Raw genomic sequence first — 57,671 nt, 5'->3', positions numbered from 1 at the left:
CTCGACGTCGATCACGTGAAGGCCGAGCTCACGCCCGAGGAGCGCGGTGCCGAGGTGCGCCGGCTGCGCGAGGCGGGCGGCGGGACGGTCGCGGTGATCGGTCGCGCCGGGCCCGACGACGTGGTGCTCGCCGCGGCCGACGTGCCGGTCGTGCTCGCGGCCGCGGGGTCGCCCGAGGGCGAGCGCGCGATCGCGCTGACCGGCGACGACGTGCGCGACGCGGCGGCCGCGCTGTGGCTGGCGAACGCCGCGCGTCGCGAGGCGAACCGCGCGGTGGCGGTGGCGGCGACGGCGGGCCTGGCGCTCGCGGTGCTCGCGGCGAACGGGCTCGCGGCGCCGGGCGTCGTCGCGCTCGGCGCGATCGCGGTGGACGTGCTCGCGCTGCCCGCCGCCGCGCGTCTGCTGCGCCGCATCGAGCTGCGCCTGCCCGCGCGCGGGTGAGCGTCAGGCCATCTCGCGCAGCTCGCGCTTGAGCACCTTGCCGGTGGGGTTCTTCGGCAGCTCCTGCATCACGCGCACGTCGCGCGGCACCTTCGGCCCGGAGAGCCGATCGCGGCACCACGCGATCAGCGAGGGCACGTCGGCGTAGGCACCTTCGCGCAGCGCGACGAAGGCGCGCACGCGCTCGCCCCACTCGCGATCGGGCACGCCCACGACCGCCGCCTCGCGCACCGCGGGATGACGCGCGAGCACCTCCTCCACCTCGGCGGGATACACGTTCACGCCCCCCGAGATGATCATGTCGCGCTTGCGTCCGTCGAGGTGCACGAGGCCGTGCTCGTCGACGTGCGCGAGGTCGCCGACGCTGAAGAACCCGTCGCGCATCGACGCGCGCGTGGCCGCGTCGTCGCGGTGGTAGTCGACGAGCATCGTGTTGCGCACGAAGAGCTCGCCGGTCGCGCCGCGCGGCACGTCGCGCCCGCGCTCGTCGAGGATCCGGATCTCGTTGCCGGGCACGACGTGACCGATCGTCCCCGGCGCGCGCAGCAGCTCGTCGGGCGTCGCGATCGTGTTCAGCCCGGTCTCGGTCGCGCCGTAGATGTTGTAGAGGACGTGCCCGAACTCCTGCATGAAGTCGCGCGCGACCGCGCCCGAGAGCGGCGCGCCGGCCGAGAACACCGCGCGCAGGCTGCGTGTGTCGTGCTCGCGACGCGCGGCGGCGGGCAGCTCGAGGATGCGGTGAAGCATCGTCGGGACCATCGCGGTCGTGGTGATCGCGTGCTCCTCGATCTTCGCGAGCGCGCGCTGCGCGTCGAAGCGCGGCTCGATCACGACGGTCCCGCCGAGCACGAACGTGAACGACGCGAAGCCGAACGCGGTCGTGTGATAGAGCGGGCACACCGCGAGGTGTCGATCGTCGTGGCGGATGTCGAGCTCGTCGATCGACTGGAGGAACGCGAGGTGCGCGTCCTTCGGGAAGCGACGCACGGCGCCCTTCGGCTTGCCCGTCGTGCCGCTCGTGTAGACGACGACTGCGGCGTCGTCGCCGCTCGCCTCGTCGATCGGGCGCACGCGACCGGGCGCGACCAGCGCGTCGTAGCTCGTCGTGCCGGGGTGCGTGCCGCCCACCGCGATCAGGTTCGCGTCGGGCACGCCCGTGAGCTTCGCGCGGGAGGCGACGATGGGGGCAGCGAGCTCGGCCTCGACGAAGATCGCGCGCGCGCCCGAGTGCGACGCGAGGAACTCGAGCTCCTCGGGCGTCGAGCGATAGCTCGCGGAGACCGCAGCGCCGCCGAGGCGCGTCATCGCCGCCTGCACCTCCACGAACTCGGCGCGGTTGTGCATCAGCAGGATCGCCGCGTCGCCGCGACCGATCCCGTGCTCGTGGCGGAGGCGCGACGCGAGCCGATCGATGCGCTCGTCGAGCGCGCGGTACGTCAGCCGCCGTCCTTCGCACACGATCGCGATCGCGTCGGGCGTGTTCGCGGCGTGCACCCGGAAGATCGTCGCGAGGCCGAGCGAGCCCGAGAGCCGCGCGCGCGCGAGCGCGATCACGCCGCGCGGCGAGACGTCGAACGCGATCCCGCTGCGAACGCCGAGCCTCGTCGCGACGCGAGCCAGGTCGACCGGTGCCCTCACGCGACGGACCGTGGCGCTCACCAGATTACGCACGGAACGGATTCCTTCGCGGCCGCTAGAATTTATTCTGTTGACCATCCAAGCGCCTCTTCCCTACGATGATGGCACGCGAACGCCGCTCGTCGGCCGTTGGCCGTGTGGAGGTGATCTCATGGGTTTCTGGCAGGATGCGAGCCCCGTCGTGAAGGGCGCGATCGTCGTCGGTGGTCTCCTGATCGTGTACTTCCTCGCCGCGTGGGCGATCGGCCTGCCGCCGTACGGCAGTCAGGTCGGCGACGAGATCCAGCAGACGCGCGGGATCCAGCAGTGACGTGAACGACGGGGGCCGCCCGCCGTGCGCGGGTGCAGCCCCCGTCGCATTCCGGCTCGCGAACGAGAGGCTCAGCCTCGCGCGGGCGCGTCGAGGCGGCGCACGAACGCCTCGCCGACGGTCACACACGCCTCGCGCACTTCGACGCCGCCGCCGACCAGGATCGCGAGCGGTCGGATCTCGACCGAGACGATCTCGTCGCGGCGCCGATCGACGAACGCCGTGAGGCGCAGCATCGCGTCGTCGATCGCCTCGAGCACGGTGCGTCGACGCGCGGGCGTTCCCGCGAGCACGAGATCGCTGCCGCGGAGGCGTGCGAGGGTGCGCTCGAGCCGCTCCGCGCTCGCAGGCAGCACGGTGCGCGTGCGGTCGCCGGACGCGAGCCCGTGCGGATCGGCGAAGCCGATCTCGGCGAGCACCCAGCCGCCCTCGAGCGGCATCGCGCGCACACCGAGCAGCGCGATCGGCGTGGTGGTCGCGGTGACGGTCACGCCGAGCAGGCGCGCGTCGGGGCTGCGCTCGCTCGCCATGCTCATGATCTGGCGGAACACGTCCCGGACGCGCGCGGCGTTGTCGACGCCGTCGACCGCGAGATCGGGATGATCCCAGATGCGCAGGTCGGGCGAGGCGAGGGCGATGCGCACCGGGAAGCCGATGCGCGCGGCCTCGGCGGCGGCGCGCGACGGGCTCGAGCAGAGCTCTTCGACCGGCAGCGGCAAGCCGTACGGTTGCAGCGCGGCCTTGCTCGCGGGATCCGAGAGAGCGCGCGGCGGACCGAAGAGCACGTCGGTCGCGGCGCGCTCGTCGACGCCTTCCATCACCGCGCGTCCGGGCGGCGTCGCGCCCGCGGCGTCGCGCATCGCACGGAGCGCCTCGCGCACGTCGCGCGGCTCACCGAGCGCGACGAGCTCGCCCTGCGCGGCACGCCCCCAGCCGATGCGTCCGTCGTCGAGCCGCGCGAGACGACCCCCCGTCGAGCCGCCGCCGCGCAGCTGCACCCGCGCGCGATCGAGCGCCGGCAGACCGCGCGCCGAAGACGACCACGGCTGCGTCGCGCCCGCGCGCATCAGAGCGAGCGCCGCGACCATCGGGCGCACCTCGTCCACGGCGACGAGCCCGAGATCCGCCGCGATCGCCGTGCGATCCTCGACCTCGGCGCGCTCGCCGAGCCCCACGATCGCGCAGCTCGAGCCCGACGCGAAGCACGCGCGCGCGAGCGTGACGAGCTCGATCGGCTCGGGCGCACGGGACAGCGCGACGCCGCACGCGCGACCTTCGCCGAGGATCGTGGCGGCCTCCTCGACCGGCGCGCGCGAGACGGAGGGCGCGATCGCGAGATCGATCTCCGCGCCGAGGCGCGCGAGCTCCACCGCGAGATCGGCGTCGTCGCAGACGACCGCGATCGGCGGCGGAGGAGAGGCGGACGCGCGTCGCTCGGCCACGGCTCGATCAGCGCCCGCGGGCGCTCCCGGTGGCGGCGCTGCGCACGTCCGACGCGAGCATCAGGTAGCGTCCGCCGCGCTCGACGATCACGCCCGTGACCTCGACCGGCGCGCCCAGCCGCAGCGCGAGCACCGTCGCGATCGATGCGTCGCTCTTCGCGACGAAGATGGGCACGTTCGCCTCGCGCGTGCGCAGCTGGATGGCGACGCGGCTGCTCAGCCCCGCGCCCACCGCGAGATCGTCGAACTGCGGCTCGATGCGCTCCAGCTCGTCGACCAGACGGATCGCGCGGCCGGTGTGCCGCTCGGGGATCACCGCGAGCGCGCGCGGCGGGACGGGCACCGGCGCGCCGCCCGTCTCGCGAAGGAGCGCGAACGGATCGACGGCCTGGGCGACCGCGAGCGACGCGACGAGCACGATCGTGCTCGCGAGCGCGACCCCCGGAGCGAGCGAGCGGAGCGAGCGCATCGACACCTCGCGCTCATTGTTCCTTCCTCGCGCCACCCACGCCAAGTTCGTGCGGGCCTCGTGATATCGTCGCGCGGTGCGTGCCGCGCTCGTCGCCCTCGTGATCCTCGCGCTCCCGAGCGCGCTCTCGGCGCAGGAGACACCGCAGCCACCTCACGACGCGACGGTCGCCGAGCAGGACGCCGACGTCGCGCGCCGTGCGCGCGCCGCGTTCGAGGCGGGCGTGGCGCACTTCGAGGCGCGCCGGTATCGCGACGCGATCCACGAGTTCCAGGTCGCAGCGCAGCTCGTCCCCAGCGCGGACCTCTGGTTCAACGTCGCGCGCGCCCACGAAGAGCTCGGCGAGTGGGACCAGGCGATCGAGCACTACCGGCGATATCTGCGTGATCGCGTGGATCCGCCCGATCGTGCGCAGGTCGAGGGGCACATCCGCGAGCTCGAGGAGCGCGCTGAGGCCGCGCGCGCCGCGCGTCTGACGAGGCCGACGACGGGCACGCTCACGGTCCGCGTGGACGTCGAGGGCGCGTCGGTGCGCGTCGGAGAGCGCGACGTCGGCCAGAGCCCGATCGGCGACGAGCTCCCGCTCGATCCCGGCCGTCATCCGCTGCTCGTCACGCGCGAGGGCTACCTGCCGTTCCGCTCGGAGGTCGCGATCGAGCCGGGGCTGCGCACGGCCGCGTACGTCGATCTGGAGCCCGAGACGCGCTACCGCGCGATCGAGGGCGAGCGCATCTTCACGTGGATCGCGTGGGGCCTGTCCGCGGCGTCGCTCGGCGTCGCGATCGGGCTCGGTGTCGAGGCGGGATCGCGGCAGGGCACCGATCTCGACAACGCGCGCGAGTGGAGCGCGTGGTCGGACGCCGCGCTCGGTGCGGCGATCGGGTTCGGCGCGCTCGGCGCGATCTTGTGGTTCCTCGAGGGCCGCGCGGTCGGGACCGAGGTGATCCCGCCGCCGACGGAGTGACGACGTCACCGCAGCTCGGGTCGGTGCGGCGCGAGCGCGCGGATCGTGTGATCGAGCGCGGCCTGTGACGTGCCCGACGTGCGGCCCTCCGGCAGCGCCACGCGCGCGCCCAGCGCCGCGCGCACCGTCGCTTCCACCGAGCTCTCGAGCGCGTCGAGGTCGTAGCCGCCCTCGAGCACGAACCCGACGCGCCCGTGCCCGAGCTGCTCCGCGACGTCGACGAGCGCGGTCGCCATCGCGCCGTAGCTCGCGGCATCGAGCCGCATCGACGCGAGCGGATCCGATGCGTGCGCGTCGTACCCGGCGGACACCAGCACGAGATCCGGCGCGAACCCGGACACGAGCGGCAGCACGACGCGCCGGAAGGCCTGGCCGTACTCCTCGGGCCCGGAGCCCGGCGGCATCGCGAGGTTCGCGGTCGTGCCCACCCCCGCTCCGCGCCCGATCTCGCCCGGCGCGCCGGTGCCCGGGTAGAGCGGCCACTGGTGCAGGCTCACGAACATCACGCGCGGATCCGACTCGAACGCGTCCTGGGTGCCATTGCCGTGGTGCACGTCCCAGTCGACGATCGCGACGCGCTGCGCGCCGGCGTCGAGCGCCGCCGCCGCCGCGATCGCGACGTTGTTGAGCAGGCAGAACCCCATCGCGCGATCGCGCTCGGCGTGATGCCCCGGCGGCCGCAGGAGCGCGAATCCGCGCCGTGCACGATCCTCGACCAGCGCGCGCGCGAGCTCCGCCGCGCCTCCCGCGGCGCGCCACGCCGCGGTCCGACTCCCGGGCGCGACGTACGTGTCCGCGTCGATGCTGCCGAACGATCCGCGCAGCGCGCCCTCGAGCGCCCGGAGGTGCTCGCGCGAGTGCACACGGAGGATCTCGTCCTCGCGCACCTCGCGCGCCGCGATCGTCGTGCGCGGCGCGCTCCCCAGCGCACGCGCCACACCGCTGCGCGCCGCATCGAGGCGCTCCGGACACTCGACGTGCTTGCGAGGCGCGCGGTGCGCGTCGAAGCTCTCGTCGTCGACGATGGCGATCGTCTTGCTCGCGATCATCCGCGAACACTGACGCGCGCGCACGTCGTCGGACAAGTCGGCTCTATTGACCCTCAAAGTCGCAGGGTGATATCCACCTTTGCAGTCTCGGGGGGAGAACGCAGCGCATGCGGACCAAGATCATCGCGGGAAATCTTGCTGCTGTCCTCGTCGTCGGGCTCGTGTCGTATGCGATGGTGAAGGCGAGCCTCGAGGCCGAGCTGGTCGGCGAGGTCGACACGCGGATCGTCTCCGACTACCGGCTTCTCGATCGCTCCTTCCGTCTCTCCGCGCGCGAGCTCTCGGAGCTCGCAGACGAGCAGTCGCAGCAGCGCGCGATGATCGACATCTTCGTGAGCGCGCTCGACGAGGCGAGCCGCCGCACGCGCGCCTACGAGGCCGCGGATCGTGTCGCGTCGTGGCTCGCCGATCCGTCGCGCCGCGGCGCGACGCCGGACATCGTCGTGGTCGTCGACGATCGCGGCAACGCCGTCGCGCGCAACGCCGATCGCAACCGCATGTACGGCCAGGATCTCGCGGGCGCGCTGCCCGCCGTGCAGCGCGCGCTCCGCGGCGACACCGCGACGGGCATCTGGCAGAAGCAGGACGAGAACAAGGTCCTACAGGTCGCGGTCGCGCCGATCCGGGGCGAGGATCACCGCGTCCTCGGCGCGCTGCTCGTCGGCTACGACGTCTCGAACGGCCTCGCGCGCGCAGAGGGCGAGCTGCTCGGCCGTGACGTCGCGTTCCTGCTCGGCGATCGCGTCTACAGCTCGTCGCTCGCGGAGGGCGCGGTCAGCGAGGCGCTCGGCGCGCACCTGTTCGGGCCCGGTCAGGCCGCGGTGCAGGGGGCGATGCAGGGCAACCCGAGCGCGCCGTTCACGGTGCAGCTCGCGGGCGACGAGTACGTCGGCGTCGTGGGCCCGGTGCCCTCGGGCGGCTCGCAGACGCCGCTCGCGATGGTCGTGCTCGCGAACCGCACCGCGCAGATCGGCAAGGCGGGCGCGACGAACGTCATCCTGCTGCTCACGGTGATCGGCGCGATCGTCGTACTCGTGTACGGCTTCCTGATCGGGACGAGCTTCATCCGCCCGATCGAGCAGATGGAAGAGGCGATCCTCGCGGTCATCAACGGCCGCACCGACACGCGGATCGAGCTCGAGAGCGCCGAGTACGGAGGCCTCGCGTACCGCATCAACCAGCTGCTCAACGTCTTCACGGGCACGCCGGAGGAGGACGAGCAGGGCCGCGTCAGCTCGCCTCCGGGCGGCGGTGGGCGCTGGCAGGACGACAGCATCGCGCAGAGCTCGATCGCCGAGCCGGGCGCGACGCCGCCCGCGACGGCTCCGGTCGCGCAGGGAGCGGGCGCCGGCGAGGACGAGGTCGATCCCGCCGTGGCCGCGCAGCTCGCGTCGGAGCCCGAGGACGCCTACTACGCGCGCGTCTACCGCGAGTACGTGGCGGCGAAGCAGTCGGTCGGCGAGGACGTCAGCAACATCCCGCAGGACAAGTTCGTGCAGCGCCTCCGCGCGAACGAGCAGTCGCTCATCAAGAAGCACGATTGCCGGATGGTTCGCTTCCAGGTACAGACCCGCGGCACGCAGGTGAACCTGAAGCCGGTGATCATCCGGTGACGCGCCGCTGAGCGCGCGACGGCGAGGGGCCGGACGCGCATCGGGGCCCACCGGAGCGGGAGAACGCTACGGTGGGCCTTTTCGATTTCTTCGGCAGCAAGAAGTCTCCGGTCGAGAAGCACGCGGGCCGCGTCGCGGATCGTCGCGCGCAGGCGCCGGATCGGTGGGACTCGATCCAGGCGCTCGGCGCGCTGAAGTCGTCGGAGGCCGTCCAGGCGCTCCTCGCGCGCTTCACGATCTACGCGGACCCGAGCATCACGGACCAGGAGGAGAAGGACGAGACCTTCCGCCTGATCATCGAGACCGGCGCGCCCGCGATCGACCCCGTCGTCGCGTTCCTGCGCCGCAGCGAGTCGCTCGGTTGGCCGCTGAAGCTGCTCGACCGTCTCGTGCCCGCGGAGCGCGTCGTCACCGAGCTCCTCGCGGTCCTCGAGAAGATGGACACGGAGTACGAGCGCGACCCCACGCGCAAGATCCAGCTGCTCCAGGCGCTCGAGGACCGTCGCGACGAGCGCATCGCGCCTGCGGTCGCGCGCTTCCTCGAGGACGTGAACGAGACGGCGCGCTTCCACGCCATCGCTGCGCTCTTCGCGCAAGAGGACCCGACGCCGGCGCGCGCCGCCGCGCAGAAGGCGCTGAGCCGCGAGGACAGCGTGCGCGGGCGTGCTCGCTTCCTCGAGGCGTTCGCGGAGCGCGGCTGGGACGTCGGGGAAGGGCGCGCTGCGATCGAGAACGTGCTCCCCGCGGGCTGGTCGCTCGACAAGGCGGGAGTGCCGCGCAAGAAGGGCTGAGCTCGGACTGCCACGCTCCTGCGTCTCGCAGCTAGGAAAAAAGAAAAACGGCCGGTGTCTCCACCGGCCGTTTTCGCGTTCGAGCGAACGGAGATGCGTCTCAGTCCGTGATCTGAACTTCCGTCGGCAGGTAGATCACCAGGCCGATGTTCAGCATCTGATTGAACGTCGTGCGCGCGTCCGAGCCGTTGATCTGCTCGTCGGGGAACCCGCTGCCGGGCTCGCCGTTCGCGTCCTCACCGCTCTCGTCGAAGCCGCTCGCGCGCCACGAGAACGGGAACGCGCGCCACTCGATCTGCAGACCGATGAACTCGTTGAAGTACATGCTCAGACCGACACCGAGCATCGGCGCGGGCAGGATGCGCGACGTGCGCGACTGCGTCGCGAGGCAGTCCGGCGCGCTGCTCCCCGGCGGCTGCGGCTGATCCACGCAGGCGGCGCGATACTGCTCGCGCGACACGTCCTGGCGCTCGTCGACGCCGAACAGGCCCACACCCGCGAGGATGTAGAGGTCGGTGTCGACGAAGCCCGCCTGGAACAGCGAGAGCTTGCCGCGAAGCGGGATGAACAGGACGTGCAGCGACGCGCCCCAGCGGATGCGCCCGACCTGGTCGGGGAAGCCCGCCGCGCTCGGAAGGCTGAGCCGGTTCTGCGGGCTCACCTGGCCGTTGTCGGCGATCTGCGACGTGAGGTCGGTGTCGATGTCGATCGGGGCGCCGCCGCCCCACGCACCGATTCCGAGCCAGTCGGTGAAGTGGAACCCGAGCGAGCCGCCGAAGAACAGCGCGCGCGAGAACTCGTCCTGCAGCGTGTAGCCGACCGACGGAGTGATGAAGAAGCGATTGACGCGGTACTGGCGCATGTGGCGCACCGCGGGCTGACCGGCGAGAGGGCCGGTGATCTGCACGTCCTGCGCGCTCGCAGCACTGCCGATCGTGGTGATCGCTGTCCCGAGCGCGAGCGCTGCGAGGACGCCGAGGAGGCGACGATTCTTCTGAGTGAGCATGTCCAGCGCTCCTCTGATCACCGCGGGAGGCGGTACTCGAAATCGAAGGGCAGGAAGATCGTCAGACCGAGATGCGCCGTGACGTTGTTGATGAACGCCGGGCTGTTCTGGGTCCACGTCTCCGGATTCGTGCGCTCCGCGCCGAGCGCGACTTCCAGATTCTCGAGCTGCTCGAGATACATGTAGTCGCGGAGCTCGGCGACGATCGCGAGCCAGCGAGTCACGAACACGCGCAGACCGATACCCACGTTGAACGCGACGCGGATGTCGAAGTTGAAGCTGCGGACCTCGGGGTCGATCACGGGGATCGGCCGCGTGTTCATCAGGCCCACGCCGCCCAGCACGTAGATGTCGTACTGGAAGATGAACTCGTTGAACATCGCGAACTTGCCGTAGATCGGCACGTACGTGAACGCGAGGTGCGCGCCGAACTGGTAGCTGTTGACCGGCACCGCGAGGCGGGTCGCGCGACGCACGAAATAGCCGATGTCCGACTCGTTCTCGAGGCCCTCGTACCAGATGAAGTTCACGCCGAGCGCGAGAACGTTCGTCCACCAGTAGTTGAGCCCGACTCCGACGCCGGTGTGCTGGACGAAGGGATCGTTCAGCGAGAACGAGACCGTCGGCGTGATCTCCACGCGATTGATGCGCAGCGCATAGACCTGCTGCACCGCGAAGATCTCTTCACGCGCTTCCTGCACCTGAGTCGGCGCCTCGCGCGTCTCGCCCTCCGCAGCGCCCGCTTCGGACGTCGCGAGATCACCGATGACGTCGCCGCTGCCCGACTCTTGCGTCGGCTGCGTCTCGCCCTCTTCGAAGCTCATGTCAGCGCCTTCAGCAGAGCCTTCTTGCTGCTGTTGCTGCTCGGCCTCGTCGAGACTGAACTCCATGTCCTGTGCGTGCGCTGGACCCGCGAGCAGCACTGAGCCGCTGACGAGCGCCGCACCGGCGAGAAGCACTGCGCCGCGTGGCAGCGGCACCGCTCCCGCGAGTGCACGTGCGAGCAGCGCTACGGAAGCCTTCCTCATCGCAACCCCTTGATTCGAGGCAGCCTCTCGAGACGCGACATCGTCTCTGGCAGAGGCATTGTGCCGTGCTGCAAACATCTGGAATCGTTGAAGAAATCGCCAGTCTAGCGGAAGCTGGGCGGGACTATACCACGCGCGAATTCGCGAATTCAATGGCGACCGAACTACGCCGCTGCCGTCTCGTCGTCCGGCTTCGCGAAGAGAGCCTGAACGAACGCGTCGGTATCGAACTCGCGTAGATCTTCGATGCGCTCGCCGATGCCGACGTAGCGCACGGGAATCCGGTGCTCGTCGACGATGCCGAGCACGACACCGCCCTTCGCGGTGCCATCGAGCTTCGTGAGCACGATTCCGCTCACCGGAATCGCATCCTTGAAGAGCTGGGCCTGCTGGATCGCGTTCTGCCCAGTCGTTGAGTCGAGCACGAGGAGGATTTCATCCACAGGGCGCTCGAGCGCCTTTTCTGCGGTGCGGACGACCTTCTTGAGCTCCTCCATCAAGTTCGACTTGGTGTGGAGTCGGCCCGCGGTGTCCGCGATCACCACGTCGGCGCCGTCGCCCTGCGCCTTCTTGATCGCCTCGAAGATCACCGACGCGGGATCCGCGCGATCCTTGCCCTTCACGATCTCGCATCCCACGCGGCGCGCCCACACCTCGAGCTGGAGCACGGCCGCGGCGCGGAACGTATCGCCGGCGGCGAGGACGACCTTCTTCCCCTCTTCGTGGAAGCGGCTCGCGAGCTTGCCGATCGTCGTCGTCTTCCCGACGCCGTTCACGCCCACGACGAGGATCGTCGTCGGCTTGGAGCGCACCTCGATCCCACCGGCCGACGCGCCGAGGATCGCGCGCGCCTCCTCGCGGATCGCCGACCACACGGCGTCCTCGTCGCGCAGCTCCGCGCGCTCCATCTTCGCGCGCAGCGTCTCGAGCATCTTCTCGCTCGTGCGCACGCCGATGTCGGCGGTGATCAGCACCTCTTGGATCTGATCGAGGAGGGCGGGATCGATCTCCTTCTTCCCGCCGAAGATCTGCGCGAGGCGCGCGATGAACCCACCGCGCGTCGACGCGAGGCCACGGCGCAGCGCCGCGACCTGCTCCTTGCCGTCGGCCTTCTCCTTCGCGGGCTTCGCGGCCTCGGCCTTCGCGACCTCGGCCTTCGCGACCGGAGCCTCCGCTCGCGGCGCTTCGACCTTCGGCGACGCGGGCGTCTCCACCTCTGCGGCCTTCGGCTCGATCGGCTTCTCGGCCGCGGGGCGCGAGGGCTCCGACTTGACCGGCTTCTTCTCCGGTGCGGCCTTGGCAGGCTCGGGCGCCTTGGCCGGCGCGGGCTCCGCCTTCTTCTCCGGCGACGGCTTCGCGGGAGAGGGTGGAGTGGCTTCGCCACTCGGCGCTTCGGGAGCCTGACGGCGCATCGCGAAGACGACCGCGACGACGATCAGGACCGCGACGACGACGATGGCGACGATCGTGCCCGGTTCCATGGCGGGGCCGACTATAGAGAGGCGAATCGACGCCGGTCAACGGTGGTCGTCAGCGACGTTCGAGCTCGCGCGGAGTCGAGCGCGGTGCGCGCGCATCCATCTCCGCTTCGATCGTGCGCGCAGCGTCGCGGATCGACTCCAGCTCGGCCTCCGCAGGAGGCTCCTCCGCGTAGGCGGCGCGCTCGATCGCCGCGATCAGCGAGGGCAGCGCGCGCGGGAGCGGAGGCTTCGCGCGCGCGGCGCTCTCGAGATCGCGCGCCGTCCACACGCCGTACAGATCCGCCGACGGAAGGAGACGCGCGGCGAGCGGCTCGAGCGGAGCCCACGCGAGCTCGCGCAGGCTCCGGAGGCGCACGACGATCGCCGACCACTCTCCACGGTGCGGGAGCGTCGCGCGATGACGCGACGCCTCGTATCCCGGCGCGTCGATCTCGATCACGTGCGCGCCCGCCGCGAGGGTCATCGCGAAGCGTCCGCTCGCCTCGGTCTCGACTTCGATCACCGCTCCGTCGGCGCGCCGCGCGCGCACCTTCGCGCCGGCGATCGCGTGCTCACGTCGCGCGTCGATCACGCGGCCCGCGATGTCGATCGAGTCCGGCAGCAGACCTCGGCGATCCGCGAGCTCGAGCGCAGGCGCGACCACCGGCAGCGCAGCCGGGCTCGCGGCGGGCGCACGACGACGACGGCCCGCGAGCACGAACGCGAGCGCGCTCGCGGCGATCGACACGACGATCCACGTCCACGGCGTCCCGCCCGGCGTCTCCACGCGCAATGCGATCGGCGGCGCCTCGCTCGCGCCCCACCAGGGCGCGTCGCTCTCGAAACGCGCGGTCACGGCGCCGTCGAACGCGCCGAGCTCGTCGAATCCGAGCGTCGCGCGGTACGTGCCCGAGTCGTCGGTGAGCACCGTCGCGAGGTGGCGACCGCCGGCCCACAGCCCGACCGCCTTGCGCGCGAGCGGCCCCTCGGAGCTGCGCAGCTCGCCGCCGAACCGCACGCTCTCGCCGCGTCCGACCTGCGAGCGATCGGCCTCGAGTGTCAGCGTGGTCCCGCGGAAGCGCACCACCGGCACCTCGGTCTGCGCGTCCGCGCGATGCGCATCGGCGGCCGATCGAACGACGAGACGCGCCGCCGAGGGTGTCGTGCCGAGCGCCGCGGTACGGATCACGACGTCGAGCGATCCATCGGCGCCCGTCGTCCCGCGCGTGAGCTCGCGCTCGTTCTCGGTGATCGTCACCGCGAGATCGGCGCCGCCCGCGTCCGAGCTCGCGATCACACGGAGGCGATGCTCGGCACGATCGAGATCGAGCGTCGGCCCGCCCTCGATGTCGATGTCGAGGCGCACGTGCGCGCGATCGAGCACGACCTGACGCACGACCGGCGGGTGAGGGCGGTGGTGCTCGTCGCCGTCGAACTCGGCGCGCACCCACCAGCTCCCGACCGGCAGCTCGAAGACGGACGAGAAGGAGCCGTCCGGGCCGGTGCGCACCTCGCGCGCGTCGCGCCGGACGCCGGTCGGTCCTCCTTCGTGCACCGAGACCCGCACCGCGCGATCGGGCATCGGCGCACCGAGATCGTCGCGGAGCACGCCCTCGACGATCTGATGATCGGCATCCCGCCGCGGCCGCAGCTCGATGCGCGTCTCGGCGCGCACCTGGACCCGCGGCTGCGCGCCGACCGTCGCGGGCGCGATCAGGATCAGCCCACCGACGACGAGCGCGAGAGATCGCCCACGAATCGCGGCCCACACGAGCACGAGAGCACGATGCACGTGCGCTCTTTCGTCGGCAAGGAAAGCCGTTGATCCGCGTCGCGCGATCGGGCGATACTCGCGCTCGGCTCTCGTGCCGCAGCCCGGTGAAGATTCACCTGGGCTGCGCGTCAGAGCGGCGGCTCCGGCGTGGGTTGACGGAGCGGGGGGAGGCGCGCGCGGATGGTCCCTGGGCGGCTGCGCAGGCTCGCGATCGTCGTGGTGGTGTCGGCCTTCCTCTCGGCTGCGCTCTCGGTGGGCATCGCGCCGCTGCTCGCGCACGCCGACGCACGCACGGACTATCTCGTGCGTCTCCTGCGCACGTCGGAGGCGTTCCGCGTGCGCGCCCAGGCCGCGCTCTCGCTCGGCTCCGTCGCGGCCGAGCCGCAGGTCATCGAGGCGCTCACCGGCGCGCTGCGCGACAGCGAGCCCGCGGTGCGTGCCGCCGCGGCCTCGTCGCTCGAGCGTCTCGGGGATCCTTCGGCGCTGCCCGCGCTTCGTGCGGCGTCGAGCGATCGCGAGCGCGCCGTCGCGGAGGCGGCGCGCAGCGCGGTGCGAGCGCTCGAGCGTGTCGCGCGGAGTGGATCCGGCGCGGGCACGGGCACGGGCACCACGACCGCGTCGACGGGAGCCACCGTCGAGCCCCGCGGCACGCCTCGTTTCTACGTCGGCGTCGGCATGCCGGGCACGAAGGTCGCGGCGATCGATCGCTCGGTGCTCGCGAGCGCGCGCGGGTTCATCGCGAGCCGCGTGCAGCAGCTCGAGGGCGTCGTGGTCGCGCCCGACTCCGAGACGCCGCGCCAGGCGCAGCAGGTGATCCGTCAGCGCTCGCTGACGGGCTTCTATCTCGACAGCTCGATCGTGAGCCTCGAGACGCGTCCCGACGGCGGTGTGCGCGCGCAGGTCTCCGTCGTCGTGCAGACGTACCCCGATCGCAACGTGCGCAGCATGCTGAACGGCGCCGCGACCGTGATGGGCGAGACCGGGGTCGCTGCCCAGCGGGCCGCGATCGAAGGCGCGCTCAACGGCGCGCTACGGAATCTCGGGACCGCCATGGGCGCAGGGAGCCCGCGATGACCGCAGCGCGCGCCGAAGAAATGGATCTCCGAGGGAGCCTCTCATACGATTCGTCTACGGCTGCAACTCCGCACGGAGCTGCGACGCCGTCTGGAGGGCAGTGACATGGCCGTCGACGCACAGAGCGCCGCTCCGCCTGGCGGACGAGCACAGCAGGGTGGCGGTCCGCCCAAGCGCCGCCTGCGCAACTACCTGCTCGATCCCGGCTTCCAGCTGAAGTACACGGGTTACGTCGTGATCGTGACCGTGCTGGTCGCGGGCACGCTCGGCTACCTCGCGTACCAGCAGTCGCACGCGCAGACCGAGATGCTCTCGATCGGCTGGGCGATGCAGGGCGAGACCGAGGCCTTCATCGAGCAGCAGGCCGCGGAGTACGACCGCAACCTGCTGACGGCGATCGTCGGCGGCGTGCTCGTGCTGACCCTCGCGCTCGCGATCGTCGGGATCTTCATCACGCATCGCGTGGTGGGCCCGGCGTACAAGATGAAGCTCCTGTTCCAGCACGTCGCCGACGGGCACCTCTCGCTCAAGGGCCGGCTGCGCAAGGGCGACGAGCTGCAGGACGTCTTCCTCGTGTACGAGAAGATGATCGAGACGCTGCGAGAGCGTCAGCGCGAGGAGATCGGCCTGCTCGAGTCCGGCATCGAGCGCGCGCGCGCCGCAGGCGCGAGCGAGGACGCGGTGCGGGAGCTCGTCGCGCTCAAGGAGCGCATGCAGCGCGCGCTCGACTGAGATCTCCGCGCTCGATTGCCACGAAGCCCCTCCGCGCGATCTGCGCCGAGGGGCTTCGTCGTTCTTCTAGAACGCCTCTTCGTAGTACTCGATGCGCGGCGGATCCTGATCGAACACGACGCTCGCCGCGTCGAAGCGCACGCTCACGCCGCCGAGCCCCGCGGTCGTCAGCCACTGCGCGGTCGCGCGGCGGATGCGCGCGATCTTCGCGCGGTCGATCGACTCGACGGGCTCCGCGATCCGCGCGCTCGATCGCGCTCGCACCTCGCAGACCACGATCATCGATCCTCGCCGCGCGATCACGTCGAGCTCGAGACGCCCGACGCGCACGTTGCGACCCAGAATTGCGAAGCCCTGGCTCGCGAGCTTCGCCGCGACCAGGGCCTCTGCTTCGCTGCCCGTCTCTGCGCGAGTGCGCATCGCGAGCATCTTATCTGGAATCGAGTCCGACGCTCAGGTCTCGTTCACCAGGCACACGCCGGTGTCGAGGTCGCAGCGTCCCGACGCGCAGTCCTCGTCCGCCGTGCAGAGATCGTTCGGCACGCAGTAGCCACCGCGCACGCCCGCGCCACCCGCCGTGAGCACGTCGACGCAGTGGAATCCGTCGCTGCAATCACAGAGCGGCGTATTGCTGTCGCCGTCGGTCGCGCTGCATCGGCAGGTGCAGAACACGCGCTCGAGGCTCGTGTCGACGGTCACCGGCAGCTCTCGGCTCACACAATCGATGTTGTCCGGGCAGGTGCCGTCTTCCAGGACCTTCGACGGATCGCCGTTGAGGCGGAACACCATGCACGTGCGCGTGCGGCACTGCACCGAGCTCGTCTCGACGTAGATCTCGCGCTCGTCGAAGCCACCGCCGGGGATGGCCTCGGGCACGCATGGATCACCGATGCCGCGCGCCGGGCAGCCCGACATCATCGCCCCCAGCAGGATGACTCCCGCGATCGTCACGAACTGGAGCGATCCGGTCCTCACGCTTCGCTGCATTCTCGTTCACCTCGTTCGAGCACCAACTGCCATCACTCGTCGCGAAGTCGACGGAGTCTGTCGATGGCACTCGAGGACGTTTCCAGTCGAGCGCGGACCGTACGTGGCCGTCCGCGAGCATGTCAAGCGCGACGTTGGAACGCGCGGGAGCGTGCCGCGACGCACCGTGGCGCGGTGGACGTTGCCTATTGACAAAGACGCCGTGCGCTTTCTATCATCGCGCACACTCTGATTGTAACTTCTCGATTTTGCTCCGGTTTTTGCCCGCGAAAGACACTCTCGAAGGCGAGCCGGAAGCTTCGTGGATCAGATGCTCCTTCGATCAGCGCGGCGTTCGATCGTGATCGATCGTCCGACCGCCTCGTGAACTCTCGGAGAGGAAAGCCCCATGCGGCGTGATCGAGTCTTCCTGTGGGTGCTCCCGCTCGTCGCGGCATCGACGCTCGCGTCGTCACGCGTGAGCGCTCAAGACATGGTCTTCAGCGTCGAGGACACAGGCGCTCCGGCCGCACCGCCGGCGGAAGGGCCACCCTCCGAAGCCCTCGCGAACGCGCTCCGGCTCTATCAGCAGGAGCGCTACATGGAGGCGTCGGTGCAGTTCCAGCGCGTGGTCGGTGGTGAGACCGACGACGCGCCGGCGAACGTGCAGAAGGCGCAGTTCTTCCTGGGCAAGGCGCTCTACCACCTGCGCTACTACCAGTCGGCCCTCGCGATCTTCGACGAGATCACGCAGCAGGGTCAGGCACACCTCTACTTCGGCCAGACGCTGCAGTGGCTCGCGCAGCTCGCGTCGCAGCTGCCGGAGCCCGCGGGCATCATCGAGCGCGTCGGTCGCTACGGCACCGATCAGCTCGATCAGTTCAACACCGCCGAGAGCGCCGATCTGTACAACCAGCTCCTCTTCCTGATGGGCCGGTTCAAGTACAACCAGGGCGAGTTCGAGGAGGCGATCGGCCTCTTCCAGCGCGTCGATCGCCGCTCGCGCTTCTACGTCAACGCGAAGTTCTTCGAGGGCATCTCGCAGGTCCGCCTCCGCCGCGCGTCGCCGGCCGTCGAGGCGTTCCGCGCGATCATCGAGGCGATCGACTCGGGCGTCGAGGGCGTCGAGGACACGCAGCGCATGCGCAACCTCGCGTGGATCTCGCTCGCGCGCGTCTACTACACCGCCGCGAACCGCACCGACGCGGAGACCGGTGAGCGCGCGATCGACGGCCGCCTGCTCGGCAACGCCGTCGAGGCGTGGAACCGCGTCGGTCAGGACAGCGAGTACTGGCTCGACGCGCTCTTCGAGGAGAGCTGGGCGTTCTTCCTCGCGGACGAGTACGCGCGCTCGATGGGCAACATCCACACGCTGTTCTCGCCGTACTTCGACGACGCGTACTACCCCGAGGCGCTCGTCCTGAAGTCCGTCGTCTTCTTCTCGGCGTGTCAGATCGAGAACGCGAGCGCGATGGTCTCGCAGTTCCACGAGCGTTACGACCCGGTCGCGACCGAGCTGAACGCGACGCTCGAGCAGTTCCAGGACAACCAGCAGTTCTTCGAGTTCCTCCAGCGCGTCCGGAGCGGTGAGGCGCAGCTCAGCCCGCGGATCCGCGGCATCGTCGCGTCGGCGCTCTCGGATCGCACGCTGCTGCGCAACCTCGAGTACGTGCGTCTCCTCGAGAGCGAGGAGCAGCGCCTCGAACAGTCGCCCGCGGAGTTCAAGAACAGCTCGCTCGGCGCGCGCATCCTCCAGGACATCTTCGTGGCGAAGTCGTTCGCGATCGACCAGACGGGCGATCTCGCGCGCGCTCGCTACAACCGCCTCATCGACGAGCTCAACGAGCTCATGACGCAGGTGGACACGGTCGAGCTCGAGATCGCGACCTACCAGCGCGGTCAGCTCGACGCCGAAGCGCAGCAGCAGATGACCGAGCTCGCGCGCAGCGCGGGTCTGACGGTCAACGTCGACGAAGAGCACCAGATGTGGCCCTTCGACGGTGAGTACTGGCGCGACGAGCTGGGCTTCTACCGACAGCAGGTCACGTCGCAGTGCGGTCGCTGATCTAAAACGACGAAAGAGGGCGGTAGGGGATCCAACCTGCCGCCCTCTCGTGGTTCCAAGGCTCCGCGCGCGCGTGCGCGTGAGTCGAAATCAGGAACTCGTGGCCGGCGGGCTCCTCTAAGATCGCCGGCACGCTTTTGTTCGGGTCGCTTGAGACGAATCCCCTCCTCGAGAGAGCAAGAAGGGTGGCAAGGATGGGTCGCAATCGAACGCCGGGGCGCGGCAAGGTCTCCACGCCGCATCGGCTCGCACTCCTCGCGGTCGCGTCGTTGATCGCCGGCGGGCTGCCGCTCGCGGTCGGCGCACAAGAAGGTGCGCGATCGTCGTCGGCGGCTTCCGGCGGTATGTGCATGTCGCCCGCGGCGCGACAGCGCGTCGACGAGTGCCCGACGGGCGCACCGCCTCCGAGCCAGCGCGCCGGTTCGGGCGCGTCGGCTCCGGCGACGCACCTGACGCAGACGAAGCGTCGCGAAGAGGAGAAGAAGCAGGGCCCGACCGGTCCGTCGATCGAGATCGACGCGCAGACTGCCGCGGGCCGTGAGGCGGTCGCGGCGCGCGCGATCGAACTGCTCAACCGCGAGGTGCAGACCACTGAGCGAATCATCGGCCGCATGCGCGACGACGATCCGCGCGGCGCGGACTACCTCCTTCGTCTCGCGGAGACCTATTTCGAGGTCCAGACCTACTGGCGCACGCGCGCGGGCTCGCTCGACCAGCCGATCTTCGAGGCGGAGCAGTCGGGCAATCGCGATCAGCTGCAGCAGCTGCAGCGCCAGCGTCAGGAGGCCAATGGCCACCTCGACGAGGCGCGACAGGCGGCGATCCGCACGTATGCGCGCCTGGTCCAGAGCTACCCGAACTACTCGCGCATGGACGAAGTGCTCTTCTCGCTGGCCTTCGGCCTCGAGGAGATGCGCCAGTTCGAGCGCGCGCGACAGGTCTACTTCCGGCTGATCAAGGGATATCCGGAGTCGCGCTTCATCCCGTACGCGTATCTCTCGTTCGCCGAGTACTACTTCGGCGAGGGCCAGATGCGCGAGGCCCAGCAGTTCTACACGAAGGTCACGGAGTTCCCGCCCGAGCGCAACCCGGTGTACGGCTACGCGCTCTACAAGCAGGCGTGGGCGCTCTACAACCTCGAGGATTTCCGCGGCGCGCTGCAGCAGTTCGCGCGCACCGTCGAGTTCGCGACGCAGAACCCGGACGCGCGTGACGCCGCGAACCTCGCGCGCCAGTCGCGCCGCGAGATGGTGCTGCCCTACGCGCGTGTCGGACGGCCGAACCAAGCGCTGCAATTCTTCCGGCGATACGCGGAGAACGACGCGCAGTCGTACGAGATGCTCGAGGCGCTCGGCGAGCTCTATTACGACACCGGTCAATGGCCCGAGACCATCGGCATCTATCACGAGCTGATGGCGGAGCAGGCCAGTAGCGACAGGCTCTGTTACTGGCAGTCGCGCGTCACGAACGCGATCGTGTCGTCTCGGCCGAAGCCCGAGCAGGTGACGGAGATCCGCCGCCTGATCGACATGTACAACACCTATCGTCAGCAGTCGCACCCGCAGGAGGCGCTCAACGAGTGCCGCAGTGCGACGGCGTCGGTCCTCGTCGAGCTCTCGACCGCGTGGCACCGCGAGGCGATCGGCACCGACGAGCAGCCCGGTACGAACGACCGGAACACGATGAATCTGGCGTCGCAGCTCTATCGGCTGACGCTCGATACCTTCCCCGACATGGACCAGATGGAGTTCCCGGACATCGATCGCCGGGACTGGCCCACCAACTACCGCGTTTCGTATTTCTACGCGGAGCTCCTCTGGCGCATGGAGGACTGGGCGCAGTGCGGTCCGGCCTTCGATCAGGTCGTCGAGCTGAACCCGCAGGGTGAGTTCACGAGCGACGCCGCGTACGCCGCGGTGCTCTGTTACAACAACCTCTACCAGCAGCAGTACGCGGGCAACGAGCGCGACGTTCGTGGCCGCAGCGGCGAGCAGCAGGAAGAGGAGGGCGGCCGCGGTGGTCGCCGCGGTCGTCGTGGCCGCCGTGCGCAGCAGGAGCAGGCGGAGGCGGCGCCGACGTTCGAGCCGCAGCCGTTCACGCCGGTGCAGGAGGGCATGCTGCGCGCCTTCCAGCGCTTCGTGTGCTTCGTCCAGAACAGCGAAGAGCTGCCGACGGTCAAGTACCGCCGCGCACGCATCTACTACGAGACGAACCACTTCGAAGAGGCCGCGATCCTGTTCCGCGACATCGCGTGGAACCATCGCGACAGCGAGCTCGCGGAGTTCGCGGCGAACCTCTACCTCGACTCGCTGAACATGATGGGCACGCGCGTCGGGCAGGGGAATCCGGAGTGCATCACGGAGCTCGAGCAGTCGCTCGATCCGATGCACGGCTTCTACTGCGGCACGCCCGAGCAGCGTGACGCGCACCCCGACCTCTGCGAGGTCGTCGTCAACCTGCGCTGCGACGTCGTCCGCCTCCAGGCCGAGACGCTCGCGCGCCAGAACCGCCACCGCGAGGCCGCGGACGCGTACCGCCGGATCATCCGTCAGTACCGCGAGTGCGGCCGGCTCGACGAGGTCATCTACAACCTCGCCATCGAGTATGAGGCGGCCCGTCTGCTCGGCCGCGCGATCCAGGCGCGCACGACGCTGATCGAGCGCTTCCCCGAGAGCCCGCTCGCCAAGCGCGCGGTCTATCTCGTCGGCGCGAACTACCACGCGCTCGCGATCTACTCGCGCGCTGCGGACTACTACGAGCAGTTCGCCACTCGTTATCCGGGTGAGGACGGCTCGGAGTGCACCGAGGCGGAGCGCACCGCGGGCACCTGCGCGATCGCGCATGCCGCGCTCGAGAACGCAGTCTTCTTCCGACTCGGTCTCGGCGAGGAAGAGCGCGCCATCGAGGACGTGCGTCTCTACGAGCGCAACTATCGCCGCAGCCGCGCGCGCGAGACCTCGCAGGTCGTGTTCTCGCTCGGGTCGATCTACGAGCGCCAGGGCAACTGGGGCCGCGTGTTCGATCACTACCGCTCGTTCCTGCGCCAGTACGGTCGTCAGGCACTGCCGCACGAAGTGATTCGCGCGAACGTGCAGATGGGCCGCGCGCAGTGGGAGCTCGAGGAGCGCGGTCAGGCGGAGGGCTACTTCCGCACGGCGACGCAGGTCTGGACGCGTGGTGCGGGCGAGGCGATCAACCGCGCCGAGGGCACCGACGAGGAGCGTTCGCTCTGGCTGGCGCGTGCGCGTGACGCGACGAGCGAAGCGCTCTTCTATCTCGCCGAGTACCGGTTCGCCGAGTTCCGCGCGATCCACTTCCCGCGTCTGCCCTCGACCCGCACGCTGGCCTCGGTCACGCGTTGGTCGACGGAGGACCTCGCGCCCTGGCTGCAGCGCAAGCGCGAAGCGCTCGTGACCGCGGAGCAGGCGTACAACCTCATCGCCGAGCTCAACGTGCCGCAGTGGCAGATCGCGGGTGCCGCGCGCATCGGCGAGATGTACCAGCGCATCGTCGACGACATGCGCAGCGCTCCGATCCCCGAGGAGATCGAGCGTGACGACGAGCTCTACGGCATCTACGTCGACGCCCTCGAAGGCGCGCTGAACGGCTCGGGCCCCGGCCCGGATGGTCGTCCTTTCACGCCCGACGACATCGCGTGTCAGCCCGAGTCGACCGAGCCCCAGTGCGTGAACGCGCCGGTGCGCCAGGCGATGAGCAAGTTCGAGTTCTGCCTCACGCTCGCGACGCGCGTGCGCTGGTTCAACGAGTTCTCGCAGCAGTGCGAGGTCCAGCTGAACCGCCTCGATGCGCAGCGTTATCCGCTCGCTGCCGAGCTCCGCGGCACGGCGAGCTTCATCCAGGACCAGATCGCCACGCCCGAGCCGATCGAGCTCACGACGGACGCCGAAGAGGCGGACGCCGAGGGCGCGGCATCGGGTGACGCGGCGGCCACCGGCGGCGGCTCGACCTGAGACCCAGGCGACAGAGAACGAGAAGGAACGGAACGATGCGTACTCTCCGGACCACGATGTTCCTCGCGATCGCGACGGGTCTGCTCGGCGCGATCGCCGCGGGCTGCGGCGGTGGCGGCGGCGCGGGCGGCGGTGGTGGCGAAGGCGGCGGAGGCGGCACTGCGGGCGGCGAGGGCGTGACGACGCCCGCAGGCACCGCGGTGAGCGAGTCCGATCGCCAGCGCTGGTCGGCCGCGATGGAGCTCTTCAACACGTCGGCCGCGGGCGGCTGGACGGAAGAGGAGTGCTCCGCCGTCATCTCGCGCTTCGACGAGGTCAATCGCCAGCACTCGGGCGGGACCTTCACCGAGGCGATCTACATGATCGGCGTGACGCACGAGCGCTGCGGCCACGCGGAGCAGGCGCGCGAGTTCTACAACCGCACGCTGCAGGCGAACGAGCGCTTCTGCGGCGCGCGCGTGGCGCTCGGCGTCGAGCACTATCGCGCGGGCCGCGTGCAGCAGGCGCGCTCGGAGTTCGAGCGCGCGGTGCGCGACGACTCGCGCTGCACCGAGGGCTACACGAACCTCGCGATCCTGCAGCGTCGTGATCCGAGCACGCAGGCGGAGGCGCTGAACAACCTCCGCCGCGCGCTCGCGATCCAGTCGTCGTACCTGCCCGCGTTCAACCAGATGGCGCTGCTCTATCTCGACAGCGCGATCCGCCGCGCGCAGAGCGGCGGCGCCAGCACGGCGACCGTCGCGGGCGGCACCGCGGCGGCGTCGGGCGCGCAGCAGCAACAGCAGCAGGAGGACGAGAGCACCGTCGCCGCGCGTCGTGCGGCGGCGCGTCGTGCGCAGGCCTCGCAGATGCTCGATCTCGCCGAGGTCGTGTGCCGTCAGGCGCAGCTGATCGATGGCGGATACGCCCCGATCTACAACACCTGGGGCCTGATCAACGTCCAGCAGGGCAACATCATCGCGGCCCTCGCGAAGTTCGAGCGAGCGTTCAACCTCGATCCGAACCTCTTCGAGGCCTACATGAACTTCGGCGAGCTGACGCTCTCGTTCCGCGGCTACGAGGACGCGGGCCGCGCGTTCACGCGCGCGACCGAGCTGCGCAGCGACAGCTACGACGCGTGGCTCGGCCTCGGCGCGGCGCTCCGCGGTCTTCGTCAGACCGAGCAGGCGCAGGCGGCGTACGAGCGCGCGATCCAGATCGATGCGAATCGCCCGGAGGCCTATTTCAATCTCGGCCTCCTCTACAACGACTACATGGGTGGCGGTGAGGCGGATCTCCGCCGCGCGCAGCAGTACTATCGCGACTTCGCGCAGCGCGCGGGCACCCGCCCCGAGCTCGCCGACGTCGTGCAGAGCGTGAACCGCACCTGCGGCTGCGAGCACGAGCAGCAGCAGGGTGGCGCGCGTCGCAGCGCGCGTCGTGCTCGCGCCGCGGCGCGTGGCTACGGCCGTCGCCGCGCTTGCACGTCGGGCCGCGTCGAAGCGATCGAGTGCAACATCCGCCTGCAGGCCGAGCTCGCGCAGATGCAGGCCGACGCCGAGCGCATGGCGCGCGAGATCGAGGCGCAGGCCGCGCAGCAGCAGCAGCAGCAGGAACAGCAGGCGACGCCGCCCCCCGAGGGCCAGACGCCGCCGCCCGCGCAGTGATCGTCACGCGCAGGTGATCCGACGAGACGGCCGGTCCCGCGAGGGGCCGGCCGTTTCGCGTTGGAGCGTGTGCCGCGGTGAAGGGCCCTGCGCACACGCGATCACGCTCGAGATCGCGCGTCGGTGAGCACGAGATCGGGGCACGCATCGCGATCACGCGCGCATCGCGCGGCGCGACCCAAACACGTGCGTTCTCGCGCGTCGAAGGCCATTGACCGTCTCGCCAGCCCTTCTGTATTGTGTCGCGCTGTCTCGCGTCCCCGTGATTTCGCGGGGTTCTCGGAGGATCTCCATGCGCAATCTGCTGATGTCCCTGTCCGTTGCCTTCGCCATCTCCGTCGCTTTCGGAGCGAGCGGGTTCGTGGCGCAGGCGAGCGCGCAGGACGGCGAGGCGACCACCTATGACTTCGAGGACGATCTCGTCCAGGGCGATCTCGTTCGCCCCGACGGCGAGCTCCTCAACGTGCGCCGTCGCGGCCGCCGCGCGTCGCTGATCCGAGTCCGGGAGCACTTCATCCCGGAGATGCTGAAGTCGGTCGAGAACCTCTGATTCGCTTCGCCATCGCTCGTACGATTTCGATCGAGCCTTCCGATCGGTGGAACCCGCGGGACGAGCGGGTGTCAGTGACCGAGGCAGGCGCGGCGGGCGTGGGCGAGGGTGCTGGGTCTTCTTCTCCGCAGCGTGTCTTTCGATCTGGGTCCTTTCTAGGAACCGCGTGCCTACCAGGAGGCGGCAGTGAGTCAGGCGAACGGTAAGGTCTCGATGACGTTCCAGATCTTCCACGGGGAAGAGCTGGTCCGCACGGAGACGCTGACCCAGGACATCATCAAGGTCGGCAAGCTGCCTTCGAGCCACCTGCGCATCGAGGACGAGAACGTCTCTCGTATGCACGCGGTGATCGAGGTCACCGGTCCGGACGAGATCTACATCATCGATCTCGGATCGGCCGCGGGCACGATCGTCAACGGCAAGAAGGTCAACAAGACGAAGCTGCAGAACGGCGACGAAGTCGTCCTCGGCGGCACGCGCGTCGTGGTCGAGATCGGCGCCGCCGGTGCCAGCGACGACGACGACATCACGATGATGGCTGCGCGCAGCGAAGTGGTGGCGGCGAAGGCCGCGCCCGAGCCTGCGAAGCCGCCCCCGCCGCCGACCGCGAATCCGTTCGCGGCGCCGGCGACTCCGACTGCGAATCCGTTCGCGGCGGGCGCTGCGCTGCCGAACCCGTTCGCGGCGCCCGCGGCGGCGACCCCCGCGCCCGCGACGCACGGCGGCGGTGGTCACGGCCACGGTCACGACGAGGACGAGGACTCGGAGAACATCCGCTACGGCATCGCCGCGAGCGGTCCTCCGGTGAACCCCGCGGACGTCGAGAGCGCTGCGACGGCGGTCGAGGTCACGCTCATGTGGGGCGACCTCAGCATCCTCCACGTCGCGCACCTCTCGCCGCCGCGCACGTTCTACGTCGGTGAGAAGTCCGCGACGGCCGCGCCCGACTACCTCGTCGGAAGCGAAGTGCTCGGCGCGGATCGCATGCCGCTCGTCGTCGAGGTCGGCGGCAACAGCGCGGTCGTCGTCCCGCAGGGCGCCGAGGGCGCCGTGACCGTCGGCGAGATGTCGATGTCGTGGGACGACCTCAAGGCGCAGGGCAAGCTGCAGCCGTGCTCCGAGATGGCGGGCGCGATGCAGTACGTCCTCCCGCAGGGCGCGCTCGCGAGCGTGAAGTACAAGGGCTTCACGTGGATGGTGAAGCCGACGTCGGCCGGCAAGCGCGTCGGCGTCGGTGGCGGCCCGAGCGTCAACTGGGGCTATCACACCTGGACGGCAGTCTCGCTCGCGGTCCACGCGGCGTTCCTGCTGATGTTCTACTTCCTCCCGCCGCGCCCGGCCTCGCTGTCGCTCGATCTGCTCAACGCGGACTCGCGTCTGGTCCAGTACCTGATGGAGCCGCCGGAGACGCAGGAAGAGGAGACGCCCGACTGGCTCGAGCAGCAGGAGCAGCAGGACGACGCCGAGGGCGGCACCGGCAAGCGTCACAAGGGTGACGAGGGCCAGATGGGCGACGAGAGCGCCCAGAAGTCGAAGAACCGCTACGGCATCGAAGGCCCCGCGGACAACCCGGACCCGCACATGGCGCGCCAGGAGGCTCGTGAGCAGGCGGCGACGGCCGGCGCGATCGGCGTCCTCCAGGCGATGACCGGCGCGTGGAACTCGCCGACGTCGCCGTACGGCCAGGACACCGCGCTCGGCAGCGATCCGATGAGCGCGCTCGGTGCCCTGATGGGTGATCAGATCGGCTCGAACTTCGGCTTCGGCGGCCTCGGTCTCCGCGGCACCGGTCGCGGCGGCGGCGGCACCGGCGAGGGCACGATCGGTCTCGGCAACCTCGGCACGATCGGCCACGGCGCGGGCACCGGCACGGGCTCGGGCTACGGCAGCGGCGCCGGTGGCTTCAGCGGTCGTCGCTCGACGGTTCCGCGCATCCGCACCGGTGATGCAGACGTCCGCGGCTCGCTCTCGCGCGAGGTCATCCGCCGCGTCATCCGCCGTCACATCAACGAGGTCCGCTTCTGCTACGAGCAGGAGCTCGCGAACCGCCCCGACCTCGCGGGCCGCGTGACGGTCAGCTTCATCATCTCGGCGACCGGTGCGGTGCAGACCGCGACGGTGTCGAACACCACGCTCAGCAACGCGCGCGTCGAGGGCTGCATCACGCAGGCAGTTCGTCGCTGGACCTTCCCGGCGCCCGACGGCGGCGGCGTGGTCGGCGTCAACTACCCGTTCGTGCTCGACAGCTCGGGTGGCTGATTCGATCGGGTAGCTGAGTCATCGGGTAGATACGCTACCCAAGGACGAGGAGCGGGGCGGGTCCGAGAGGACCTGCCCCGTTCGCGTTCCGTCGTCTCGATCGAGAGCGCGGTCGCTCGGGTTTCGGCTTGCGTTTGCCCTTGAGACGCGACGCGACGCTCACGTAGTATCGCAACCTCTCCGTGTCCGGGAGGAGTGAATGAGTCGGCTTCGAGCGGTCGCCCTCGCGGCGTTCGTCATGGTCTCGTTGGTCGGTGGTCAGTGCTCGCGCGCACGCGTGGAGTCTCTGACGCGGATGAACGAAGGTGTCGTGCTCGCCGCGCAGAAGCAGTACCTCGCTGCGGTCGAGAAGCTGCAGAGCGCTGCGGCAATCGATCCTACGAACGACCAGGCATATTGGAACCTCGCGATCGTGCACATGGAGATGCAGCGCTTCGATGCCGCTGCGGATGATCTCCGTCGCGCGATCGACATCAATCCTCAGGCTGCCGGCTATCACGAGAAGCTCGGCACGGTGCTCATGGAGCTCGAGCAGTGGGATCAAGCGCGCGAGTCGTTCGAGCGCGCGATCGAGATCGATACCCACCTGTTCAAGGCCTATTACAAGCTCGGTCAGATCGCGGAGCGTCAGGACGATCCGCAGACCGCGCTGCAGCGCTACGACCAGGCCGTTCGTGAAGGTCCGCGCTTCATCCAGGGCTATCGCGCGCTGGGCCGTCTCTACGCGGATCTCGGCTATCAGGGCGAGGCCGTGCAGGTGCTCCAGGCGGGCCTCCAGGTCGTGATCCCGGGCACCGAGGACGAGGCGGAGCTCCACCACCTCCTCGGCACCGTCTACCAGCAGCAGCGCAACTACGACGGTGCCGTCGAGCAGTTCCGCGCCGCGCTGCAGATCCAGCCGGCGATGCGCGAAGCGCTCTTCTCGCTCGGTTGGACGTACGGACTCCAGAACAACCGCGAAGAGGCTCGTCGATACCTCAAGCGGTACATCGATCTCGCCGGTGCCGAGGCGCCGGCGCACTACCTCAAGGCCGCCCAGGATCGCCTGGGCCAGCTCGAGGGCCCCTGAGCGCGCTCTCGAAATATCGATGCTCGGACTCGAGTGCTCGAATCGAGCACTCGAATCCATGAGCATCGGACTCGCAGCGCGCGGATGAGGGTCGGTCTCGGGAGGTCAGAGTGGACGCGGGGAATCAGGTGACGCGAGAGCTGACGGATCAGGATCGGGCGCGGCTTGCCGAGCTCGACGAGGCGATCACGAAGTTCGAGGGCCAGAAGCGATGGTCCGACGTGATCAAGAGCATCCTCGCGAAGGCCGAGATCGTCGTCGAGCCGAGCGACAAGATCGGACTGCTGTCGCAGGCCGGTCAGATGTACCTCGAGAAGAGCTCGAACCAGGCCGAAGCCATCAAGTGCTTCGAGCAGGTGATCGAGCTCGATCAGCACAACATCGAGGCGCTGACGTCTCTCAAGGAGATGTACGAGAAGCGTCGCGATTGGGAGAAGCTCGTCCGCGCGATGGAGCGCGAGGCCGAGCTCCTCGATCCCGCTGATCGTGGTCTCCGGTACATCGAGATGGCGCAGCTCGCGACCGAGCGTCTGCGCAAGCCGGAGATCTGCATCGATCTCTGGCAGAAAGTCCTCCGCTACGACGGGGAGAACGCGGACGCGCTCGGCGCGCTCGCGGGTCTCTACGAGCGTGCGCGCGAGTGGCAGCCGCTCGCCGACGTGCTCGAGAAGCAGTCGGCGCAGGTGTCGGGTGCGGAGGAGCAGAAGGCGCTGCTCACCAAGCTCGGCATGATCTACGCGGACAAGCTGAACGACGATCGCGGTGCGGTCAGCGCGTTCCAGCGTCTCCTCGCGATCGACCCCGACGATCGCCGCGCGCAGGAGCAGCTCAAGCGTCGCTACGTCGCGCTGAAGGCGTGGGACGATCTCGAGGGCTTCTACCAGGCCACCGGGAAGATCGACGAGCTCATCCGCACGCTCGAGCGCGAGGCCGGCAACAAGGACGCGCCGGCGGCGGAGCAGATCGATCTGATGTTCCGTGTCGCGCGCCTCTGGATGCAGTCGGAGAAGGCCGACCGCGCCGCGCGTGCGTACGAGAAGGTCCTCGACCTCGATCCGACGAGCCACGACGCGGCCGTCGCGCTCGCGCCGCTCTACGAGGCGGCCGGTGACGCGAAGAAGCTCGCGGGCGTGATCGAGGTGCGCCTCGGGCACGTGCAGGATCCCGAGGAGCGCATCGTGCTGCTCCGCGAGGTCGCGGTGCTGTACGAGGAGAAGCTGCGCCGTCCGCAGGACGCGTTCGCGCGCTTCCTCGAGGCGTTCGCGCTCGATCCGATGCGCGAGGTGCTGCGCGAGGACGTCGCGCGGCTCGCGCCCGGCGTCGACGGCTGGGCGCAGGTCATCGCGACGTACCGCACGGCGATCGAGAACGGCACCGACGAGGACGCGACGATCGAGCTGCGCCTCAGCCTCGGTGCGGTGCTCGAGCAGGTCGGGCAGATCGACGAGAGCATCGCGCAGTACCGCGCGGTCTACGACGCGCGCAGCGATCACATGGGCGCGATCGAGGCGCTCGAGCGCCTGTATCGCCAGACCGGTCGTCACTCGGATCTCCTCGAGGTCTACGACCGCCGCATGGAGCTCGAGCAGGATCCCGACGCGCGCCGCCGCATGGCGTACGGGCGGGCCTCGCTGCTCGAGACCGAGATCGCCGACGCCGACAAGGCGATCGACGCGTACCAGTCGATCCTCGCGGAGTGGGGCGACGAGGAGCAGGACGCGTATCGCGCGCTCGACGCGCTCTTCGAGAAGCAGAACCGCTACGGCGATCTCGCAGCGACGCTCGAGCGCCGGATCGATCTGGGTCCCGCGAGCGACGAAGAGCTCGCGTCGCTCAAGTTCCGACTCGCGCGCGTCAGCGAGCTGCACCTCGACGACAAGGCGAAGGCGCTCGAGCTGCTGCGCGAGGTCGTGACGATCGTCCCCGAGCACGACGGCGGTCGCCTCGCGCTCGAGGCGATGCTGAGCGATACGAAGCTCGGCGGCGCGGCGGCGCAGATCCTCGAGCCGATCTACGAAGTGCGCGGCGACTGGACGTCGCTGATCCGCGCGCTCGAGGTGCTCGTCGGCAGCGCGCAGGAGCCGGAACGCAAGCTCGAGCTCCTCACGAAGGTCGGTGAGGTCGCGCTCGTCCAGCTCGAGGACGCGAAGCAGGCGTTCGGCGCGTACTCGCGCGGTCTGCGCGCGGTGCCGGAGCACGAGGAGACGCTGGAGCGTCTCGAGGCGATCGCGCTCGAGCACACGTGGTTCGCGGAGCTCGTGAAGCTCGTCGAGGAGCTCGCGGGCGAGGCGGGTGATCCCGCGCTCGCGCGTCGCCTCTGGATCCGCGCGGCGCGCATGCACGACGCGCAGCTCGGCGCGGTCGACGCGGCGGTCGCGGCGTACGCGAAGGTGCTCGATCAGGAGCCCGGCGACGCGGAGGTCCTCGACGCGCTCGACGAGCTCTATCGCCGCACCGAGCGCTATCGCGATCTCGTCGGCGTGCTGCGCCGCAAGGCGGAGCTCTCGGGCGAGCTCGCGCACCAGGAGCAGCTGCTCTCGCAGGTCGCCGACATCCACGAGCAGATGCTCGGCGAGCCGGCGAGCGCGATCTCGATCTACCGCGAGATCCTCGAGCTCGATCCGACGAGCCGCACCGCGCTCTCGTCGCTCGATCGGCTGTTCGAGAAGCAGGAGCTCTGGAGCGATCTCGCCGACAACATCGGCCGCCAGCTGACGATCGCGGAGGAGCCCGAAGAGCAGACGCGGCTGATGCTGCGCCTCGCGTCGCTGCGCGAGACCCGCATGAGCGCGGTCGAGGCGGCGATCGAGATCTACCGCGAGGTGCTCGAGCGCGACGCGACGAACGCGGAGGCGCTCGCGGCGCTCGAACGTCTGCTCGCGACGCCGGCGCACCAGCCGGTGATCACCGAGATCCTCGAGCCGCTCTATCGCGACGCGAACGAGTTCGCGAAGCTGATCGGGATCCACGAGATCCAGGCGACGATCGCGAGCGCCTCGGAGCGCCGCGTCGAGCTGCTGCACCGGATCGCGGAGCTCTACGAGATCGCGCTCGACGACGCGCCGAAGGCGTTCGAGAGCTTCGCGCGCGCGATCGGCGAGGACGCGAGCAACGCGACCACGCAGGAGCAGCTCGAGCGCATCGCCGGGATGACCGGCGACTACGACGCGCTCGCGGCGGTGTACGAGCACCGCGTCGCGCGCTTCTACGAGGAGAACGAGAGCGGCCGTCCGAGCGAGGAGGAAGTGCCCCTCGCGACGCACCTGCTCACGAAGGCGGCGCAGATCCGCGAGGACAACCTCGCGGACGTCGAGACCGCGATCGCGCACCACCAGCGCGTGCTCGATCTCGACGCGACGCACCTCGGCGCGGCGAGCTCGCTCGAGCGGCTCTTCCAGCAGACGGAGCGCTACGAGCCCCTCGCGCACATCCTCCTCGTGAAGGCGGCGATGCTCGAGTCGCCCGACGAGCAGAAGGAGCACCTCTTCCGCGCGGCGGCGATCCACGAGGATCTGCTCGAGCGTCCGACCGACGCCATCGACGTCTACAAGAAGGTCCTCGACGTCGACTCCGAGGACCTCCAGGCGCTCGACAAGCTCGTCGAGAACTACCTGAAGCTCGAGAAGTGGTCGGAGCTGCTCGACGTCTACACGCGCAAGGCGGACGTCGTCGTCGATCCCGACGAGAAGAAGCGCCTCTACCTCGAGGTCGGCGCGGTCTACGAGCGCGAGCTCAGCGACGGCGCGAAGGCGATCGACACCTACCAGCGCATCCTCGAGATCGATCCCGACGACCTGATGGCGATCGGGCGCCTCGACGCGCTCTATCAGGCTGCCGGCAACTGGCAGGAGCTGCGCTCGATCCTCGAGCGCGAGGCGGAGCTCGCGAGCGATCCGAACGAGGTCATCTCGTATCGGTTCCGCATCGCGGATCTCTACGACCACAAGCTCGACGACGCGGCGCGCGCGGTCGAGGGCTACCAGGAGATCCTCGGCGTCGCGCCGGATCACCAGCCCACGCTCGACGCGCTCGAGGCGATGATCGCGGCGCGCAAGATGCCCGTCGCGGCGGCGCTCGTGCTCGAGCCGATCTACCAGCAGTTCGGCGAGTGGGCGAAGCTCGTCGCGGTCCTCGAGGTGCAGGCCGCGCACGCGGACGACGCGCGCCAGAAGGTCGAGCTCCTGCACCGCATCGCGCAGCTGCAGGAGATCCAGCTCGAGAGCGCTCGCGCGGCGTTCGACGCGTACGCGCGCGCACTGCCGTTCGACAACGGCGATCCGGACACGCTCGGCAACCTCGAGCGCCTCGCCGGTGATCTCGACGCGTTCGGTGAGGTCGCGCGGCTCTACGACATCGAGGTCGAGAAGCTGGCGGATCAGTCCGACCGCCGCGTCGAGCTCGCGCTTCGCGTCGCGCAGCTCTACGAGGTGCAGCTCGGCGACGTCGACTCGGCGATCGTTCGCTACAACGTCGTCGCCGCCGCAGACGAGACGCATCAGCAGGCGATCGAGGCGCTCGATCGTCTGTACGAGGCGACCTCGCGCTGGGGTGAGCTCGCGACGACGCTCGCGAAGGAGATCCAGCTCGCGGCGAGCCCCGAGGCGATGCTCGATCTGCAGTTCCGCCTCGGTCAGGTGCACCAGCTGCACCTCGGCCAGGTCGATCGCGCGATCGAGCAGTACAAGGAGATCCTCGCCGCCGCGCCGGAGCACGCGCCCGCGCTCGACGCGCTCGAGGGCCTCTTCGCCGAGGGCGTGCAGCCGCTCGTGATCGGCGAGATCCTCGAGCCGCTCTACCGCATGCAGGAGGCGTGGGAGCGCCTCATCGGCGTGCAGCAGGCGCTGCTCGAGCACCAGAGCGACGCGCACGAGCGCGTCGCGATGATGCACCGCGTGGCGGAGATCGCGGAGGATCGCGCAGGCGAGCCGCAGATCGCGTTCGAGTGGCACCAGCGCGTGCTCCTCGAGGATCCGCTCAACGAGCAGTCGACCGCGGAGACGGAGCGTCTCGCGGGCCAGCTCGGCAACTGGGAGCAGCTCGCGAGCACGCTCGCGGACGTGCTCGAGCAGCGCGCGACCGCCGAGGTCCGCGTGCCGGTCGGCAAGCGTCTCGCGCGCGTGTACGAGACGGAAGTCGGCGACATCCAGCGCGCGGTCGAGGCGCACCTCTTCGTGCTCGGCGCGTCGCCGAAGGAGCACGAGTCGCTCGAGGCGCTCGATCGCATCTACAGCGAGCACGGCGCGAGCGAGGCGCTCCAGGAGATCCTCGCGAAGCGCATCACGGCGACCGAAGATCCGCGCGACCTGATCGAGCTGCACTTCCGCCGCGCGCAGGTGCTCGAGAACGATCTCGGGCGCATCGACGAGGCGGTCGGCGTCTACACGCACGTGCTCGATCGTCTCGACGCGGAGCACGAGGGATCGATCAAGTCCCTCGCGAACATCTACGTCGAGAAGCAGGACTGGACGAGCCTCTACTCGACGTTCGATCGCGAGCTGAAGGTCGCCCTCGGCGACACCGGGCGCGCCGACGTGCTCGCGAAGATGGCGCGCGTGGCCGAGGATCACCTCGGCGACGACGCACGGGCCATCCAGCTCTGGAAGGACGTGCTCGAGCTGCGCGGCGAGGATCACGAGGCGCTCAACGCGCTCGGTGAGCTCTTCGCGAAGGGCGAGCGCTGGACCGAGCTCGTCGACATCCTCGACCGCGAGGCCGCGATCGTCCTCGAGGACGAGCAGCGCGTTCAGATCTTCGGCGACCTCGGTCGCGTCTGGTACGCGAAGCTCCGCAACGAGCGGAACGCCGTCGACAACTGGCAGCGCGTCCTCGACATCGATCCGACGAACACGACGGCGCTCTTCGCGCTCGCGGAGATCCATCGCGCGGCGGGTCACACCCAGGACCTCGTCGACACGCTGCACCGCGTGATCGACGTCGGCGCCGCGACGCTCGACGACGGCACGCTCGAGACCGTCTACATGCAGCTCGGCGAGCTCTACGAGCGCACGCTGCAGCAGCCGATGGACGCGGTCGACGCCTACAACAAGGCGCTCGATCTGAACCCGCGCAACTTCGCCGCGATGGACGCCCTCGAGGGCATCCACTCGAGCGAGTCGCAGTGGACCGACAAGGTCCAGGTGATGGAGCGCCGCGTCGACGGTCTCGACGACGCAGAGCAGAAGATCACCGTCCTCCTCGCGATCGCGCAGACGTGGGCGGAGAAGCAGGAGGACGCGGACCGCGGCACGAGCGCGTACGACCGCATCCTCGGCCTCGATCCGCGCCACGAGTACGCCTTCGCGAAGCTCGACGAGCTCCACCGCGCCGCTGGGCGCTGGGAGAACCTCGTCGAGATGTACATCACGCGCACCGAGACCGCGGAGAGCACCGCGGAGCGCGTGGATCTCCTGCGCCGCATCGCCGAGGTCCAGGACCAGCGCCTCGACGACAAGCTGCAGGCCTTCGACACGCTCCTCCTCGCGTGGGAGGAGGACTACACCGACAAGAAGACCGCCGACGATCTCGAGAAGGTCACTGCCGCGACGCGGAAGTGGAACGACCTCCTCAACACGGCGAACACCGCGCTCACCGCGACGACCGATCCGAACGTCAAGATCGCGATCTGTCTGCGCTGCGCGAAGTGGTACTCGCTCGAGCTCGGTCACCCCGAGTACGCGATCCCGTACTACCAGCAGATCCAGCAGCTCGATCCGGGCAACGTCCCGGCGCAGCAGCAGCTCGCGGATCTCTATCGCAGCACGCAGCAGTGGCAGCTGCTCGCGCAGACGCTGGGGATCATCGTCGGGCTCACCAACGACCCGCGCGTGAAGGCCGAGACCTTCGTGCAGATGGGTGAGCTCTGCGAGACGCACCTCAACATCGCGGACCAGGCTCGCAGCTACTACCTGCAGGCCGTCGACGCCGACCCGAGCTACGTGCCCGGGCTCGAGGCGCTCGAGAAGGTCTATCGCAACGGTCAGGAGTGGGAGTCGCTCCTCGACATCCAGCAGCGCAAGGTCGGCGCGCTCTCGGACGCCGAGGCGCTGATCGAGGCGAAGCTCGCGGTCGCGGAGACCTACGAGGATCGTCTCGGCAACGTCGAGGAGGCGATCGAGACGTACCGCCAGGTGCTCGAGGCGGACGGGCTCAACCTCCGTGCGCTGAAGGGCCTCGAGCGCCTCTACGCGCAGCGTGAGCGCTGGCAGGACCTGCTCCAGATCCTCGAGCGCCAGTTCGAGGTCGTCACGACCGAGAAGGAGCGCATCACCATCCTCCTGCGCGTCGCGTCGATGTGGGAGGAGGAGTTCGTCAAGCCGGACAAGGCGGCCGAGCGCCTCGAGAAGGTCGTCGAGATCGACTCGGGCAACGACGCTGCGCTGCGTGGCCTCGAGCGCCTCTACCGCAACATGCAGCGGTGGGATCAGCTCATCGACACGTACGAGCGCCACGTCTCGGCGACGCCGGATCGCAACGAGAAGCAGGAGCTGTATCTCGCGATCGGCGACGTGTTCTCGGTCGAGCTGAGCGATCTCGATCGCGCGGTCGACGCGTACCTGAACATCCTCTCGCTGAACGCGAACAACGCGCGCGCGCTCGAGGCGCTCTCGAAGATCTACGAGCGCCGCGGTGATCACGGCCAGGCGTTCGACACGATGCAGCAGCTCTCGCGGCTGCTGAACGATCCGCAGCAGGTCGTCGATCTGCGCTTCCGCATGGGCAAGCTGCTCGACGAGCAGCTCGGCGATCGGAGCGCGGCGGTCGACCAGTACCAGAGCGCGCTCGACGTCGAGCCGGGTCACCTCGCGTCGCTCGAGGCGATGCGGAAGATCCACCTCGACTCGGGCGACTGGCTCGCCGCCGCGAAGGTGCTCGAGCAGGAGTCGCAGTACCAGCAGCAGCCGCGCCTCGTCGCGAAGCTGCTCGTCGAGCTCGGTCGTCTCTACGACGAGCGCCTCGACGAGCACGACCGCGCGATCAACGTGTGGGAGGCCGCGCTCAAGCAGGACGCGGACAACGAGGACGCCGCGCTCCCGCTCGCCGAGGAGTACACGAAGACGCAGCGCTGGGCGGACGCCGTGCCGCTCCTCGATGCGCTCGTGAAGCGCTCGGCGAAGCGCGACGCGTCGGAGCAGCACCGCCTCGCGTTCATGCTCGGTGAAGCGGCGCTGAAGACCGGCGACACCGACGCCGCGATCAAGGCGCTGAGCAAGGCGTCGCAGCTCGATCAGCAGCACCTGCCCACGCTGCTCGCGCTCTCGAGCGCCTACTACCAGGCGTCGAACTGGGATCAGGCGTTCAAGTACTACCAGATGCTCCTCGTCCATCATCGCGATGCGCTCGCGAAGGACGAGATCACCGACGTCTTCTTCAAGCTCGGCGTCGTCAAGCGCGAGCAGGGTGATCGCCGCAAGGCGCTCAACATGTTCGACAAGGCGCTCGAGGAGGACGCGCAGCATCGTCCGACGCTCGAGGCGGTGGTCGGCCTCTACCAGTCGAGCAGCGACTGGGAGCAGGTGATCCACTTCAAGAAGAAGATCCTCGAGCAGCTCGACGGCGAAGAGCGCTTCGCGATGCTCGACGAGATCGGCGACCTCTGGAACGAGAAGCTGCGCAACCCGCAGAAGGCGATCGAGAGCTACGCCGACGCGTCGGAGATGCGCCCGAAGGATCACAAGATCCTTCACAAGCTGCTGATGCTCTACCAGAGCACGAAGCAGTGGGATCAGGCGGTCGAGATCATCCAGCGCGTCAGCGATCTCGACGACCGCGCGTCGGCGAAGTCGAAGTACGCCTACACGATCGCGGTCATCCTCCGCGATGAAGTGAAGGACGCCGACAAGGCGATCGACTACTTCAACAAGTCGCTGGATCTCGACTCGACGCAGCTCAAGGCGTTCGAGGCGATCAACAAGATCCTCAACGCGAAGAAGGACTGGAAGCAGCTCGAGCGTGCGTACCGGAAGATGCTCCTTCGCCTGAAGGACTCGACCGACACGGACCTCAAGTTCAACCTCGCGCACGCGCTCGGCGTCATCTACCGCGACCGCATGAAGCAGCCCGAGCAGGCGGTCGACGTGTTCAAGATCGCCCTCGCGTACCAGCCCGACAACGCGCAGGAGCACCAGATCCTCGCGGAGCTCTACGCGGTGATCCCGGGCCGCACCGACGACGCGATCGCGGAGCACCAGTGGCTGCTCCGTCAGGATCCGTATCGCGTCGACTCGTACCAGGCGCTGTACAAGCTCTATTTCGACGCGCGCCAGTACGACAAGGCGTGGTGCCTCGCGTCGACGCTGGTCTTCCTCAAGAAGGCCGACGCCGAGCAGAACCAGTTCTTCGAGCAGTACCGCCAGAAGGGCCCGATCCGTCCGAGCTCGCGCCTCGACAACGAGCGCTGGCTGAAGGATCTGGCGCATCCGGAGCAGGACCTCGTCACGTCGAAGATCTTCGAGGTGATCTGGCCCGCGGTGCTCAGCCTGAAGGGCAAGGCCGACAAGGACGCGGGCCTCGCGCCCAAGTACCAGGTCGATCCGGCGAACAGCACCGTGACCCTCGCGCGCACCTACGGGTTCGTGGCGCAGGTGCTCGGCATGCAGGCGCCGCGTCTCTTCCTCCGCCAGGACGTGCCCGGCGGGCTCGTGCACCTGCCGGTGTGGCCGCAGGGCTCGCTCTGCGGATCGACGCTGCTGCAGGGGTTCCAGCCGCAGGATCTGATGTTCGTCTGCGGTCGTCACCTCAGCGACTACCGCGGTGAGCACTTCATCCGGACGATGCTCCCGTCGAACTCGGAGCTGAAGACGGTGCTGATGGCGGGCCTCGCGATCGCCGGTCTCGTGCCGGCGAACGACCCCGCGATCCAGACGACGGTGCAGACGCTCGCGCCGAAGCTGAACCCCGCGCAGATCGATGCGCTGCGCTCGCTCGGCAAGCGCTTCCTCGAGGCGGGCGCGCGCACCGACATCAAGCGCTGGCTGCAGTGCGTCGAGCTCACGGCGTGCCGCGCGGGCTTCCTGATCTGCAACGATCTGGAGACCGCCGCGCGCATGGTGACGGCGCTCGGCCCGGCGGGCCCGGTGGACCTGCCGCCGAAGGAGAAGGTGAAGGAGCTCGTGCTCTTCTCGGTCAGCGAGGAGTACTTCCGCCTTCGCCAGGCCCTCGGGATCCAGCTCTCGGTCGCTTGATTCCTCGATGAGCGGCGCGCTGCCTCTTCGTGAGGCGGCGCGCCGTTCGTCTTCCGTCGCGCTATACGAGCACGCGTGGAGATCGAGCTGCCCACGCGCCGTGCGATGCGCCGCTTCGGCGCGCGCCTCGCGTCGCTGCTGCGCGAGGGCGACGTCGTGTTCCTCGAAGGGCCGCTCGGCGCGGGCAAGACGTTCCTCGTGCGCGCGATCGCACGTGGGCTCCGCGTGCCGGAGCGCGAGCCGATCACCTCGCCGACGTTCACGCTCGTGCACGAGATCACGAGCGGGCGCGTCGCGATCACCCACGCGGATCTCTATCGCCTCGACGATCCCGGCGAGCTCGACGCGCTCGGTCTGCCCGAGGCGATCACGCGATCGATCACGATCGTCGAGTGGGGCGCGCGCTTCGCGGAGCATCTCGCGCCCGATGGGATCGTCGTCACGATCGGGGGGCGCGACGCCGCGCGCGGGCGGCACGTGACGATCGCGTCGCGTGGCCCTCGTGGCGTCGCGATCATCGACGCGCTGCGCGCTCCGGAAGCCCAGTGATTCCGGATGCTCGCGCGCCTCGGCGCGCGCGATCGCGAGCACGTGCGCTTCGCCTTGTCAGCACCGCCTCCGGCTGGTAATCCGCGCGCCCGACATGCCGCGTCGTAACGATCTCCGGAAGATCATGCTCCTTGGCTCCGGACCGATCGTGATCGGGCAGGCCTGCGAGTTCGACTACTCCGGGACCCAGGGCGCGAAGGCGCTCAAGGAAGAGGGGTACGAGGTCGTCCTCGTCAACTCGAACCCTGCCACGATCATGACCGATCCCGAGTTCGCGGATCGGACCTACGTCGAGCCGCTCGTCCCCGAGGTCGTCGAGGCGATCGTCGCGCGCGAGAAGCCCGACGCGATCCTGCCCACGCTGGGAGGGCAGACCGCGCTGAACCTCGCGCTCGCGCTGCACAAGAACGGCGCGCTCGAGCGACACGGCGTCGAGCTGCTCGGCGCGAACGTCGATGCCATCAAGAAGGCCGAGGATCGCGAGCTCTTCAAGGCCGCGATGGAGAAGATCGGCCTCGGCGTCGCGAAGGCGCGCGTCGCGCGCACCATCGAGGAAGCGGACGCGGCGGTCGCGGAGATCGGGTTCCCCGTGATCCTTCGCCCGAGCTTCACGATGGGCGGATCGGGCGGCGGCATCGCCTACAACAAGGAAGAGTTCGACCAGGCCATTCGGTGGGCCTTCCAGCAGAGCCCGACGCACGAGTGCCTCGTCGAGGAGAGCGTGCTCGGCTGGAAGGAGTACGAGCTCGAGGTCATCCGCGACAACGCGGACAACTTCTCGGTCATCTGCACGATCGAGAACTTCGACCCGATGGGCGTGCACACCGGTGACTCGATCACCGTCGCGCCCGCGATGACGCTGACCGACAAGGAGTACCAGCGCCTGCGCGACGCAGCGCGAGCGGTCATCACCGAGATCGGCGTCGAGACCGGCGGCTCGAACATCCAGTTCGCGGTCAACCCCGACGACGGCCGCGTGATCGTGATCGAGATGAACCCGCGCGTGTCGCGCTCGAGCGCGCTCGCGTCGAAGGCGACGGGCTATCCGATCGCGCGCATCGCCGCGAAGCTCGCGGTCGGTTATCGCCTCGACGAGCTCAAGAACGCGATCACCGGGACCAGCGCCGCGTTCGAGCCGACGATCGACTACGTCGTCGTGAAGTGGCCGCGCTTCGCGTTCGAGAAGTTCCGCGGCGCCGATCCGCGCCTCACGACGCAGATGAAGTCGGTCGGCGAGGCGATGTCGATCGGGCGCACCTTCAAGGAAGCGTTCCAGAAGGCCGCGCGCTCGCTCGAGATCGGTCGTGACGGGCTCAGCTCGCTGATCGAGAAGGTCGACTATCGCGCGGTGCTCGAGGACGTGCGCCGCATGAAGCAGGCGTCGGTCGGCATCGCGTACGTGCCGCCGCCGGCGCGCGATCCCGCGACGATCCCCGCCGCGACGAGCGAGGAGCTCAAGGAGGCGTTGCTCGAGATCATCGAGACGCCGCTGGCCGATCGCGCGTGGTACCTCGCGGACGCGCTGCGCCTCGGCGCGACCGTCGAGGAGCTGCACCAGGCGACGAAGATCGACCCCTGGTTCCTCGTGCAGATGCGCGAGATCATCGAGGAAGAGAAGTCGCTCGCCGCGAACGCGGGCAAGCCGCTCGACACCGAGGAGCTCGCGCGCGCGAAGTCGCTCGGGTTCAGCGACGCGCGCATCGCGCAGCTGCGCGGCATCGATCGCAACATCGTGCGCGAGACGCGCACGCAGCACGGCGTGCGTCCCATCTACGCGCGCGTCGACACCTGCGCCGCGGAGTTCGTCGCGAAGACGCCGTACCTCTACTCGACGTGGGGGCGCGAGACCGAGTCGGCGCCGACGGACCGCAAGAAGGTGATGATCCTCGGCGGCGGCCCGAACCGGATCGGCCAGGGCATCGAGTTCGACTACTGCTGCGTGCACGCGGCGTTCGCGCTCCGCGAGCTCGGGTTCGAGACCATCATGGTCAACTGCAACCCGGAGACGGTCTCGACCGACTTCGACACGTCGGATCGCCTGTACTTCGAGCCGCTGACGCTCGAGGACGTGCTCGCGATCGTCGACGAGGAGAAGCCCTGGGGCGTGATCGTGCAGTACGGCGGACAGACGCCGCTGAAGCTCGCGCTCGCGCTCGCGAAGGCGGGCGTGCCGATCATCGGCACCAGCGCGGACGCGATCGATCGCGCCGAGGATCGCGAGCGCTTCGACGAGCTGCTCACGAAGCTCGGCCTGCGTCGCCCGCAGGGCGGCATCGCGCGCGGCATCCAGGAGGCGTTCACGATCGCCGAGCGGATCGGCTTCCCCGTCGTCGTGCGTCCGAGCTACGTGCTCGGCGGGCGCGCGATGGAGGTCGTGCACTCGCGCACCGATCTCGCGCAGTACTTCGCGGTCGCGCTCGCAGCGGTCGAGGACGCGGAGAAGCAGACGATCCTCGTCGACGAGTTCCTCAAGGACGCGATCGAGGTCGATGTCGACTGCGTCGCCGACGGCAAGCACGTCGTGATCGGCGGACTGCTGCAGCACATCGAAGAGGCGGGCGTGCACAGCGGCGACTCGTCGCAGGTGCTCCCCGCGCACGCGCTGCCGCCCGAGGTGCTCGCCGCGATCCGGTCGAGCACGCGCGCGCTCGCGCTCGAGCTCGGCGTGATCGGCCTGATGAACGTGCAGTTCGCGGTGCGCGGCAGCGCCGTCTACGTCATCGAGGTCAACCCGCGCGCGTCGCGCACGGTGCCCTTCGTGAGCAAGACGATCGCGGTGCCGCTCGCGAAGATCGGCGCGATGGTGATGGCGGGCAAGACGCTCGCGGAGCTCGGCTTCACGCGCGAGATCGTGCCCACGCACGTCGCGGTGAAGGAGTCGGTCTTCCCGTTCGCGAAGTTCCCCGGTGTCGACACGATCCTCGGCCCGGAGATGCGCTCGACCGGCGAGGTCATGGGCCTCGCGGACAGCTTCCCGATGGCGTTCCTCAAGGCGCAGCTCGCGTCGAGCGGGAACCTGCCCGATCGCGGCCGCGTCTTCGTGAGCGTGCGCGACGAGGACAAGCCCGCGGCCTGCGAGATCGCGTCGCGCCTCGTCGATCTCGGGTTCGTCGTGATCGCGACCGGCGGCACCGCCGACGCGATCGAGCGCGCGGGCGTCGCGTGCGAGCGCGTGAACAAGGTGCGCGAGGGACGCCCGCACATCGTCGATCGCCTCCGCAACGGCGACGTCGCGATGGTCGTGAACACGACCGCGGGCGCGCAGGCGATCCGCGACAGCTACACGCTGCGCCGCCAGACGCTCGTCTCGGGCGTGCCGTACTTCACGACGATCGCGGCCGCGGCCGCGGCGGTGGGGGCGATCGAAGCACGCCGCGAGGCGCCGCTCTCGGTGCGCTCGCTGCAGGAGTACCACGCCGCCACGAAGCGGCCGTCGTTCAAGGTGTCATGATCGCCGCGCGCACGCGCACCGCGTGCGCGGCGATCGTCATCGTCGCGCTGCTCGCCATCGCAGGGATGCCGCCCGGCGCGAGCTCGCAGGCGCAGTCGCGCTCGGAGGCGGTCCACCACCGCCACCTGCGCGTGAGCGCGCCATGGGGCTCCGAGCGCGTGCTCGTGATGTTCCCGAGGCTCGGCGCAGGGCGCGAGATCCCGCGCGATCATCGGTGGTCGGTGCTCGTCGCGCTGCACGGGCAGGGCGAGGCGCGGCGCGGTCCGGAGCGCGGCTACCTCGGTTGGTCGGTCGACTACCGACTGCCGGACGCGTTCGCTGCGCTGCTCCGCGGGCGTCTCCTGCCGCGCGACTACGCGGGCATGGTGCGCCTCGATCACCTCGCGGTCGTCAACGCGGAGCTCGCGCGCAATCGCTTCGAAGGGCTGATGGTCGTGTGCCCGTACACGCCCGATCTGATGCCCGAGGCGCCCGGCAGCGAGCGCATCCGCGCGTGGGGCGACTGGGTCGCGGGATCGATGCTCGAGCAAGTGCGCGAGCAGCTCCCGGGCGCGGCGCACGGTCGTGCATCGACCGGCATCGACGGCGTCTCGCTCGGCGGCATGCTCGCGCTCGAGGTCGGGCTCCGTCATCCGGAGACGTTCTCGACGGTCGGCGCGATGCAGCCCGCGGTGCGCAGCCGCGAGGACGCGATCGCCGCGATCGCATCGGCCGACGGATCGCAGCGCATCCGTCTGCTCACGAGCGATCAGGATCCGTTCCGCGCGCCCACCGAGCAGCTCTCCGAGCGCCTGCGCGCGCGCCACGTCGCGCACGATCTCACCGTCGTTCCCGGGCCTCACGACTACTCGTTCAACCGCGGTCCCGGTGGGCTCGAGATGCTGCTCTTCCACGAGCGCGCGCTGCTCGACGAGCCGCTCTGATCGAGTGTGATCGCGGCCGGATGAAACCTTGCTCGGCGCGCGGGCCCGTCGTATGTCGGAGGCTCGCGTCGCGATAGGTGAGCACCATGGAAAAGGTCCCGATGACACCCGAAGGGCACGCGGCCCTGACGGAGGAGCTCAACCACCTCAAGTCCGTGGAGCGCCCGAAGATCTCGAAGGAGATCGGCGTCGCGCGCGAGCACGGCGACCTGCGCGAGAACGCCGAGTACCACGCGGCGAAAGAGAAGCAGGGCATGATCGAGGCGCGCATCAACGAGATCGAGGACAAGCTCTCGCGCGCCGAGGTGATCGATCCTTCGTCGTTCACCGGCGACAAGGTCCGCTTCGGCGCGCACGTCACGATGGAGGACGTCGACTCCGGCAAGGTCGTCGAGTACCGCATCGTCGGCCCGGACGAAGCCGATCTCGAGAAGGGCACGATCTCGGTCACGTCGCCCGTCGCGCGCGCGCTGATCGGACGCGAGCCGGGCGACGAGGTCACGGTCAACGCGCCCGGCGGCAAGAAGACGTACGAGATCACGAAGGTGCGTTGGCGGTGAGCCAGGAGCGCATCGTGTTCACGCAGGAGATCGCCGCGTCTCCTGATCAAGTCTGGGCTGCGATCAACGATCACGAGGGCATGTCGCGCTGGATGGACGCGCGCGTGACCGTGCTCGCGCGTCGTGACGGCACGGGCGTGGGCACCGTGCGACGCATCCGCGCCCGCGGCGTGGTCACGATCGACGAAGAGGTCGTCTACGCGGACGCGCCCGCCGAGGGGCGCAACGGACGCCTCGTGTACCGCATCGTCCGCGGCGTCCCGGTGAGCTTCCACCGCGGCGAGATGATCGTGGAGAAGCTCGGCGAGCACAGCACGCGGCTCACCTGGGACATCGTGCTCGCGTCACCGATCCCCGGGCTCGCTCGTGTCGCCGGGCTCGCGCTCCGTCCCGCGATCCGCGGTGGGCTCCGGAAGCTCTCGCGACAGCTCGCCTGAAGCGGGCAGCAGCGCGCCGCTCGCGTGCGCGTCGCAGAGCGTGAGCGCGACCTCGGCAGGCACGCCGAGGAACGCCTCGTCGTAGGTGATCGGCGGTCCGTCCTTGCGCTTGATGACGAGCGCGCGATGGATCGCCCAGCCTTCGATCGGCGAGAGACGGCCGCGGGTGTCGATGCTCAGCCGCTGCAGGTTCGACCACCGCACGCGCAGCACGCCGGCGCGCGTGCGCATGAGCAGCTCCGCGGGCGTCATGACCATCGCGAGGCCCTGGCGCGGCGCGATCGAACGGCGCGTGAGCCAGACCCACACGACCGGCGTCAGCACGAGCGCCATGCCCGCGGTGAACACCACGGCTGCGCCGAGCGCATCGCGCTCCTCCGGGCTCGCCCGGAGGAAGCCCTCGACGATCGCGATGCCGAGCAGGACCGTCGCCCACGGGCCGCGGCGAATCCACCCATCGCCGTGCTGGATCACGAGCGTCCCGGGATCGCGGATGCCGCGCGCCGCGTCGTCGTAGACCTTGCTCGCGAGCGAGGCCGGCGCCGGGAACTGCGGCTCCTCGGGGAGCTCGATCACGCCGCGCCACCGCATCAGTCGCTCCGCGAGCACACCCGGCGTCGCGTCGAAGATCGGCGGCAGCTCGACGTGCGTGCGCATCGCGCTCGCGACGACGACGTAGACCGGGCTGTAGCGACGCCCCGCGCTGCGCGACTGCCACACACCGCGCTCGCTCACGCCGACGATCTCGTGCTTGTCGACCGCCGCTTCTTCGTCGGGCAACTGCGCGTAGAGGCCTTCGGGCGCGAGCACGAGCGTGCTGGACGTCGCGCGCGACCACACGCGCACGCGCTGCCACAGCTCGCGCAGGAAGAGCGCGGCGCGCACCGTCATCGCGAGCGCGACGAGGCGCATGAAGAGCGCGAGCGGATCGAGCGGCGTGCCCGCGACCATCTCGCGGAACACCGCGCCTGCCCACGCGATCACCGCGACCATCGTCGCGAGCAGACCACGCACCGACTCCGCGTCGATCAGAGCCGGGCGCTCGCCGCGGATCACCTGCCATCCCGCCGGTGCTTCGCGCGTGCCGCGCGCGACCGCGCGCGCGGTCTCGATCCACTCGCTCACGACGGAGGCTCCTCGCATGCGGGCTCGGCGCCGCACGCACGACAGCGCGCCTCGGCGCGCTCGCAGCGCGCGAGCGCGTCGCGATCTTCACTCTCGCGCGCGAGCTCGCACAGCGCGCTCGTCGCGTCGCAGATCTCGTCGCACGCGCCCGCGCGCATCACGCACTCCTCGTGCGCGTCGCGTGCCGTGGCCGCGTGCTCGATGCGCGCCTCTTCGACCTGGATGCGCGCGAACGTGTCGTCGAGATCGCGGTGCGGCGCGCCGCCACATGCGCAGAGCACGACGAAGCAGAGCGTGAGCACGCGCGAATCCAACTTCGGCGACGTGCCTCGTTTCGGTTGGTCCATTCGGTCCGGTGCGAGGCCGTTTTACAACGCGCCCGAGGTCGGGTACGGGTACAACTTCGGCCTCCGCGCCGCAATCCCCGATGCCGCTCGTCCAGCACGCTCGCCGCGAGCTCCACTTGAAGATCGTCTACTACGGCCCGGGTCTGGGCGGGAAGACGACCAACCTGGAGTACATCCACGCGAACAGCCGGCCCGATCGGCGCGGGAAGCTGATCTCGCTGGCCGCGGAGAGCGAGCGGACGCTGTTCTTCGATCTGCTCCCGGTCGAGCTCGGAGAGTTCAAGGGCTACCAGGTGCGCCTCCACCTGTGCACGGTGCCCGGTCAGATCGCTCACGATCGCACGCGGCAGCTCGTGCTGCGCCACGTCGACGGAATCGTGTTCGTCGTGGACTCGCAGCGCGCGCGCTTCGAGCAGAACATCGAGAGCATCATCAACCTCGAGCAGAACCTGCGGCGCCAGGGCGACGATCCCGATCGGCTGCCGCTCGTCGTGCAGTACAACAAGCGCGATCTGCCGGACGTCTCGAGCGTGGACGAGCTGCGCGAAGCGCTGCGCGTGCCCGCGGGCGTGGCGGAGTTCGAGGCGATCGCGGTGCGCGGCCTGGGCGTGACCGAGACGCTCAAGACGGTGCTGAAGCAGTGCCTCGCGCTCGTCGGTGATCCGACGAAGGCGCGCGAGGGGCGCTCGCCGTCGATCCTCCCGGGCCGGCGTGCATCGATGTACCCGCGCACGTCGACCGAGGAGGGGCCGGCGATCCCGCCGCCGCCGAAGGTGCCGGCGGTCGGCGACGAGGAGTGATGCCCGCGCGGGTGGTGATCGACGGGCGCGCGATCCTGCTCGCGCGCCGCGACGATCTGCCGCTCGGCGAGCGCTGGGATCTGCCGCGCGACGGGGACACGATCGGCGTCGTCGAGCAGCGCGACGAGCTGGTGATCGAGCGCGTCGAGTCCGCGAGCGAGCATCCCGTGGCGCCGCCGCTCGCGTGGCACACGCTCGACGCGCTGCGCGCGCAGTGGGGGAGGGCGGAGATCGCGCTCACGGCTGATGCGGCGAGCGTGGTCCGCGGGATCGCGCGCGATGCGATCGTGCTCGCGCCGATCGAAGGCGAGACGTCGATCGAGATCGCGCCGTCGCTGCGGATGATCGCGGTGCGCACGCCGACGCTCCCGCCCGCGCAGCACACGAACCTCTTCGTGATCGGATCGCGCGACGCGGTCCTGATCGAGCCGGCGACGCCCGATCGCAGTGAGCTCGATCGCGTCGCAGAGTGGGTCGGCGCGCTCGAGGCCACCGGGATCACGCTGCGCGCGATCGCCGCGACCCACCACCACGTCGATCACGTCTCGGGCGCGCGTGCGCTGCGCGACGCGCTCGCTGCGCCGCTGGTCGCGCATCCCGAGACCGCGCGCCGCACCCCGCGCGGGATCACGTTCGAGCCGAGCCTCGCCGACGGCTCGCGGATCGTGCTCGATGGCGGCGAGCCGATCACGCTGCGCGCGGTGCTGACGCCGGGGCACGCGCCGGGGCATCTGTGCTTCCTCGACGAGCGATCGGGCGCGCTCATCGCGGGCGACATGATCGCGGGCGTGGGCACGATCCTGGTGGAGCCCGGCGACGGCGACATGGCGCTCTATCTCGAGTCGCTGCGTCGTCTCGCAGCGCTCGACGCGCGCGCGATCGTGCCCGCGCACGGCGGCGTGATGCGACCGCCGGGGATCGTGCTCGAGCGCTACGTCGAGCACCGGCTCGCGCGCGAGCGCCGCGTGCTCGATGCGCTCACCGCGCACGCGACGCCGGCGCGCCCGGGCGATCTGCTCCCGATGGCCTACGCGGACGCACCGCGATCCGCGTGGCCGCTCGCCGCGCTCTCCACCGAGGCGCACCTGATCAAGCTCGAGCACGACGGTCGCGCGAAGCGCACCGAGCGCGGCTGGGTCGCGGTCTGACTCACCACGCTTCGCGCGCGACGCGCACCCGGAAGGGCTCGCCGTCGCGCTCGAGATCGAGCACCGCGCTCACCCCGTCGGCACCGCGCAGCAGGCGCTCCGCGTCGTCGACGTGCTCGACGAGCTCGCCGTCGATCGCGAGCAGCACGTCGCCCCGTCGCAGTCCGGCCTCGGCCGCACGCCCCGACGCGCGCGCGACGCGCACCGCGCCCTCCGCGTCGTCGACCTCGATCGCGACGCCGCGCCGGATCGCGCGCTCGCTCGCTGCGTCGTCGGGATCGAAGCGCTGGGGAAGACGCATCAGGATCGCGCCGGGATCCCGCATCGCGCGCACCTGGATCGTGTGCGTCACCTCGCCCGCCGCGGGATGCGCCGCGAGGATCACGAGCGATCCCTCGCCGAGCCCATCGAGCACGAAGCGCCCGTGCGCGTCGGTCCGCACGCTGCGCGCCGGATCACCGTCGACGCTCACGCTCGCGCCGCGCACCACCGCGCCCAGCGCGTCGACGACCTCGCCCTCGAGCCGTGCGCCGGGCATCAGTTCGATCGCATCGAGCTCGATCTCTCCGGCGCGCGTCGCGCTCACCGCGAGCTCGCCGCGCCACGCCGCGAACCCGGGCGCGCTCACCGTCGCCGCGTACGTCGCCGGCACGGCGCGCGGGATCACGAACGATCCTTCGCCGTCGCTGCGTGTATCGCGCGCGAGCGGCGGCCCGTCGGCGCGCTCGATCACGATCGACGCGCCCTCGATCGCCTCGCCGCTCATCGCGTCGACGATGCGGCCGCGCACGTTCGCGCCCGCGCGCACGACCACGCGCAGCTCGCCGTCGATCGCGTCGACGTCCACCGGATCACCCTGCGCGTAGTCGGCGTGATCCGCGCTGACACGCCACGGGCCCGGCGGTGCGTCGTCGATCGCGAAGCGTCCGCGCTCGTCACTGAACACCACGCGCGGCGCGCTCTCGCCCGGCGCCATCGACTCGAGCCGCACCTGCACGCTCGCGACCTCGCGCCCGCGCTCGTCGACGGTGCGTCCCTCGATGCGCGGCCCCGGCGCCGGCAACACGACGCGCACCCGCTCGCGCCCGCCCGCGCTCACGTCGACGCGCACCTGCACCGGCGCGCGTCCCGCCACGTTCGCGCGGATCGTCACCGCGCCCGCCACGTCGTCGAGCGCGAAGCGTCCGCTCGCGTCCGACACCGTCACGCGCGGCCAGGGCTCGGCGTCCGAGCGATGCTCGATCATCGCGTTCGCGACCTCGTCGCCGCGCTCGTCGACGACCTCACCCTCGATCCGTCCCGAGGGCTCGAGCACGATCTCGATGCGCTCGCGCTCGCGCCCCGCGCCGACCCACACGCGCTCCGAGCTCCCCGGCGCGAAGCCCGACTTCCGCGCGACGAGCTGTACGTGGCCCGGAGGCACGCCCTCGATGCGGAACGTCCCGTCCGACGCGGTCACGAAGCCCGACGCGATCGCGCCCACCCGCGGCGCGGCGGCGGGTGCCGGCGTGCCCGCGAGCTCCACCGGCGCTTCGTACGCCGCGGGCGCGAGCGGGATCGGCGGCACGTCGCTCGTCACCTCGAGCGCGCCGAGCGACGGCGGAGGCCCCGCGCCGAGCGCCTGCTCGTGCGCGCGGAAGACCTCGGCGCGGAACGCGACGCTCGCGCCGTTCATCGCGATCGGCTGGCGATCGCCCGACTCGCCGAGCACCTCGAGGCGCGCGCCCTCGACCGGCCGGCGCCGCGCATCGAGCACGATCCCGCTCAGCACGGCGCCGCGCTCCATCGTGAGACGGAGCGGCTCGCCGGGCGTCCATCGCGCGCCCACGACGGGCACGTAGCCCTCGGCGTGCACGGTGACGTGATGATCGCCGCTCGCGAGCCCCGCGACGCGGAACGCGCCCTCGCCGTTGCTGCGCAGGGCGCGCGGGGCGATCGCGAGCTCGCCCTCGGCGACGACGATCTCGGCGCCGGCGATCGGCGCGTCGGTCTCGGCGTCGATCACCTGACCGACCATCGTCGCGCCCGGCTCGAGGTGGAACGTGAGGTACGCGCGCCCGCCCGCTTCGACGACGAGCCCGCGTCGTGGCGGCGCCGCGCCGGTGCTCGCGTGGGCTTGCACCTCGTACACGCCCGGCGGGACGTCCTCGAGCACGAAGCGCCCGTCGGCGCCGGTCTCGAGCGTCCGCGCGGGCCACACGCCGCTGCCGGCGAGGACGATCTCGGCGCCCGCGACCGGCGCTCCGTCGACGCCCATCACCTGTCCCGCGACCCGCGCGACGGGCGCGATCGTCAGCACGAGCGCCTCGCTGCTGCCCGGCACGTCGCGCACGGTGCCGGTGGCGCCGAACCCCGACGCGCTCGCGCGCAGCGTCCAGCGCCCCGCGGGCAGCTCGGACAGCGCGAACGCACCATCGGCGCTGCTGCGCACCTCGCGCGTCACGTCGCCGTCGACGTCCTCGCGCACCGCCTGGACGCGCGCATCGGCGATCCCGCGCCCCCCGGGATCCACGACCCGCCCCGAGAGCGCCTGATCACCGCGCGCGGGCCGCGGCCCGACGGGCGCGCCGACCGGCGCTGGCGTGGTCGCCTCGTGCGCGCCGGCCTCCGAGCGCTGCGGCCGCTCGACGGGATCGCCCGGGACGAGCGCGATGGTGGCGGCGAGGAGACCACACGCCGCCAGCGCCGCCCTGCTTCCCGACGCGCGAGGGGCGGGACGGCTCGGGGCGTCACGCTCGGGCGGCGTCGTGCTGTCGTCGGGAGAAGAGCTCATCGAAGGCGAGAGAGGAAGCCTGCCACGCCACTCCGTCGGGCCCAAACGGACGGCGCTCTCGGCGAGATTCCCGGGGGGCCGCAATCACGCGCCAGGCCCCTCCGTCGGTCCACGATCGGAGCGCGCGATCGCCGAGCTCGATCGCCGATCCCAGAATCGATCCGGGCGTGCGTGAGCCTCGGAGACCGGTTTCAGAATCGCTTTCTGGGGTCGCGGACACCCAACGATCGATTTCGAAGTCGATCTCCAGCGTCGCGGACAACGAACGATCGATTTCGGAATCGACCACCGGGGTCACGGGCACCCAAAGATCGATTCTAGAATCGACCTCTGGGGTCACGGACACCCAAGGATCGATCCTGGAATCGTCCCTGGGGTCACGGACACCCGACTCCGCTCCGGGAGCGCACCGAGACGCGAACCGCGAGCGGCTCGCATCGCCCGCGCCCCCGCCGGGGCGCGCCCTTGCGGGCCGTCGCTCCCTCTGCTACCCCTCCGCCCCTCTCGGAGTCGAAGGAAATCATGGCCTACCGCTGTGCCGTCTGCGAAAAGGGCGCCCAGGCAGCCCACAACGTCAGCCACTCGAACCGCAAGTCGCGGAAGTGGCAGCAGCCCAACCTGCAGTCCGTGCACGTCATGATCGACGGCACCCCGAAGCACGTCCGCGTCTGCACGCGCTGCATCCGCTCCGGGAAGATCATCAAGGCCGCGTGACCTCGTTTCCTTCGTGATCGGGGATCGTGAGGGTTCTCGGGTGATGCGTACCCGACCCTCGAGAGGCAGCCCGGTGACCAAGGTGCCGCGTTCCCACGCGGCCGTGCCTCCGGGCTGCGATCCCGACTCCGTGGTGCTCGCGTTCCGCGTGCCCAACGAGCTCGACGGGCAGCGGCTCGATCGCTTCGTGCACTGGCGCATCCCGCGCCTGACGCGCGAGAGAGCGAACGAGATCGTCGTCCACTGCGCGTACCGGGACGACGGCTCGCGCCGCGTCCCGAGCGAGCGCGTGCGCGCCGGCGAGATCGTGCTGCTCGTGCGCGAGCGCTTCGTCGAGCCCGAGACGCCGCAGGAGTTCGGCGTGCTGTACCAGGACGACGCGATCACCGTCGTCGACAAGCCCGCCGGGCTGCCGGTGCATCCGTCGGCGACCTACCACAAGAACACGCTCACCAGCATGCTGCGCGCGCGCTGGGGCGTGGGCGGACCGCACATCTGCCATCGCCTCGATCGCGAGACGAGCGGCGTCGTCGTGTGCGCGATCCCGGGGCCCGACGAGGTCGCGGTGAAGCGCCAGTTCGAGACGCGCGTCGTCGACAAGGAGTACCTCGCGATCGTGCGCGGCCGCGTCGACGCCGACGAGATGCGCATCGATCGCCCGCTGCGCCGCGCCAGCGAGGGCCTGCACCTGCGCATGGAGCCGCACGACGAGGGGCTGCCTGCGCTCACCGAGCTGCGCGTCGTCGAGCGCCGCGGCGATCGCACCCTCGTGCACCTCAAGCCGCACACCGGACGCCAGCACCAGCTCCGGGTGCACCTCGCCGCGATCGGACACCCGATCGTGGGCGACAAGCTCTACGGCCCCGGCACCAGCAGCGAATTCGTCGAGTGGGTCGAGACCGGCATGACCGACTCGCTGCGCGATCGGCTCGGCCACGAGCGCCACGCGCTGCACGCGTATCGCTGCACGATCGAGCATCCGCGCACCGGCGCGCGGATGACGTTCACGGCGCCGCTCGCGTCCGATCTCGAGGCTCTGTGGTCCTCCGTCGAACCTTGACCGCGTCGCGCGCACCGCATACCTCGACCACCATGCGCCAGACCGCACGCGCCCTCCTCGCCGCCACGCTCACCGTCTCCTCGTTCGCGACCGGCTGCGGCGGGCCGAGCACGCCCGTGATCCAGGTGACCGGGCCGTTCACCGACGAGCACGCGGTCGCGTTCGACAACGCCGTCGACTACATCGACGACCCGTCGATCCTCGAGGGCTCGTGGCTGCGCTCGTGGGAGGAGGACATCGATCGCCGCGTGTCGCTCGCCGACGCGGTCGCGCTGGTGACGGTGACGACGCTCCGCACCGACGTCGATCTCGATCGGCACGAGACGCTGCGCCTGGTCGCGCACGTCGATCGCGAGCGCCACGGCGATCTGCCCGACGAGGTCACGCTGACGGTGCGCCAGGCGGACGCGGGCTTCGCGACCGTGCAGGGCAACGACGCGCGCATCCTGAACCAGCGCTTCGTCGCGTTCGTGAAGTGGGCCGACGAAGAGGGACGCGTGATCGCGCGCTGGCACCTCTCGCCCGCGGCGGAGCGCGTGATGCGTCGTGTGAACACGCTCATCGAGCGGCGCCACGTCGATCCCGACGATCGCCGCCGCGTGATCATCCACGAGCACGAGGCGGAGAGCAGCGGCGCCGACGAAGGCGAAGCCGAAGACGACGAGTTCTGACGCTCAGCGGAAGCGCGGGACGCGCGAGACGAAGTCCGCGTCCCCGAGCTCCGCGCAGAGATCGACGAGCGCCGCGCGATCGGCGCCCCGCCACTCGAGATCCTCGAGCGACTCCGCGAGCGGCGCGTCGGTGCGGAGGGTCGCGAGCGTCCGGTAGAGCATCGCGTCGGCGCGTCGCTCGCGCAGGCTCGTCGCGAGCGCGTCCGCGCCGCGCACCGACAGGCCCCACGTCTTCGCGTCGTCGGGGATGTCCTCGAGGCGGCGGAACTTCGCGAGCACCGCCGACGCGCTCTTCTCGCCCCAGCGCGGCACGCCCGGGATGCCGTCCGCGGTGTCGCCCACGAGCGCGAGCCAGTCGGGGATCGACGCGGGCTCGACGCCGAACTTCGCGCGCACGCCGTCGACGTCCATCGTCGTCTTGCGACGTCGGTCGAGGCACACGACCTTCGCGCCGACGCACTGCGCGAGATCCTTGTCGGGTGAGCACAGCACCACGCGCTCGACGTCCGCGCGCGACGCCCATCGCGCGGCGCCCGTCGCGAGCGCGTCGTCGGCCTCGAACTCGATCATCGACCAGGTGACGATCCCGAGCGCGCGCGCCGCGCGCTCGGCGAGCGGGAACTGCGCCCAGAGCGCGGGATCGATCCCGTCGCCGGTCTTGTAGCCGGCGAAGAGCTGATTGCGGAACGACTCGATCACGGTGTCGAACGCGATCGCGACGTGCGTCGCGCCTCCGTCGGCGCGCCCCGGCTCGAGCAGCGCGAGCAGCGTGCGCAGCATCCCGCGCGTCGCGCCGACCTCGCGGCCATGCGCGTCCTTCGAAGAAGGTGCGCCGAAGAACGAGCGGAAGAGCTCGTAGGTCCCGTCGACGAGGTGGATCTGCATCGGAGAGCGCAGCGTGGATCAGCGCGTCGGACCACGCCGCGGATCTGCGACGACGGTCTTCTCGTTGTGGATCGGGTCGTTGGGATCCGCGGACGGCGCGCCACGATTCGCGGTGCCGGGGCGCGCGGCGCGCGGCGGAGGCGGCACGCGCGGCGGAGGCGGAGGCGGACGCTGCGAGCCGCCGGGAGGCTTGGGCGGCGGCGGCGGCGCGGTGACGGGTCGAGCGCCCTTCGTCGTCGACGGGCGCGGGCGCATCGCGGCCGCGAGCTGCTGCGCGCGCGCGTCGAGGATCTCGGTCTTCGCGTGGTGGACCGCGTCGTCGCCGTCGCCCGCGCCTTCCTTCGCCGAGGTCGAGCGCGTCGGGCTCGGGCTGAAGCGGCTGAACGGCGCGTCGGGCCCGAGCGCGCTCGCGATGAGGTTCTTGCCGAGGTCCGCGGGCGCGACCGCGCTCACGTCGACGACGTAGTCCTCCATCGCGCGCAGCTCGCGCTCGATCTCGTCGCGCCACACGCGCTTCATGAACTGCGCGAGCTTGTTGCGGCGATAGCTCGGGTTGTAGCGGCGCAGGAACGTCAGCAGCGCGTTGCGGAACTCGAGCGCGCTCTGGAAGCGCGCCGAGCGCGAGCGCGCCATCGCCTTCTCGATAATCTTCGCGAGCTGCTCGGGGATCGCCGGGCTCACCTCGCGCGCGGGCGTCGGGTTCGCCTCGCGCACCGCGAAGATCAGATCGATCTCGTTCGGCGCGCTGAACGGCGCCTGGTGCGTCGAGAGCTCGTAGAGCACCGAGCCCGCGCTGAACACGTCGCTGCGCCAGTCGAGCTTCCGGCCGAAGGCCTGCTCGGGCGACATGTACTTGACCTTGCCCTTGATGATCCCGGTCTTGGTCTGGATGCGGTTGTGCGTCGCCTTCGCGATCCCGAAGTCGCACAGCTTCACGGTGCCGTCGTAGCCGAGCAGCACGTTCGACGGCGAGAAGTCGCGGTGCACGATGCGCAGCGGCTCGTTCTTCGGATCGCGCGCGACGTGCGCGTGGTGCAGCCCCTCGAGGCTGCGCGCGACCACGTAGACCACGTCGTCGAGCGCGAGGGCGAGCCCTTGCTCCTTCGCCTTCTCGACCGTCGAGCGGAGGTCTTTCCCGTCGACGTACTCCATCGAGATGATGAGCGCGTCGTCGAGCTCGACGAGCTCGTACACCTCGGCGATGTTCGGGTGCTTGAGGTAGCTGACGAGCTTGAACTCGTCGGTGAGCATGTCGACGAACGACTTGTCCTCGCGGAAGTGCGGGAGCAGCCGCTTGATCGCGACGTTGAGCTGGTGTCCGTCGACGTCGTCGAACGTGAATGCCCGGAAGAGCTCGGCCATCCCACCGAACGCGATCCGGTAGGTCAGGTGGTAGCGACCGAGACGGCGCGTCCTGCGCATCGGTCCGTGGAGAGTGCCAGAATCGGCCCCCGATCCGCGAGTGGGTCGTGCGCGCGCGTGCTAGATGACGCGCCGGCATGACCCGCACGCTCACCGGCTCCGAGCGAGATCGATTCGTCGCCGCGCTGCGTCAGGAGATCGGGGACAGCGCGGTCTCGACCGAGCCCGACGATCTCGCGACCTACGGGCGCGACTGGACGAAGGTGTTCGACCCCGCGCCGATGGCGATCGCGTTCCCGCGGCGCACCGAGGACGTCGTCGAGATCGTGCGGCGATGTGCCGACGACGGCATCGCGATCGTGCCGAGCGGCGGGCGCACGGGCTTGGCGGGCGGCGCGGTCGCGGCGCGTGGTGAGCTCGTCGTCTCGACCGAGCGCATGCGTGATCTCGGAGCGGTCGACACGCGCGCGCTCACGCTGCGCGCGCAGGCGGGCGCGGTGACGGCCGCGGTGCACGCGCACTGCGAGCCGCACGGCGTGACGTGGCCCGTCGACTTCGCGAGCAAGGGCAGCTCGCAGATCGGCGGCAACATCGCGACGAACGCCGGCGGCGTGAAGGTGATCCGCTACGGCCTGACGCGTCAGTGGGTGCTCGGCCTCGAGGTGGTCACCGCGAACGGCGACGTGCTCGAGCTCGGCGGCGCGCTCGAGAAGAACAACACCGGGTTCGATCTGCGCCAGCTCTTCATCGGCAGCGAGGGGACGCTCGGGATCATCACCGGCGCGACGCTGAAGCTGACGCGCGTGCCGGGGCACCTCGACGTGCTCTTGTTCGCGGTGCCGGACCTCGCGGGCGTGCTGCGTCTGTTCGATGCGGCGCGCGTCGGGCCCTTCGTGATCAGCGCGTTCGAGTTCTTCACCGATCGCTGCTTCGCGCGCCTCGCGCGGCACCGCGCGCTCTCGATGCCGCTCGAGACTCCGTCGTCGCACTACGTGCTGCTCGAGGTCGAGGCGCACGATCGCGGCGCGCTCGAGCGCTGGCTCGAGTCGCTCTTCGAGCGCGATCTGATCCTCGACGGAACGCTCGCGCAGAGCGCGGGGCAGGGCAGGGCGCTCTGGGAGCTGCGCGAGGGGATCAGCGAGAGCCTCTCGGCGACGGGCATGCCGCACAAGAACGACATCGCGCTGCCGATCGCGACGCTCGACGCGTTCGTGAGCGAGCTCGACGCGGTGTTCACGAAGGAGTGGCCGCGCTTCGAGATCTGCCTGTTCGGGCACATCGGCGACGGCAACCTGCACGTGAACGTGATGAAGCCCGACGACATGCCGAAGGCGGAGTTCCTCGCGCATGCGCACGAGAGCGACGCGGCGATGTTCGAGCTGGTGCGCAAGCACCACGGGAGCATCAGCGCCGAGCACGGCGTCGGGCTGCTCAAGAAGGACTTCCTCGGCTACTCGCGCAGCCCCGCGGAGCTCGAGATGCTGCGCGCGATCAAGCGCACGCTCGATCCCGAGGGTCTGCTGAACCCGGGCAAGATCCTCTGATCGTCGCGCGGGCGCGTCAGGCGTCGTCGTCGCCGCGGCGACGGCGGCCGACGAGCTTGTCGTAGATCACCGGGCCGAGGCTCTCGGTCATCAGGCGCTCGACGTGGTTCGCGATGCGCTCGCGCTCCGCTTCGCTCTCCCAGAGGAAGCCGATGCCCATGCCCGCTTCCTGATCCGACGTCGCCTGCGCGGGCTCGACGATCCACTGGACGCGACCGCGCAGCGCGAGCGGCTCGCCGAGCCCAGGCACGTTCAGCTTGAACACGAAGTCCGTGCCGATCGCGAGCGGCTTGTCGGTGCGGATGAAGGTCCCACCACGGCTGATGTTCTTCGTGTAATCCGCGAAGAACGCGTTCAGTCGCTTGTATTCGACGCTCAGCTCGATCGCCATGCGGGGGGACTGCCGCCGTTCGGCCACGGGCCCGATGATGCATCGAGTTGCAGGCCGTGCGCCATGTTTCGCACATCGTCCGGCCCAAGGTCGACCGCGGGGGGCGTGGTCGGAGCGTGCAGAACGATGGGTGCTCGGTTGTCCCTGCCGCGTGGCTGGCCTACGATGCGTCGCGTTGCCGGAAGGCACGGCGCGGAGGGGTCGCCGTCCCGACCGCGACCGCGTCTCCGACGCGGCGTCGGCAGCGACACCCGCCCGATGGTCGAGCGCCCGATGGTCGAGCCCAACGAGTCCGAGCTGATCGAGCGCGCGAAGCGTGGCGAGAAGGCGGCGTTCGGGCGTCTGCTGCGGATGCACCAGCGGCGCGTGTACGCGTGCGCGATCCACATGCTCGGCGATCGCGGCGAGGCGGAGGACGCGGTGCAGGAGACCT

The 57,671-nt window shown here is 70.1% G+C and carries 41 protein-coding genes and 1 pseudogene (2 of these 42 cut by a window edge); 26 read left to right on the top strand and 16 right to left on the bottom strand.

Annotated features, from left to right (window positions below):
• On the top strand, positions 1-441 hold the end of the coding sequence (locus DB32_RS20690; protein ID WP_157069233.1) for an HAD family hydrolase. 1,809 nt of this gene lie to the left of the window's left edge; the window shows 441 of its 2,250 coding nt (coding positions 1,810-2,250); the start codon falls outside the window, past its left edge; the stop codon is at positions 439-441.
• 3 nt (positions 442-444) lie between these two features.
• Here DB32_RS20690 and DB32_RS20685 read toward each other — a convergent pair whose 3' ends face one another.
• Entirely contained in the window at positions 445-2,079 is a 1,635-nt protein-coding gene (locus DB32_RS20685) for a class I adenylate-forming enzyme family protein (protein ID WP_169791501.1), read from the bottom strand.
• 151 nt (positions 2,080-2,230) lie between these two features.
• On the opposite strand from DB32_RS20685, the gene DB32_RS46910 reads away from it, so the two are divergent.
• A complete protein-coding gene (locus DB32_RS46910) occupies positions 2,231-2,389 on the top strand; it encodes a hypothetical protein (protein ID WP_157069232.1) in 159 nt (52 codons plus the stop codon).
• A gap of 71 nt (positions 2,390-2,460) precedes the next feature.
• On the opposite strand, the gene DB32_RS20680 is transcribed toward DB32_RS46910, so the two are convergent.
• Complete coding sequence (locus DB32_RS20680) at positions 2,461-3,831, bottom strand: acetate--CoA ligase family protein (protein WP_053234377.1); 1,371 nt, start codon at positions 3,829-3,831, stop codon at positions 2,461-2,463.
• A gap of 7 nt (positions 3,832-3,838) precedes the next feature.
• Positions 3,839-4,300, bottom strand: a complete 462-nt coding sequence (locus tag DB32_RS20675) for a hypothetical protein (RefSeq protein WP_157069231.1) — start codon at positions 4,298-4,300, stop codon at positions 3,839-3,841.
• Between the two features lie 76 nt (positions 4,301-4,376).
• Here DB32_RS20675 and DB32_RS20670 point away from each other — a divergent pair, with 76 nt between their 5' ends.
• Positions 4,377-5,264 (top strand): tetratricopeptide repeat protein, encoded by an 888-nt coding sequence (locus tag DB32_RS20670; RefSeq protein WP_053234375.1) that lies wholly within the window; start codon positions 4,377-4,379, stop codon positions 5,262-5,264.
• A 5-nt stretch (positions 5,265-5,269) separates the two neighbouring features.
• Here the strand turns inward: DB32_RS20670 and DB32_RS20665 are convergent, their stop codons facing one another.
• Positions 5,270-6,313 carry a histone deacetylase family protein gene (locus tag DB32_RS20665; protein ID WP_053234374.1) on the bottom strand — a complete coding sequence of 348 codons (1,044 nt, stop codon included), beginning with the start codon at positions 6,311-6,313 and terminating at the stop codon, positions 5,270-5,272.
• A gap of 107 nt (positions 6,314-6,420) precedes the next feature.
• Between DB32_RS20665 and DB32_RS20660 the strand changes: the two genes are divergently transcribed.
• Positions 6,421-7,926 carry an MXAN_5187 C-terminal domain-containing protein gene (locus DB32_RS20660; RefSeq protein WP_157069230.1) on the top strand — a complete coding sequence of 502 codons (1,506 nt, stop codon included), beginning with the start codon at positions 6,421-6,423 and terminating at the stop codon, positions 7,924-7,926.
• A 71-nt stretch (positions 7,927-7,997) separates the two neighbouring features.
• A complete protein-coding gene (locus DB32_RS20655) occupies positions 7,998-8,717 on the top strand; it encodes a hypothetical protein (protein WP_053234372.1) in 720 nt (239 codons plus the stop codon).
• A gap of 100 nt (positions 8,718-8,817) precedes the next feature.
• Here DB32_RS20655 and DB32_RS20650 read toward each other — a convergent pair whose 3' ends face one another.
• From DB32_RS20650 to DB32_RS20635, 4 genes are all read right to left on the bottom strand, one after another.
• Positions 8,818-9,723 (bottom strand): porin family protein, encoded by a 906-nt coding sequence (locus DB32_RS20650; protein WP_053234371.1) that lies wholly within the window; start codon positions 9,721-9,723, stop codon positions 8,818-8,820.
• Between the two features lie 17 nt (positions 9,724-9,740).
• Positions 9,741-10,829 carry an outer membrane beta-barrel domain-containing protein gene (locus DB32_RS20645; protein ID WP_083457559.1) on the bottom strand — a complete coding sequence of 363 codons (1,089 nt, stop codon included), beginning with the start codon at positions 10,827-10,829 and terminating at the stop codon, positions 9,741-9,743.
• 86 nt (positions 10,830-10,915) lie between these two features.
• On the bottom strand, positions 10,916-12,232 hold the full coding sequence (ftsY, locus tag DB32_RS20640) for a signal recognition particle-docking protein FtsY (protein ID WP_075097573.1): 1,317 nt from the start codon (positions 12,230-12,232) through the stop codon (positions 10,916-10,918).
• A gap of 49 nt (positions 12,233-12,281) precedes the next feature.
• A complete protein-coding gene (locus DB32_RS20635) occupies positions 12,282-14,003 on the bottom strand; it encodes a carboxypeptidase regulatory-like domain-containing protein (protein WP_157069229.1) in 1,722 nt (573 codons plus the stop codon).
• Positions 14,004-14,165: 162 nt separating this feature from the next.
• On the opposite strand from DB32_RS20635, the gene DB32_RS20625 reads away from it, so the two are divergent.
• On the top strand, positions 14,166-15,059 hold the full coding sequence (locus DB32_RS20625; protein WP_053234367.1) for a HEAT repeat domain-containing protein: 894 nt from the start codon (positions 14,166-14,168) through the stop codon (positions 15,057-15,059).
• 105 nt (positions 15,060-15,164) lie between these two features.
• Positions 15,165-15,791: a methyl-accepting chemotaxis protein gene (locus tag DB32_RS20620; RefSeq protein ID WP_053234366.1), complete on the top strand. Its 627-nt coding sequence runs from the start codon at positions 15,165-15,167 to the stop codon at positions 15,789-15,791.
• A gap of 66 nt (positions 15,792-15,857) precedes the next feature.
• Here the strand turns inward: DB32_RS20620 and DB32_RS20615 are convergent, their stop codons facing one another.
• Both DB32_RS20615 and DB32_RS20610 read right to left on the bottom strand, forming a co-directional pair.
• Complete coding sequence (locus DB32_RS20615) at positions 15,858-16,211, bottom strand: YraN family protein (protein ID WP_075097965.1); 354 nt, start codon at positions 16,209-16,211, stop codon at positions 15,858-15,860.
• A 33-nt stretch (positions 16,212-16,244) separates the two neighbouring features.
• Complete coding sequence (locus DB32_RS20610) at positions 16,245-16,766, bottom strand: hypothetical protein (RefSeq protein ID WP_157069228.1); 522 nt, start codon at positions 16,764-16,766, stop codon at positions 16,245-16,247.
• Between the two features lie 400 nt (positions 16,767-17,166).
• Here DB32_RS20610 and DB32_RS20605 point away from each other — a divergent pair, with 400 nt between their 5' ends.
• The 12 genes from DB32_RS20605 (at position 17,167) to DB32_RS20550 (ending at position 44,418) form a co-directional block, all read left to right on the top strand.
• On the top strand, positions 17,167-18,822 hold the full coding sequence (locus tag DB32_RS20605; RefSeq protein ID WP_053234363.1) for a tetratricopeptide repeat protein: 1,656 nt from the start codon (positions 17,167-17,169) through the stop codon (positions 18,820-18,822).
• A gap of 194 nt (positions 18,823-19,016) precedes the next feature.
• The gene (locus DB32_RS20600) at positions 19,017-22,793 is read left to right on the top strand and encodes a tetratricopeptide repeat protein (RefSeq protein ID WP_053234362.1); all 3,777 of its coding nucleotides are present in this window, start codon (positions 19,017-19,019) and stop codon (positions 22,791-22,793) included.
• Between the two features lie 35 nt (positions 22,794-22,828).
• Positions 22,829-24,439 (top strand): tetratricopeptide repeat protein, encoded by a 1,611-nt coding sequence (locus DB32_RS20595; RefSeq protein WP_157069227.1) that lies wholly within the window; start codon positions 22,829-22,831, stop codon positions 24,437-24,439.
• Between the two features lie 292 nt (positions 24,440-24,731).
• Positions 24,732-24,989 carry a hypothetical protein gene (locus tag DB32_RS20590; protein WP_075097572.1) on the top strand — a complete coding sequence of 86 codons (258 nt, stop codon included), beginning with the start codon at positions 24,732-24,734 and terminating at the stop codon, positions 24,987-24,989.
• A gap of 213 nt (positions 24,990-25,202) precedes the next feature.
• Complete coding sequence (locus tag DB32_RS20585) at positions 25,203-27,248, top strand: AgmX/PglI C-terminal domain-containing protein (protein WP_053234359.1); 2,046 nt, start codon at positions 25,203-25,205, stop codon at positions 27,246-27,248.
• Between the two features lie 295 nt (positions 27,249-27,543).
• Positions 27,544-28,317, top strand: coding sequence for a tetratricopeptide repeat protein (locus DB32_RS20580; RefSeq protein ID WP_169791500.1), 774 nt, complete (start codon positions 27,544-27,546; stop codon positions 28,315-28,317).
• Between the two features lie 110 nt (positions 28,318-28,427).
• Positions 28,428-38,498: a tetratricopeptide repeat protein gene (locus DB32_RS20575; RefSeq protein ID WP_053234357.1), complete on the top strand. Its 10,071-nt coding sequence runs from the start codon at positions 28,428-28,430 to the stop codon at positions 38,496-38,498.
• Positions 38,499-38,573: 75 nt separating this feature from the next.
• Complete coding sequence (gene tsaE / locus DB32_RS20570; protein ID WP_053234356.1) at positions 38,574-39,047, top strand: tRNA (adenosine(37)-N6)-threonylcarbamoyltransferase complex ATPase subunit type 1 TsaE; 474 nt, start codon at positions 38,574-38,576, stop codon at positions 39,045-39,047.
• Positions 39,048-39,141: 94 nt separating this feature from the next.
• Positions 39,142-42,498, top strand: a complete 3,357-nt coding sequence (gene carB / locus DB32_RS20565) for a carbamoyl-phosphate synthase large subunit (RefSeq protein ID WP_053234355.1) — start codon at positions 39,142-39,144, stop codon at positions 42,496-42,498.
• The gene (locus tag DB32_RS20560) at positions 42,495-43,421 is read left to right on the top strand and encodes an alpha/beta hydrolase (RefSeq protein WP_053234354.1); all 927 of its coding nucleotides are present in this window, start codon (positions 42,495-42,497) and stop codon (positions 43,419-43,421) included. Before carB ends, DB32_RS20560 begins: the two co-directional genes overlap by 4 nt.
• A gap of 86 nt (positions 43,422-43,507) precedes the next feature.
• On the top strand, positions 43,508-43,981 hold the full coding sequence (gene greA / locus DB32_RS20555; RefSeq protein ID WP_053234353.1) for a transcription elongation factor GreA: 474 nt from the start codon (positions 43,508-43,510) through the stop codon (positions 43,979-43,981).
• Positions 43,978-44,418: an SRPBCC family protein gene (locus DB32_RS20550; RefSeq protein WP_169791499.1), complete on the top strand. Its 441-nt coding sequence runs from the start codon at positions 43,978-43,980 to the stop codon at positions 44,416-44,418. Before greA ends, DB32_RS20550 begins: the two co-directional genes overlap by 4 nt.
• Here DB32_RS20550 and DB32_RS20545 read toward each other — a convergent pair.
• Complete coding sequence (locus DB32_RS20545) at positions 44,326-45,543, bottom strand: hypothetical protein (RefSeq protein WP_053234351.1); 1,218 nt, start codon at positions 45,541-45,543, stop codon at positions 44,326-44,328. The two genes, DB32_RS20550 and DB32_RS20545, sit on opposite strands and share 93 nt — an antisense overlap.
• The gene (locus tag DB32_RS20540; protein WP_053234350.1) at positions 45,540-45,845 is read right to left on the bottom strand and encodes a hypothetical protein; all 306 of its coding nucleotides are present in this window, start codon (positions 45,843-45,845) and stop codon (positions 45,540-45,542) included. Before DB32_RS20540 ends, DB32_RS20545 begins: the two co-directional genes overlap by 4 nt.
• Before the next feature lie 125 nt (positions 45,846-45,970).
• Between DB32_RS20540 and DB32_RS20535 the strand changes: the two are divergent.
• Together DB32_RS20535 and DB32_RS20530 are read left to right on the top strand one after the other, a co-directional pair.
• Positions 45,971-46,537: pseudogene (locus DB32_RS20535) on the top strand (GTP-binding protein); the annotation flags it as partial.
• A gap of 152 nt (positions 46,538-46,689) precedes the next feature.
• Positions 46,690-47,838 (top strand): MBL fold metallo-hydrolase, encoded by a 1,149-nt coding sequence (locus DB32_RS20530; RefSeq protein ID WP_240481229.1) that lies wholly within the window; start codon positions 46,690-46,692, stop codon positions 47,836-47,838.
• Position 47,839: 1 nt separating this feature from the next.
• Here DB32_RS20530 and DB32_RS20525 read toward each other — a convergent pair whose 3' ends face one another.
• Entirely contained in the window at positions 47,840-50,611 is a 2,772-nt protein-coding gene (locus DB32_RS20525) for a carboxypeptidase regulatory-like domain-containing protein (RefSeq protein WP_053234349.1), read from the bottom strand.
• Positions 50,612-51,133: 522 nt separating this feature from the next.
• Between DB32_RS20525 and rpmB the strand changes: the two genes are divergently transcribed.
• From rpmB to DB32_RS20515, 3 genes are all read left to right on the top strand, one after another.
• Positions 51,134-51,325 (top strand): 50S ribosomal protein L28, encoded by a 192-nt coding sequence (gene rpmB / locus DB32_RS44350; protein ID WP_075097569.1) that lies wholly within the window; start codon positions 51,134-51,136, stop codon positions 51,323-51,325.
• A 73-nt stretch (positions 51,326-51,398) separates the two neighbouring features.
• Positions 51,399-52,385, top strand: a complete 987-nt coding sequence (locus DB32_RS20520) for an RluA family pseudouridine synthase (RefSeq protein WP_053234348.1) — start codon at positions 51,399-51,401, stop codon at positions 52,383-52,385.
• A gap of 32 nt (positions 52,386-52,417) precedes the next feature.
• Complete coding sequence (locus DB32_RS20515; protein ID WP_053234347.1) at positions 52,418-53,056, top strand: hypothetical protein; 639 nt, start codon at positions 52,418-52,420, stop codon at positions 53,054-53,056.
• A 3-nt stretch (positions 53,057-53,059) separates the two neighbouring features.
• Here DB32_RS20515 and DB32_RS20510 read toward each other — a convergent pair whose 3' ends face one another.
• The gene (locus DB32_RS20510) at positions 53,060-53,941 is read right to left on the bottom strand and encodes a 5'-3' exonuclease (protein WP_053234346.1); all 882 of its coding nucleotides are present in this window, start codon (positions 53,939-53,941) and stop codon (positions 53,060-53,062) included.
• A gap of 18 nt (positions 53,942-53,959) precedes the next feature.
• Positions 53,960-55,363: a serine/threonine protein kinase gene (locus tag DB32_RS20505; RefSeq protein WP_053234345.1), complete on the bottom strand. Its 1,404-nt coding sequence runs from the start codon at positions 55,361-55,363 to the stop codon at positions 53,960-53,962.
• A 77-nt stretch (positions 55,364-55,440) separates the two neighbouring features.
• Between DB32_RS20505 and DB32_RS20500 the strand changes: the two genes are divergently transcribed.
• The gene (locus tag DB32_RS20500) at positions 55,441-56,847 is read left to right on the top strand and encodes an FAD-binding oxidoreductase (RefSeq protein WP_053234344.1); all 1,407 of its coding nucleotides are present in this window, start codon (positions 55,441-55,443) and stop codon (positions 56,845-56,847) included.
• Between the two features lie 16 nt (positions 56,848-56,863).
• Here the strand turns inward: DB32_RS20500 and DB32_RS20495 are convergent, their stop codons facing one another.
• Entirely contained in the window at positions 56,864-57,265 is a 402-nt protein-coding gene (locus DB32_RS20495) for a PilZ domain-containing protein (RefSeq protein WP_053234343.1), read from the bottom strand.
• 246 nt (positions 57,266-57,511) lie between these two features.
• Between DB32_RS20495 and DB32_RS20490 the strand changes: the two genes are divergently transcribed.
• On the top strand, positions 57,512-57,671 hold the 5' portion of the coding sequence (locus DB32_RS20490; RefSeq protein WP_169791498.1) for an RNA polymerase sigma factor. The gene runs 461 nt beyond the window's last position; the window shows 160 of its 621 coding nt (coding positions 1-160); it begins with the start codon at positions 57,512-57,514; its stop codon lies off the right edge, out of view.

Origin of the sequence: Sandaracinus amylolyticus, assembly GCF_000737325.1 — a bacterium.
Lineage (GTDB): Bacteria > Myxococcota_A > Polyangia > Polyangiales > Sandaracinaceae > Sandaracinus > Sandaracinus amylolyticus.
The sequence above is the reverse complement of the archived record's forward strand: the minus strand, read 5'-3'. Positions and strand labels throughout refer to the sequence as shown.

Excerpts from the sequence above, each read along its gene's own strand:
- DB32_RS20665 (WP_053234374.1), bottom strand. The coding sequence starts at position 6,313 with ATGATCGCGAGCAAGACGATCGCCATCGTCGACGACGAGAGCTTCGAC.
- ftsY (WP_075097573.1), bottom strand. The coding sequence starts at position 12,232 with ATGGAACCGGGCACGATCGTCGCCATCGTCGTCGTCGCGGTCCTGATC.
- DB32_RS20645 (WP_083457559.1), bottom strand. The coding sequence starts at position 10,829 with ATGTTTGCAGCACGGCACAATGCCTCTGCCAGAGACGATGTCGCGTCT.
- DB32_RS20660 (WP_157069230.1), top strand. The coding sequence starts at position 6,421 with ATGCGGACCAAGATCATCGCGGGAAATCTTGCTGCTGTCCTCGTCGTC.
- DB32_RS20505 (WP_053234345.1), bottom strand. The coding sequence starts at position 55,363 with ATGCGCAGGACGCGCCGTCTCGGTCGCTACCACCTGACCTACCGGATC.
- DB32_RS20600 (WP_053234362.1), top strand. The coding sequence starts at position 19,017 with ATGGGTCGCAATCGAACGCCGGGGCGCGGCAAGGTCTCCACGCCGCAT.
- DB32_RS20500 (WP_053234344.1), top strand. The coding sequence starts at position 55,441 with ATGACCCGCACGCTCACCGGCTCCGAGCGAGATCGATTCGTCGCCGCG.
- DB32_RS20625 (WP_053234367.1), top strand. The coding sequence starts at position 14,166 with ATGGTCCCTGGGCGGCTGCGCAGGCTCGCGATCGTCGTGGTGGTGTCG.
- DB32_RS20675 (WP_157069231.1), bottom strand. The coding sequence starts at position 4,300 with ATGCGCTCGCTCCGCTCGCTCGCTCCGGGGGTCGCGCTCGCGAGCACG.
- DB32_RS20510 (WP_053234346.1), bottom strand. The coding sequence starts at position 53,941 with ATGCAGATCCACCTCGTCGACGGGACCTACGAGCTCTTCCGCTCGTTC.
- DB32_RS20595 (WP_157069227.1), top strand. The coding sequence starts at position 22,829 with ATGCGTACTCTCCGGACCACGATGTTCCTCGCGATCGCGACGGGTCTG.
- rpmB (WP_075097569.1), top strand. The coding sequence starts at position 51,134 with ATGGCCTACCGCTGTGCCGTCTGCGAAAAGGGCGCCCAGGCAGCCCAC.
- DB32_RS46910 (WP_157069232.1), top strand. The coding sequence starts at position 2,231 with ATGGGTTTCTGGCAGGATGCGAGCCCCGTCGTGAAGGGCGCGATCGTC.
- DB32_RS20580 (WP_169791500.1), top strand. The coding sequence starts at position 27,544 with ATGAACGAAGGTGTCGTGCTCGCCGCGCAGAAGCAGTACCTCGCTGCG.
- DB32_RS20620 (WP_053234366.1), top strand. The coding sequence starts at position 15,165 with ATGGCCGTCGACGCACAGAGCGCCGCTCCGCCTGGCGGACGAGCACAG.
- DB32_RS20585 (WP_053234359.1), top strand. The coding sequence starts at position 25,203 with ATGACGTTCCAGATCTTCCACGGGGAAGAGCTGGTCCGCACGGAGACG.
- DB32_RS20560 (WP_053234354.1), top strand. The coding sequence starts at position 42,495 with ATGATCGCCGCGCGCACGCGCACCGCGTGCGCGGCGATCGTCATCGTC.
- DB32_RS20650 (WP_053234371.1), bottom strand. The coding sequence starts at position 9,723 with ATGCTCACTCAGAAGAATCGTCGCCTCCTCGGCGTCCTCGCAGCGCTC.
- DB32_RS20615 (WP_075097965.1), bottom strand. The coding sequence starts at position 16,211 with ATGCGCACTCGCGCAGAGACGGGCAGCGAAGCAGAGGCCCTGGTCGCG.
- carB (WP_053234355.1), top strand. The coding sequence starts at position 39,142 with ATGCCGCGTCGTAACGATCTCCGGAAGATCATGCTCCTTGGCTCCGGA.
- DB32_RS20530 (WP_240481229.1), top strand. The coding sequence starts at position 46,690 with ATGCCCGCGCGGGTGGTGATCGACGGGCGCGCGATCCTGCTCGCGCGC.
- greA (WP_053234353.1), top strand. The coding sequence starts at position 43,508 with ATGGAAAAGGTCCCGATGACACCCGAAGGGCACGCGGCCCTGACGGAG.
- DB32_RS20590 (WP_075097572.1), top strand. The coding sequence starts at position 24,732 with ATGCGCAATCTGCTGATGTCCCTGTCCGTTGCCTTCGCCATCTCCGTC.
- DB32_RS20515 (WP_053234347.1), top strand. The coding sequence starts at position 52,418 with ATGCGCCAGACCGCACGCGCCCTCCTCGCCGCCACGCTCACCGTCTCC.
- DB32_RS20605 (WP_053234363.1), top strand. The coding sequence starts at position 17,167 with ATGCGGCGTGATCGAGTCTTCCTGTGGGTGCTCCCGCTCGTCGCGGCA.
- DB32_RS20525 (WP_053234349.1), bottom strand. The coding sequence starts at position 50,611 with ATGAGCTCTTCTCCCGACGACAGCACGACGCCGCCCGAGCGTGACGCC.